We start from the raw sequence: 56,828 nt of genomic DNA on the forward strand, positions 1-56,828 counted from the left end.
GAAGCGTTCCGCATTGGTCGCCACGGCAACGTGCCGGTGGTGGTCTCGCATCACAAGTGCGCCGGGGCGAAGAACTGGGGCCGCACGAAGGAGACGCTGGCTTTTTTCGATGAGATGCGCCAGCGCCAGGAGATTGCCTGCGACTGCTACCCCTATTCCGCCAGTTCGTCGACGCTGGATATGAAGCAGGTGACCGATGAGTTCGACATCGTTATCACCTGGTCCGAAGCGCAGCCGGAACAGGCCGGTAAAACCCTCAAGCAAATTGCCGATGGCTGGCAGGTGAGCCTCCATGATGCGGCGGCGCGGCTAATGCCCGCAGGTGCAATCTATTACAACATGGACGAGCAGGACGTGCGGCGGGTGCTGCGCTATCCGGTCACCATGATCGGCTCCGATGGCCTGCCGAACGACCCGATGCCGCATCCCCGGCTGTGGGGGGCTTTCCCTCGGGTACTAGGTCACTACAGTCGCGATGAACAGCTGTTTCCGCTGACCACCGCCATTCACAAAATGACCGGCCTCTCGGCGGCACGCTTTCAGCTTGCGGATCGTGGGCTGGTGAAAGTGGGCTACTTCGCCGATCTGGTGCTGTTTGACCCGCAAACGGTGCGCGATGTCGCCAGCTTCTCCGACCCGAAACAACCGGCGGACGGTATAGAAGCGGTGATGGTCAACGGCGTGATGAGCTACGGCAGCTATAAAAAGATTACCGGGCGCGCAGGGCGTTTCCTGCGCCGCCGAATGAGCTAAGGAGTGAAAGATGAGTATTAAACGTTATGGCGTGGAAGGCGGAACCGGCACCGGCGGGCAGCATCTGCCGTTCGCCCGCGCGGTGGAAGCGGGTGGCTGGCTGTACGTCTCCGGTCAGACGCCGATGAAAGATGGCGAAGTGGTGGAAGGGGGGATTGTCGACCAGGCGCGTCTGGCGATTCAGAACTGCGTGGATATCATGACCGAAGCGGGCTATACCCTCGCCGACGTCGTACACGTCAAAGTGATCCTCACCGATTCGCGCTATTTCCAGTCCTTCAACAAAGTGTTCCGCGAGTTCTTTGGTGATAACCCGCCAGCCCGCATCTGCTGCGTGGCGGACCTGGTGGTGGATTGCAAAGTCGAAGTGGATGTGACCTGTTATAACGCGGCGCGCGTGTAAAACCGCGCGAGAAAAATAACATTCTTCTCCGCTCGGGGAGGAATAAGCAAAAAAGTGTGATATTGGCGCCAGACTGAATAAACAGGCTGGCACCAGCGGTGTCGCTTTGCCTTTTTTCAGGCATTGTTTCTATCAACTTATAATATTCAGCAGTACGAGTATTATTTATTACGTCTGGATGTGAGCAATGAATAATATGTCCTTTTTGATTTGGTTCTCGGTCTATGCCTGCGCCATGATTACGTTAGGCTGGTATGTGTCGCGTAAGCAAAAGACGGGTGAAGATTTTTTACTGGGCGGCCGTTCTCTGCCGATGATCCTGACTCTGGGTTCAACCGTCGGTACCATGGTCGGTACCGGATCAAGCGTTGGTGCGGTGGGCTTTGGCTACACTAACGGCTGGGCGGGGATGCTGTATGGTCTTGGCGGCGCGATAGGGATCCTGCTGGTGGCGTGGCTATTTGCTCCGGTACGTAAATTTCGCTTTATGACCATGAGCGAAGAGATGTCTTATTACACCGGCGGCAGCAAAATAATTAAAAACCTGGTCGCTATCCTTATTTTTATTGCCTCAATTGGCTGGCTTGGTGCACATATTTTAGGGGGCGGTCTGTATCTTGCCTGGGCCAGTGGTATCGATATTAACGTTGCCAAAATCATTATCGCCCTGGCCTTTGTGGTGTATGTCGGTATCGGCGGTTACTCGGCGGTAGTCTGGATCGATACCATTCAATCCATCGTGCTGTTTGTCGGTTTTATTCTGATGGCGATTCTGGCGGTGCATCACGTTGGCGGCTGGAGCCATATTCAGCAAGCGGTTGACCCGGCGGCGCAAAGTTTATTTGCCGTGGATAAACTGGGTATTCTGCCTGCGTTCTCTTTGGCGATAGTCATTGGTGTTGGCGTGCTGGCGACACCTTCTTATCGTCAGCGAATCTATTCGGCGAAGACGGTCTCCTCGGTACGTCAGTCTTTCACCATCACGGGTCTGCTGTACCTTGGCTTCTCCTTCCTGCCAGCGATTATCGGCATGGCGGTGTGGACCATGAATGCGAACCTGGAAAACAGCGGTTTCGCCTTCCTGTTTGCCACGCAGGTATTGCCGGCAGTGCTGGCGATGGCAATTCTGATTGCCGGGATGTCGGCCAATATGTCGTCAGGCAGCTCCGACGCGATTGCCGCGGTGTCCATCATGCTGCGCGACCTCTATACCCTCGTCACCGGGCATATGCCTGCGCCGGAAAAAGCGATTCGCCTGTCGCGGATGTTCCTCGTGCTGGTTATCGCGTTGGCGTTGCTGTTCGCGCTTACCTCTAACGACATCATCAGCTATATCACCAAAATGATCTCAATGATTATGTCCGGGATGTTTATCTGCACCATGCTTGGCCGCTTCTGGAATCGCTTTAACTGGCAGGGCGCGGTTGCCGCGCTGGCAGGCGGCGCAGGGGCATCGGTGGTGGTACTGATGGACAGCGACTGGATGGCTTTCTGGGGCAACCCATGTATTCCGTCGGTGCTGACCAGCCTGGTGGCCTCAGTGGTGGTCACACTGCTTACGCCTGCCAGCAAGATGAGCCGTGAGGAAGCGCTGGAGATGATCACCCAGGAACGTGAAAGTCGCCCATCTGCGCCGCCGCTGCCGATTGGCAAACGCAATACGTCGCGGGGCTAAGGAAATGGGGATAAATAACTATATTGCCGTCGACTGGGGCTCCACCCAGCTGCGCGGCTGGTTGATTCGCAACGGCCAGTGCGTCGAGACGAAGCAGCTGCCGCTGGGCGTGACTCGCCTCAACGGACAGCTGCCTGAGGAGGTATTCCAGCAGCACCTGGCTCCCTGGCGCGGCGCAGAGAAGCTTCCGGTGCTGATGGCCGGGATGATCGGCAGCGACGCGGGCTGGCAATCGGTGCCGTACTTGCCTTGTCCGGCGGCGATTGATGCCCCAGGGCAACAGCTGTTTGCCGTTGCCGAAGGCGTGTGGATTATTCCCGGCCTCAAGATTGAACAGGTCGGGGAGTACAACGTGATGCGCGGGGAAGAGACGCAGCTGCTGGGCGCGTGGCAACTGGCCCCGGCGGAGTGCTACGTGATGCCGGGCACCCACTGTAAATGGGTGCAAGTAGAGCGCGGCGTGGTGCGCCACTTTGCTACCGCGATGACCGGCGAGCTGCATCATCTGCTGATGACGCAATCGCTGCTCGGCAAGGGGCTTACGGCCCAGTTGCCGGACGACGCCGCTTTTGAACTGGGGCTGGAAAAGGGGCTGGCGCAGCCCTCGTTAATTAGCGAACTGTTTGTCGCCAGGGCGGCACGGGTATTGGGGGCGCTGGCGGCGACATCGGTCAGCGACTATCTCTCCGGGCTGCTGATTGGCGCTGAGGTCGCAACCCTGGGTCAGCGTTACCGTACATCAACCGTCAGCCTGGTGGGGGACCCGGCGCTGAATGCCCGCTATCGTCGGGCGATGATGGCGTGCGGGATGACGGTCAACAGCTGTAGCGGCGACGAGGCATTGCTGAGCGGCATGGCGAGGATAATGAATGGACAAGCTTAAACTGGTGGCGATTTTGCGCGGCATTCGCCCCGCAGAAGCGGCAGAGCATATTGATACGCTGATTGGCGCAGGGTTTCGCTATATCGAAATCCCGCTCAATTCGCCGGACTGGCAGCAAAGTATCCCGCAGATGGTGGCGCAGTTTGGCGAGCAGGCGATGATTGGCGCAGGGACGGTACTGAAGGTTGAGCAGGTCGATTTTCTGGCCGATGCCGGAGCGAAGCTTATCGTCACGCCGAATACCCAGCCTGCGGTTATCCGCCAGGCGGTGGCGCGCGGGCTGCTGGTCTGCGCCGGGTGCGCGACGGCGACGGAGGCGTTTAGCGCGCTGGATGCCGGGGCGCAGTGGCTGAAGATTTTTCCCTCTTCCGCTTTTGGCCCGGACTATATTCGTGCGCTGAAAGCAGTGCTGCCGCCGGAAGTGCCAGTGCTGGCGGTAGGCGGCGTGACGCCGGAGAATCTGACGACCTGGGTGCAGGCCGGGTGTGCCGGAGCCGGGTTGGGGAGCGATCTTTATCGCGCCGGGCAGGCGGTGGAACGCACCCGCCAGCAGGCAGGGAGGTTTATCGCCGCTAGCGCGGTTTAGTCACCCAGCGGCTGGCGGTCGACGCCGCCGCGGTGGCTGTCGAGCGCCAGCTTAATACGCCGCAGCCGGCCTTTGGCCTGGGTTTTGTTGGCCATCGCCAGTTCGGTGGCCAGCACATCAACCATCGCCAGCATCGCATAGCGTGAGGTGCTGGGCTTGAAGATATAGTCGTTTTCGCGTACCAGCAGCGGCAGTACCAGATCCGCCTGCTCCGCCAGCGGCGTTCCGGCGGGGGTAATCGCGATCACCTTCGCACCGTACTGGCTGGCGATCGCCGCGCTTTCAATAATTTCCTGGGTATAGCCGCCTAATGACAGCACGATAACCACATCCTTTGGCGTCACCGCCGAGCTCATCATGCGCACCAGCAGGCCGTCGTTCTGGCTGACTACCGGCAGGCCGAGGCGAAACAGACGATACTGAATTTCCTGGGCGCAGATGGTGGAGCCGCCGCCCATGCCGAGGGCCAGGATCTGCCGCGCGTCGCTCAGCCAGCTGACCGCGCGCTTCAGCGCTTCGATATCCAGCGCCCGGCGGTTGGTTTCCAGCACGCCGATAATCGATTCATAGATCCCCTGCACGCCTTCAAGGTCCGGGACATCGAGAATAAACCGCTGGCCGATCGCCAGAGATTGCGCCAGCTTCATCTTCAGTTCGCGAACATCTTTGCAGCCCAGCGCCCGTGCGAAGCGGGTGACCGAGGCCTGGCTGGTGTTGGTCAGCCGCGCCATCTCGGCGATAGGCAGCTCCGCCGCCGCCGCGACATCATCGAGAATAAATTGCGCGATGCGCTTTTCGGTCGCCGTCAGCTCAACAAAGCGATCGGTAATGCAGGAAATGATATCGATTGACCAGGACATACGGGTATCAGCGGGTAAGTTTTGAATGATACTTTGTACCATATTCAGACACTGAAAGCAGCGCCGGAGGTCACAGCGCCAGCCGCATGGTGCAGCGCGTTTCTGGTGCCAGTCCATGTTCCGTTTCCAGCTCCCTTTTTGCCGCCAGCCCTGACGGCAGCGTCAGCTCGTCCAGCATCGAAAAGCCCAGACGGGTATAAAACGGCGCGTTCCACGGCACTTCGCGAAAAGTGGTGAGCGTGACCGCTGGATATTCCGCTCTTCGGGCATTCTCAATCACCTGCTCCAGCATCATGCGGCCAATGCCTCGTCCTTGCCACGCCTGATGGACAGCAATCTCGACGATAAACAGCGCATCATCCAGCGGTTCGGTGAGCAGGAAGCCTATCGGTTGTTCATCGGCCACGGCCAACAGGCTGTGCTCGGTTTCAAGAAACAGCCGGTGGCGTTCGGTGCTTATCACCTCGCTTTGCGCCAGCCAGGCCAGCGCCGGGATTTGGCGAAAAGCCTGGGCGGCAGAGCGCTCAATAGCGGGCAGGAGAGGGATATCGCTCTCCTGAGTCAGGCGTAATGTGGTGGTGGCGGTTATAGTGGTAGTTTTCATCACCTCAGCATAGCAGCCTTCGGGAGAAAAACATGGAGCTTACCGCCGTTCCGGCCACTCAATTCAGCATTGAGCAGTTGACGGTGATTCTCAGCGACTGTTTTGAGGATTACCTGGTTCCCGTCGTGCTGTCGGTGGAGGTTTTTGTCCAGCGCTTCAGCGCCGAAGGGCTGAGCCTGCTGGATTCCTGCGTCTGGCTGGATGGCGATGTACCCGCAGCAATGGCCGTTGTCGCCCGACGTGGCGATGAAGCCCGGTTAGCGGCTTTCGGGATGCGGTCCGGGTATCGCGGTAAAGGGCTTGGGCGTCGGTTAATGACGCCGCTGATTGCCTCTTTGCAGGTTCAGGGAGTGCGGCGGATGTGGCTGGAGGTGATCCGCGAAAATCACGCTGCGGTCGCGCTGTATCAATCGCTGGGCTTCGAGGTGCGGCACGGGCTGTGCGGCTATTTAAGTTCACAGGTCGGAAGTGATGAGCCACCCGTATTGCAAGATTGTGATGTGCTGGCCCTGACGCGCAGGGCCGGTGCCGAGGTCAACGGCCAGCTGCCGTGGCTGATGGACCCACTCACTTTCAGCACCCTGCCGTGTCGGGCGTTCACCCTCAATCAGCAGGCCTTTGCCGTGCTGGCGACGTTAACCAGCAGGCCGCAGCTCCAGTTTTTGTGGGTTGAACCCGCCGCCCGCGGGCGCGGGCTGGGACGGGAAATGCTGATTGCTCTTGCCCGCCAGTTTCCGGGGCTCGGCACGTCGGTGACCATCCCGGAAACCTTTACCCCGCTGTTTAAAGCCGCAGGCTATGCGCCATTGGCCTTAAAGCAGTATGAGATGAGCGTGGAATTTAGCGCCCCATCGTCAGCAGGGCGGTAAGGTTTAGCCGTTACGCGGGTCGCTAATCGGCTGGCGAACCAGGAAAATATAGGCCAGCGCGCCAAGGGCGGTGACGCAGCCGCAGATAATCAGCGCCAGCTGGAATGAGTGGGTGGTATCGACGATAAATCCGGTCACCACTGGGGCAAAGGACGCGCAGATAAAGCTGGCGAAGTTCTGAATGCTGCCGACGGAAGCGGTCATTCGTGAAGCCACCGCGACGTGAATCAATCCCCAGCAGGAGGTTCCGGCAAAGTGAATACAGAATAACGCCATACCGATTAACAGCACCGCGACGATTGATGTTGTCGCCTGGGGTACGACGAGCGTAAACGCGGCGGAGCAGAACATACCGGCAATGATGCAAATTTTGCGGCTCTTAATCGGGGCCATGCCGCCTTTAACCAGCCAGTCGGTAACATAGCCGTTGATTAACATGCCTGCGGCACCGAACAGGAACGGGATCGCGGCCATAAAACCAGTACTTTTCAGATCGAGGTTATACGCCGTTTGCAGATAGCCCGGCAGCCAGGCCAGATACAGCCACGCGGTATAGTTGATGCCGCTGAAGCCCAGCATCATTCCCCACATGGTTTTGTTTTTGAACAGACTGCGCCATTCGGCGAAACTTAATGGATCGCGGCGAGCGTTGACGCTTCCGGCATTCAGGTATGCCTGCTCGTCGGCGGTGAGATTGATATCTTCCCGGTTGCGATAGAGCATATACCAGCCGATAGCGACAAAAATCCCCAGCACACCGATGGTAATAAACATCCAACGCCAGCCCATCACCAGCATCATCGCGGCGAGGATCGGCGGGCTAATGGCGACGCCAATAGTTGAGGCGGCGTTAAAGAAGCCCATCGGACGCCCGCGCTCTTTAATATTAAACCAGTCGTTGATCACCTTGACGCCGCAAGGGTTCATCGGCGCTTCGCCGATCCCCATGCCGATGCGCACCAGGACGAACTGGGTAAAGCTGTGCACCATCCCCGAAACGGCCTGAAACAGTGACCAGAAAAACATCCCCAGCCCCAGCATGATGCGCGGACCTTTGCGGTCCAGCAGCGGCCCGCAGGGGAGCTGTGCGATACCGTAGGCCAGAGAGAAGACCGACAGCAGAGCCCCTATTTCGGTGGCGCTTAATCCCAGCTCCTCGCGGATGGTCAGGTTAGCGACGGATAATGAGCTTCGGTCAAGGTAGTTAATAACCGCCGCCAGAAATAACAGAATCATTGCCGTGGTCTGAATTTTCTTAATGCGAGCGCTACGCTGCAATGTATTATTTAACGGAGCTGAAATTGTCTCCACTTTCCCTTTTTCAAAGGTGGTTTGCGGGTCGATAGCTATATTTTTGGGTTCCACGCCGGACTCCTGGCTATTCTATTTGAACGACAAGTGACATTGAGCGGTTTTAAACACCACCCACACATTTAACAGTAAAGTAAGTCGACTTGTTATCAGCATAAATAACCTTTTCCATCTCATTGGATTACATTTTTAGATTTGTGCTCCTGATAATCATTTGCTGTTTTTAATCGGTACTTAATAAAGCAGGGATTCATTCTGCTTGAGGGAGTTAATCATTGATTGTTTCGCGGAGTTCAGGTGGTTACGTAGCGCCAGGTTGGCATCCAGATCGCTGCGGCAGATGAGCGCGCTCAGGATAGTCATGTGTTCATCAATGGCGATGATATTGCGCTGCTTAAGGTCGCTCTCATCCCACTGGTAGTGGAAGTGGAAGATAACAGAAATGATTTCAAGTGATTGATTAAAAAATATATTATCAGCAGCGGAAAGCAGTAGCGTGTGAAAATCTCGATCGAGCTGTGAGAACATGCGAAAGCTGTCGCCGATGCTGTCCCGCAGCGCCCGATGGCGCTCAAGCAGGGTTTTTGCCTGTAGCCAGCGGGCATCGTTATCCGGCAGGTTGAGGAAGTGCTGGAGCGCGTGGGTTTCCAGCATTTCGCGCAGCTCGAACAGCTGCTCCGCCCAGGATTGCTCAAACTTCTTCATATTCCACTGACCGCGTTTTTCGCTTTCAATCAGGTTGTAGCGGCTGAACTTCAATAAAAACTCTCTGACCACCACCGGGCTGACGCCCGCGGCCCGCGCCAGCTGTAGCTCGGAAAACATCTCTCCAGCGCGCAGTTGCCGCTGGTTGATCATGGTGAAAAATGCCTGCTCAAAGAGGCGATTTTGTTCGGCCAGCGAGGCGCTGGAACCGTCGAAACCGTCCTGCACTTCGGGCAGGCGGAGGATCAGGTAATCCTGATTGACCTGACTCAGCACGCCGCGCTCGCATAAGTGGCTGAGGATATGGCGCACGGTGGTGCGGCTGATGTTGTACATCTCCGCCAGCGCGCTTTGCGAGGGCAGCGGCGAGGGGATAAAGCCGCGCGCCATATCGTTAATGACCTGGTTAATCACGTTATGACGAAGGTTTTGTGAACGGCTCATACATAGACTCCCTGTTTTTTTAGATATTAAAACCGGATTTAAAACGGTTTTGTGCGCGAGGTTTCACAATTTTGGCAATGACTTTATCCTGGATTGTTTTTTTCATCGATATCTAAGCCAACAAATACGGAGGCAATAATTATGACGTCGATGAATGCATTAGTGTGTCAGGAACCCAAAAAACTTAACTGGGAAAAACGCCAGATTCCCATTCCTGGCAATGATGAAGTTCTGATTAAAATAAAAGCGGTGGGGATTTGTGGGACGGATATTCATGCGTGGGGCGGTAATCAACCCTTTTTTAGCTACCCACGAGTACTTGGCCATGAAATATGCGGTGAGATTATTGGCCTCGGTAAAAATATTCTTAATCTGAAGAGCGGACAGCAGGTTGCGGTTATTCCTTACGTGGCCTGTCGTCAGTGTCCGGCCTGCCTGAGCGGGCGGACAAACTGCTGTGAGAAGATTTCGGTGATCGGCGTGCATCGCGACGGCGGATTTAGCGAGTATCTCAGCGTGCCGGTGAAGAACCTGCTGGTGGTTGATGACGTTGATCCTGAAGCGGTGGCGCTGATTGAGCCGTTCGCCATTAGCGCCCACGCGGTGCGTCGCGCAGATATTCAGCCGGGAGAGCAGGTGCTGGTGGTTGGTGCGGGACCGATTGGTCTGGGCGCGGCGGCAATCGCCAAAGCCGACGGGGCGCAGGTCGTGGTGGCGGATACCAGCCCGGCGCGACGCGATCATGTAGCGCAGCATCTTGGCCTGACTACCCTCGACCCTTCTGACCCGCAGTTTACCGACCAGTTGTGTGAGACGTTTGGCGGCTCTCTGGCGCAGAAGGTGATCGACGCGACGGGGAACCAGCATGCGATGAATAACACCGTGAATTTAATTCGCCACGGCGGCAGCATTGTTTTCGTCGGCCTGTTTAAAGGCGAACTGCAGTTCTCGGACCCGGAGTTTCATAAGAAAGAGACGACCATGATGGGGAGTCGCAATGCGACAGAAGAGGATTTTGCCAAAGTCGGGCGGCTGATGGCTGAGGGGAAAGTGACTGCCAGTATGATGCTGACCCACCGTTACGATTTCAAATCGTTGGCTGAAATCTATGAAAGCGAAGTGATTAACAATCGCCAGCTGATCAAAGGCGTCATTCATTTTTAGCAGGGAAGGCCATGAAAACGTTAAACAGAAAAGAGTTTCCGGGGGCTCAGTACCCGACGCGGGTGATTCAGTTCGGCGAGGGCAATTTCCTGCGGGCGTTCATCGACTGGCAACTGGATCTGCTGAATGAGCAAACCGATCTGGCCGCTGGGGTGACCATCGTTCGCCCGATCAACACCGAGTTTCCGCCGTCGCTCAATACCCAGGACGGGCTTTACACCACGGTGATCCGCGGACTGGATGAACGCGGCGAGGCGGTGAGCGAGGCGCGTGTTATTCGCTCCGTTAATAACGAGATCAACCCCTGGCAGGATTTTGCCGGTTATCTCGCCCTGGCCCGTAACCCGGAAATTGAGTTCGTGTTTTCGAACACCACCGAAGCGGGTATTAGCTACCATGCCGGAGACCGGCCTGACGATATGCCGCCGGTGAGCTTCCCGGCGAAGCTGACCCAGCTCCTGCTCGAACGGTTCCGCCATTTCGACGGCGCAGCAGATAAGGGCTGGATGATTATTCCCTGCGAGCTGATTGATTATAACGGCGAGGCGCTGAAGGCGCTGGTGCTGCGCTATGCCCAAGAGTGGCAGTTGCCTGCGGCTTTTAGCGACTGGATTGAAACGGCCAATACCTTCTGTTCCACGCTGGTTGACCGTATCGTGACCGGCTACCCGCGCGATGAAGCGCAAAAGCTGGAAGCGGAGCTGGGCTATCACGATGCGTTCCTTGATACCGCCGAATACTTCTGGCTGTTCGTTATTCAGGGGCCGCAGACGCTGGCGGAGAAACTGCGGCTCGACCGCTGCCCGCTCAATATTCGCATCGTCGACGATATTCGCCCCTACAAAGAGCGCAAAGTCGCCATTCTCAACGGTGCGCATACCGCGCTGGTTCCCGTGGCGTGGCTATGTGGCGTGGATACCGTTGGCGAAGCGATGCAGGACGAAGCCATTCGCCATTATGTGCAACAAACCATCGGCGAAGAGATTATTCCGGCGCTCAATTTACCTGCCGACGAGTTACGGCAGTTTGCTGATGCCGTCACCGGGCGCTTTCTTAATCCGTATATCCGCCATCAGCTTTTGTCGATTGCGCTTAACGGTATGACCAAATTCCGTACCCGGATCCTGCCGCAGCTGCTGACGGATATTCGCCAGCATGGTGCGATTCCGCCGCGCCTGACGTTCGCTCTGGCGGCGCTGATTGCCTTCTATCGCGGCCAGCGTGACGGGCAGACGTATCCGCTACAGGATGATGACGTCTGGTTAACCCGCTTTGCTGAAGGCTGGACGCAGGTGGCGAACGGTCGTGCTCTGCATGAACTGGTGGTGGAGGTGTTACAGGATAAAAAGCACTGGGGCGAGGATTTAACGGTGATTCCCGGACTGGCTGAACAAGTCACGCGGTATCTGGAAGTGATGTTGAGCGCAGGAATGCGCGAGGCCCTGGTGCGGCTGTAGCCGGTTTGTTGTGCGGCGTCCGCGGATTTGGACGCCGTTTTTTTTTGTGCTCTGAACCGCAAAAAATGAATTAAGCGCCAATGGTTGGTGGATTTCCCGCATCATAAGAGCCTATCCCATTAGGGCTATTTTGCTTGCCATTTTGAACCTGGGCAGTGCTCAGAATCCTCACGTACTACGTGTACGCTCCGGTTCTTCCGCGCTGGCCGTGTTCAAACTGCCTGCGCCAATAACGCCTACTGGGGGAGGCTCTAAGTGCCTGCGATGGCGATGATGGGGGATGCATGCGTAAAACAGAACTGTTGGCTTTTCTGCAAAATCAGACCGATTTTTTTGATCCGGATAACCTGAGCGAAGTCTTCACGGCCAGCTATCTGGCCCAGCGTTTTGCGATGCAAAGAAATACCGCCAGCCACTATCTGAACCAGCTGGTTACCCAGGATGTGCTGGTGAAGATCAACACTCGCCCGGTCTATTTTCTGCATAAAAAAGCCTTTCGCCAGCAGTTCTTCCCCCTTTCCCGCAGCGAGTACGCCAGCATGGCGGAGCTGCTTGCTGAAAGCGACCGGCAGCCGGAGCAGGCGGATCATTTTTCACTACTGACCGGCCATGATGGCAGCCTGCGTAAGCCCATTGAGCAGATGAAAACCGCGCTGTTTTATCCCAACGGCGGGCTACCGCTGCTGATTACCGGCGACAGCGGCACCGGCAAAAGCTATATGGCGGAGCTGATGCACGAGTTCGCTATCGCTCAGGGATTGCTGGAGCCGGATGCGCCGTTTATCAGCTTTAACTGCGCCCAGTATGCCAGCAATCCGGAGCTGCTGGCCGCCAACCTGTTTGGTTATGTCAAAGGCGCGTTTACCGGCGCGCAGAGCGATAAAGCCGGGGCGTTTGAGGCGGCAAACGGCGGTATGCTGTTTCTTGATGAAGTCCATCGCCTGGATGCGCAGGGGCAGGAGAAGCTTTTCACCTGGCTGGACCGCAAGGAGATCTACCGGGTGGGGGAAACGGCGCAGGGGTTGCCGATTTCGCTGCGGCTGGTATTTGCCACCACCGAAGATATTCACAGCACCTTTCTGACCACTTTTATTCGCCGCATTCCAATCCTCGTCAGCCTGCCGGATTTGCAAAACCGCAGTCGTCACGAGAAAGAAGCGTTAACGTTGCAGTTTTTCTGGCAGGAGGCGCGCACGCTCGCCGCCCGGCTTCAGCTGACGCCGCGGCTTTTACAGGTGCTGGCTCACTATGTTTATCGCGGCAACGTGGGTGAACTGAAGAACGTGATTAAGTACGCGGTGGCGTCGGCATGGGCTAAATGCCCCGGTAGCGAGGTGCTTAACGTCACTTTGCATGACCTGCCGGAAAATATCATGGCCGCAACGCCTGCGCTGAGTGAACCGATGGGCCAGGAGGAGCCGCTGCTCGTCGAACCGCAGACCAGCCTGGTCTGGCTGCTGCGCGCGCGCGACCCGGTGCAGGGGCTGATTTACGATACTCAATGCCGCGTTCTGGCGCTGTACGAGGCGGTTCTGAGTAAAAAAATGCACTGGGAAGAGGCGCAAAAAAGCATGGGCGAGGAGATTGAAACCCTCTTTGACCGGCTAATTTTTGATAATCACGATGCCAACAGCTCGCATATGCTGTTGCTGATCACCCACCAGGTGCGGGAAGAGTTTTATCGCCTTGAAAAGCGTTTCAATATCCAGTTTAACGGCAACTGTATCTACGCCCTGAGCCACTACCTGATACATCGTTCCCGCCAGGCACAGTCCCGGATGAGCAGCGAGAAAAGCCGCCAACTGGAGGACTTTCTGGCGCAGAAATTCCCGCTGCTGTATCGCTTTTGCGAAGAGATCCTCGCCGCGCTGGCGCTGAAGTTGGATATCGAGCCCCGGCGCATTGACCTGTTGTTATTGGTGTTGTGGCTGCAAAAAACCGGCGCAATCAGCCAGCAGCAGGTGACTCGCGCGATAATTGTGGCCCACGGCTACGCCACCGCCAGCAGTATCGCTAACGTGGCGAACCGGCTGTTGAAAAGCCAGCTGTTTGAGTCATTTGATATGCCGCTCGACGTCACGCCGGAGGCTATCGCCGACCAGGTGATAAGCTACATTGAGAGCCACGCGCTGGCCTCCGGGCTGATCATTCTGGTCGATATGGGTTCTCTGAAGGCGATTCATAGCCACTTTAACCGCCGCCTGACCACCCCGATGGCGATTATTAATAACGTCTCGACCGGGATGGCGATGTACGTTGGCGAGCGCATTTTACAGGGCGATATGCTGGAAGATATCGTCCGTGAGATTGGCGATGACCTCGCGGTTGAGCATCAGCTCTACTATCCGCAAACCGACAAACCGCGGGCGATTCTCACGACCTGCGCCACCGGTCTGGGTGCGGCAGCTAACTTGTCGGCGCTGTTAAAGGCCAGCATTCCTGAATCCCTCGGCATTGATATTGTGGCCTGCGATGTGGAAACGCTCGCCGATCCCGCACGGCGGGAGTCGATGCTGAGCCGCTACGAGGTGCTGGCGATTGTCGGCACCCTGGATCCGCATCTGGCCGAACTGCCGTGGATCTCGCTCGATTCGCTGATTTCAGGCGAAGGAAGCCGGCCGCTGATGCGTATCTTCGGCGAACTGGCGACAGCGGAGCAGGTCAGCGAAATCAATAACCTGATCCTGAAGAATTTCTCGCTACGCAGGGTGATCGAGTCGGTGACGATCCTCGATACCGGGAAGGTGATCAATCAGGTTGAGCAGTTTTTACTGCGCTATGAGCACCTGGCCGGCTGCGATGTGCCCAACGATCGTAAGGTGGCGCTGTATGTGCATATAAGCTGTCTGATTGAGCGGTTAATTCGCAACGCTTCACCGACCCATTACTCGGGAAGGCAGTGTCCGCAGAGTGAGCTAGTTATTCTGCGTGAGGCCTTTAGTGTCATAGAGAGTGGGTATAGTGTCAAAATCCCCCCGGTTGAGCTGTATTACATTCATGACATCCTGACGCGGGAAACGGAATTTATTCAGGAAGATCAAGAGTTTTAATTCCTTTCGTCTGTTCGTCCTTACGCTAACCGGCGCGCCACTGTTTCTGGCACGCCGGTTGCAATTAAGAAAGCAGTGGAATGCGCTTTCGAGGTAAGGATGAAACGACACTATATTTTTGCCAGCCATGGCACCTTTGCTAACGGTCTGTTGAATTCCGTGGAGCTGATCCTCGGTAAACAGCCGGATATTCATACCCTGTGCGCCTATGTGGAGGAGGAAGTCGATCTGACGCAGCAGGTGGAGACGCTGCTGGCGCGTTTTCCCGCCGAGGATGAACTGATAGTGATTACGGATATCTTCGCCGGTAGCGTCAATAATGAGTTTGTGCGCTTTTTATCGCGCCCGCACTTTCATTTATTGTCCGGTTTAAATTTACCATTAATTATTGACCTGCTTATTTCTGCAGGGGAAGAAAATACCGAAAAGCTAATTTCTGAAGCATTAATAAGCGCCAAAGAGAGCATTCAGTACTGCAATCAGACGATTGCCAGTGCGATGACCACTGATAAAGACTTCTGAAATGAGGGAACACTATGATTACGCTTTTAAGGGTAGACCATCGATTACTTCACGGACAGGTAGCCTTTTCCTGGACGCAATATGTCGGTGCCGATTGTATTTTGATCGCTAACGATAATGTCCCTAACGATGAACTGCGTAAAACGACGATTAAACTCGCGAAGCCGCCGTCGGTAAAACTGGTGATTAAAAATATTGATGACTCCATTGAGGCAATTAAAAGCGGCGTTACCGATAAATATAATTTATTTATTGTTGTTGAATCGGTGGACGATGCCTGGCGTATTGCCAATGCGGTGGGAAATATCAAGAGCATTAATCTTGGCGGGATTAAAGCGAAAGAGGGCAGCCAGAATATCTCTAAGGCCATTAATTTACTGCCAAAAGAAATAGAACAGCTGCAACAACTGGTTGGGAATGGCGTTGAGGTTGAAATTCGCCAGGTCCCTAACGATCGCAAACAGCTTTTTGCGGAATGTGTTTAATTCCGGAGGACAGATTATGGTAGAGGCTCTGTTACTCGGTCTGGTGGCGTTTATTGCGCAATCAGAATACGCATTGGGGACGTCGCTGATTTCACGGCCTATCGTCACCGGGCTGCTGACCGGGCTGGTGCTCGGGGATGTGCAGACCGGCGTGATCATGGGCGCGACGCTGGAGCTGGCGTTTATTGGCTCCTTCTCCGTCGGCGCGTCGATCCCGCCTGATGTGGTCACCGGCGGCATTCTTGGGGTGGCGTTCGCCATTACCTCCGGCGCGGGAACGGAAACGGCGCTGCTGCTCGGCCTGCCGATTGCCACCCTGACGTTGATCCTGAAAAACGTCTATCTGGGGATGTTTATTCCGATGCTTAGCCAGAAGGCTGACGGCTATGCGGAACAAGCGGATACGCGCGGCATTGAACGAATGCATCTGATTGCCGGATTTGGGTTGTCGTTGATGCTGGCGACGGTGGTGACCGTGTCGTTCCTGGTCGGCAGCAATGCGGTGAAATCTCTGCTCGATACGATCCCGGAATTTATTAAACACGGACTGAGCGTGGCGACCGGAATTATTCCTGCGCTGGGCTTCGCGATGCTCGCCAGATTACTGATTAATAAGAAGGTCGCGCCGTACTTTTTCCTCGGCTTCGTGCTGATGGCCTACCTGAAAATCCCGGTGACCGGCATCGCCATTCTCGGCGCTATCGTGGCGGTAGTGATGGTTAACGTCACCGTGTTTAGCTCACCTCGTACGACGACAGAACAAGGAGTCAGCGATGACGACGAAGATGATTTCTGAAGAGACCCTACCGCCGCAGGAGCAGGAAGAAACCCGTATTACGCCGCGCGATTTACGCCGGGTGTTCTGGCGCTCCTTCCAGATGGAGTTCTCCTGGAACTATGAGCGGCAGATGAATCTCGCCTTTGTTTACGCGCTGATTCCGGTGCTGAAAAAGCTCTATCCGCGCAAAGAGGAGCTGGCTGGAGCATTAAAACGGCATCTGGTGTTCTTCAATACCACGCCGCATATCGTCACCCTGCTGCTGGGGATCACCACGGCGATGGAGGAGAAAAATAGCCAGCAGAAAAACATGGATGCCAACGCGATTGATAACGTCAAAGCGTCGCTGATGGGGCCGCTGGCCGGGCTGGGTGACTCCTTCTTCTGGGGCACGCTGCGCCTGATCGCCACCGGTATTGGCACCAGCCTGGCGCTGAAGGGCAACATTCTTGGGCCGATTCTATTTCTGCTGGTGTTTAACGTGCCGCATATTCTGGTGCGCTGGCTGTTTACGCGCTGGGGTTATGTACTGGGAACCGGGGTGCTACAGCGGATCCAGAAGAGCGGAATGATGGAGAGCCTGACCTACGGGGCGTCGATTATCGGTCTGATGGTGGTGGGGGCGATGACCGCTTCAATGATTGATATCACCATCCCCATTTCTTTCGGCGCCGGGGAGGCGAAGACGCAGGTGCAGGACATTATCAACGACATCATGCCCTGCATGCTGCCGTTGGTGAGTTTCGGCATTGTCTACTGGCTGCTGGGGCGCAAGGTTAAGCCGCTCTCTATCATCGGCGGTATGGCGCTGGTGGGTATTGCGGGCTCGTGGATTGGATTGTTTTAACGGGAGTGAGCTATGAAACCAACGATGATGACTTACATCAGTGAAGAATCCGCCTGCCTGACGCAGATCCTTCGCGACTACCGGCAAAAGCTGGCGGCGATTGACACCTTTGCTCGCCAGCACCCGGTGCGGCGTATTCTGCTGCTGGCGACCGGATCGTCGCTAAATGCCGCCCTTTGTGCACGCTATTTTTTTGAACAACGCTTCGGCGTGCTGGTTGAAATTAAAGAGCCGTACAACTTCACCCATTACGAAGCTATCGACCCGCATACCGACCTGGTGGTGGCGATTTCGCAGAGCGGAAAAAGCGCCTCGACGCTGGAGGCGATGCGTAAAGTGCAGGCGGCGAATCTACCGGTCTTTGCCCTGACCTCCGACCCGCAAAGCCCGATAGCTCAGGCCTGCGATGGGGTGCTGGATATCAATACCGGCATCGAGAGCGTGGGGTTTGTCACTCGAGGATTTAGCGCCACGGTGCTGAATCTGCTGCTGATGGCTCTGATAATTGCCCGCAGCCAGGGGAAAGTCAGTGAGGCTGAGGAGCAGCGCTATATTGCAGAGCTACAACGCCTGGCGCTGGCGATCCCGGATGTGATGACCCGCACTTCGCGTTTTATCGATAAGCATGGTGAAACGCTACGCGGCGGCGAGCGCTTCGTCGCCACCGGCTATGGCGCGCTGGTTGGGGTGGCGAAGGAGTTCGAAACCAAATTTACCGAGACGGTACGCGTGCCCTCCAGCGGTTTTGAACTGGAAGCGTATATGCACGGCCCTTATCTGGAGGCCAATGCCCGCCATGTGATGCTGTTTATTGAAGACGCGCCGGATGAGCGCACCCGTGCTCTACGCGATTATATGGCGCCGTCCATTGCCCGGGCCTTTACGTTGACGCTGAACGGTGAGGAAGATGAGCAAACGCTGGCGCTAAATTGCCCGTGTGAACATCACCTGGCGCCGCTGCTGCTGATTGTGCCAATCCAAATGCTCGCCTGGCATACCGCCGGACTCAAGGGCATCGATCTTGCAATACGTATTTTTGACGATTTTGACCGCGTATTAAAAAGTAAAATCTGATTATTCAGGAGAAAACTATGTTGGGTTTTAATCAGGACGAGTACCTGACCAGTGCTCGCGAGATAATCTCTGCGCGCCAACAGGCAGAAAACGTCGCCGACGATATTTATCACAGTGGCTGTAGTGCATTATTTTTTGTTTCAGTAGGCGGTTCTTTAGCCCCGATGATGGCCATTAATGAGTTTGCTAAAGAATTAACTGGGCTGCCGGTTTATCTTGAACAAGCGGCGGAATTAATTCATCACGGACATAAAAAACTAAATAAAGATGCGGTTGTTGTGACGTTATCAAAATCGGGCGATACCAAAGAGTCGGTAGCGATTGCTGAATGGTGCAAGGCGCAGGGAATTCGCGTGGTGGCGATTACACGTAATGCTGATTCACCATTAGCTGAGGCCGCCAGTTGGCATATTCCGATGTGCCACAAGAACGGCGTGGAATATGAGTATATGCTGTTGTACTGGTTATTCTTCCGCGTGATTTATCGTCATGGCGAGTTTGCTGATTATGACCGTTTTGCCAGCCAGCTGGAATTGCTGCCGGAAAATCTGCTGCAGGCCAAGCGCCAGTTCGATCCGCAGGCGGATAAAATCGCTGCACAATATCATACCAGCGATTACATGATGTGGATTGGCGGGGCGGAAATGTGGGGGGAAGTCTACCTGTTCTCGATGTGTATTCTCGAAGAGATGCAGTGGAAGCGAACCAAGTCGGTGAGTTCGGCCGAGTTTTTCCACGGCACCCTGGAGCTGCTGGAAAAAGAGGTACCGCTGTTCCTGGTGAAAGGCGAGGGCAAATGTCGGGCGCTGGACGAGCGCGTCGAGCGCTTTGCGCAGAAGATAACTGACCACCTGGTGGTTATCGACCCGCGCGACTATCCGCTGAACGGCATTGATGACGCTTTCCGCTGGATTATGGCGCCGTGCGTGGTGTCTACCCTGCTGGTGGACAGGCTGGCGGCCCACTTTGAACACCACACTGGTCACGACCTGAATATCCGTCGTTATTACCGGCAGTTTGATTACTAAGTCTTGTCTATGGCGGCCAGCTTGCTGGCCGCTACGTTATTCTCCGAGGCGCTTCCCAGAAAATCATCACCAAATCCAGCCGGGTAAAAACCGGTGGTAGAGTCCGGCTTTCCTTCTCTTTCTGGCAAGCGGATGGCCATGAAAAAACGTATTACTTCGACGCCTCACGATGCGGTATTCAAGCGATTTCTTCGCCACCCGGAGACGGCGAATGATTTCCTCACGCTCTACCTTCCCGAAGAGATCCGTCAGCAGTGTGATTTTGCGACGCTGCGGCTGGAGCCGGCGAGTTTCGTCGATGAAGATCTGCGCGCCTGGTATTCGGATGTGTTGTGGTCAGTACAAACCACCTCTGGTCTGGGATACGTCTATGTGGTGATAGAACACCAGAGCTCGCCGGATAATCATATGGCTTTTCGATTAATGCGATATGCGATTGCCGCGATGCAGCGGCATTTGGATGCCGGGCATAAAGAGCTGCCGCTGGTGGTGCCGATGCTCTTTTATCATGGCGTGACCAGCCCCTATCCCTTCTCCCTGAACTGGCTGGATGAGTTTACTGATCCGGAGATGGCGAAGAAGCTGTATGGCTGCCAGTTTCCGCTGGTTGATGTCACGGTGATGCCGGATGATGAAATTGTCCAGCATCGTCGGGTTGCTCTACTTGAGCTAATGCAAAAGCATATTCGCCAGCGCGATCTCACTGGGATCACAGAGTCGTTGGCGGCTGTTGTGATGCTGGGATACACTAACCGTCGGCAGCTGAGAATGCTGTTTCACTATATGCTGCAGTACGGTAATACCACCGATCCGAGCGTGTTTATCCGCCGACTGGCCCGCCGTCTGCCACAGTATGAGGAGAGGTTGATGTCTATTGCTCAAAAAATTAAGCAAGAAGGCCGGGAAGAAGGACACCTGGAGGGCTTAGAGGAAGGGAGCCGACGCGAGGCGCTGCGCATTGCCAGCAGTATGTTGCAGAACGGCCTGGACAAAGAGACGGTGCAGAAGATTACCGGGCTTTCGGCAGATGAATTAAAGCCGCTTTATTGTTAACACCTGACTCCTGAAACTGTTGCCCGGCGCGAAAGTTCGCCGGGCAGGATTGTTTACCCTTCGCTTTTCACCACTTTGATTTCAACCATGCCGATACCCAACTGGCGTGGGGAGTGGCCGAGAATATTGCCCTCGTTGGTTGACTGCGGATCCGGCGGCGCAATAGTTAAGGTATTGCTGCGCGACGGATTATCGAAGTGCAGGGTAGTTGTGGTGACATCATTGGCCAAAGTGAGCGTTTGCTCGCTATCGCCGACGCGTACCGGAATCGGTTTATTAGCATTCGGTCCGTAGGCTTTGGCGGTAATGACCAGATCGAATTTCTCCGGCAGCGGCTCTTTATATTCAATTTTCACTTCATTGCCGAGCTGCGCGTTGGACCAACGTCCCCATGATTCCGGGCGGGAAATACCGCTGAATTGTTTTACTTCCTCAGGCGCACCGGCGACGTTGAAGACAAAGCTGTCGGCCTTGTAACGGATGTTGTTATCGACAATTTTCAAGGTATCGACGTTGCCTTTATAGCGCTCCATATCGATAAGGGTATCTTTGAACGCCGTCTTGCCTTGCCACTGGGCTTTGTCTACGCGCTGGACTTGCTGTTCGCCGCCCAACTGGCCCTGCGATACGCACCAGTCGGTGGAGAGCGCCAGCTCCGGCGACCATAGCTGGCCCATCTTGTAGCAGCGGTCGACCCAGACAAAGTTATCGCGCGGGGCGAAATCGGCCAGCTGGAAGCGCAGCGGGGCGGAGTATTCGCTTTCCGGCAGCGGCTCAACGCGCTTATCGGAGATACGCAGCAGCAGCGGCAGGCGGAAATGACTGCCGGAGAAGGAAATCATATTCTTCTGCGAATCAACGGTGAAATTCTTCATCTCTTTAGGGAAGTTCCACAGGCGGATGACGTCGGGCTTCCACGCCAGTACTTTCTCTTTCATATTGAGGAAAATCGCCGAAAGCGACTCTGCGGACAGGCTGCTGCGCCCGAGGCCAATAAAGTTATCGCCGCCGAGGATATCCAGCACCGTCGCGCCGTTGTCCATGGTATTACGCTTAACCGCCAGCGTATCCTGCTGGGGTTCATCACCGCGCAGGACGAAAAACAGGTTGCTGCGATCCTGTTTATTCAGATAATCCCAGGCGCTGTTTTTCATCGCCAGGTGATCGGAAGAAACCACGATGACCGTATTTTTGAACCACGGCGAGGCTTTAATTTTCTCAATTAGCGCTGCGATATGCTCCTGGCTGCAGGAAACGGCGCTGAAAGAAAGGTTCTTTTTGCCGTCCATGTCGTAGCTTTTGCGCTGGCAGGTACGGGAGATAAAGCCATCCGGATGATGAGTGTCGACCGTCAGAGCAAACAGCGAAAAGCGCTTCCCGGATTGTGAAAGCTCTTCGAATTTTTTCCACGTTTCATCAAGGACGGTGTCGTCGTAGAAACCCCAGTCGTTACGATAAGTTGGATCGGCAACCGTTGATTTCAGCTCTTCCGCCCCGTACAGGTGATCGAAGCCGTGAGATTTCAGGAACACATCTTTTCCGGCGAAGCGCAGGTTCGCTCCCTGGACGAAGTAGTTTTCGTAGCCGGAGTTTTTCAGGATATCGCCCAGGCAGATATTCTGCGGGAAAAAGCTGGAGACCGAAGCTGAGGCGTTACCTTCGAACGGCGCAAACAGAGGGATCCCGCATTGGGAGGCAACCATTCCTGCAATGGTGTAGTCGGTACCCGGTAACTGGGCGGTATTGCTGAAATCCAGCCCCTCGTTTTTGAGTTTGCCGAGTTCAGGAGTCAAATTGGGGAACGCATCGTTATCAAAATAAGTGCGCTCAAGGCTTTCACCGTAGATATATACCAGGTTCAGCTTCGGATTAGCTATGCTCTTCGCGGGCTCTTTGTAGTAAGCCACGAAATCCGGATCGCCATCGCGCGATTGGGATTTGACCAGCTCGCTAATCTGGCGGAAGGCCGGGCTGGCATCCACTGACGCCAGTGCCAGAACCAGCGCCACCAGACTATAACCAAAATGATGAGGATGATGCCGGCGGCGGCGCAGTACCCAGCCGAGCGCGCCGAATACCGCAACCAGCGCTACGACCAGACCAACGCCCGGCAGAATATATTTGCTCACGCCTGCGCCCGTCAGGCTGTTGGTCAACGTATAGAGTACCGCGTCATTAATACCGTCGCCGGTGAAGTAATCGCTGGCGTAGAGGGTAATGTTGAGAATAACGAACAGGCCCAGCACCGTGAGCGTGGCGGCGAACCACCAGGTATTACGACCGGCTTTTAATGCGTAAATCATCACCGAAGCAAGAAACAGGGCGATGGATAACAACTCTGACACAGCTCATCCTCATTCACGCCAGTTGTCGGCTGGCCAGATAGATCTTTTTTCACGCTACACTGTAATTGCAGCGCCATATCGCCGCAATTGTATCGTCATGAATTTGTGCTGTGGTTCAGAATTGGTTTAGAAATCGCCGTTTTTGACTCGCCTCACATCATATATGAAGGGGGCTCAAGGGGCAGAGATGTTAAAAATCAGCGCTGTGGCCGCGCTGGCGGAACAACAGCGCTAAACGCGGCATTAAGAGGAGGATCAGGAGAGGAAGCTAACGCCCTGTTTTAATACCAGATCGCAGGCTTTAGTTTTTACTTTCTCCGCCAGCGGGCTGCTGCCGAGGGTATTTAAATTCAACTGCTGGCCGTCTTTATTACTCAACAGCCCCTGAAGACCATTAAGATAGCTGGTATCTTCTTTTTGTTTTTCTGGCGTGCTCAGACCCAGTTTATCCAGAAGCTGATTTTTGACGTTTTCGGTATTTGTCACCGAGGCCAGCTTCTGTTTCGCGCAGTAAGACATAATCCCGGCGGCATTATTCATGCTGCTGGAGGTTAGCGACTGGTTGCCACCGTTCAACAGGCTGGTGAGCGATGAGAGCGACATGCCGCCGCTTTGCTGGCTACCGCTTTGGCTGCTGAGCTGGTTAGCGGCGCTGGAAAGAGAATCCTGCCAGGAGGTGGCGTGGGCACCGAAAGTCATTAAAGCACCCGCCGCCACTACCGTGCGGAACAACATTTTTGCAGATTTCATAGACATACTCTTCGCCGTAACGGAATAATGTTTTCAGTATAACGCTGGCGGAGTTAAGAAATATCTTAATACTCTTTTCCGGTCACGCGATCGCGATAGCTATCCCAGTTAAAATTGACCCATAGGCTATTTCCCAGACGCATACGATCCATGACACGTTCGCCGAGCAGCTTATTCATTTCTTCCATAGTGCTGTTGGTGAGCATGCCGGTAGGACGCTTCGACGAGGAGCGGCGATCGACAATCTGGTTAATGATGACTTTCTCGTAGCGTGACTCCGTTTGCATACCAATTTCGTCTATCACCAGTAAATCGACCTTGCTCAGGTCGGTAAGAAGCTGCTCTTCGCTGGTTTCCCGATTGCCGAAAGTATCTTTCATCGCTGACATAATATCGGCGACGGTAATAATCAACACCGACTTGCCCCGCAGCAGCAGCTCATTGCAGATGGCGGCGGCGAGGTGATTTTTACCGGTGCCAGGCTTGCCCGAGAAAATAAAGCTGGCGATATTGCCGTCGAACTCTTCGACGTACTGGCGCGCTCGGGAAAGTGCGATCATCTGGCCTTCACATTCCACCCGATAGTTATCCAGAGAGCAGTTCTGGTGCAGTGGGCGGATACCGGAGCGGTTAAACGTTCGCTGCATTTTCATGGCGCGGTTTTCACGCTCCAGTGCTTCCGAACGCAGCTTGCCTTGTTCTTTTTGCCATGCCAGTAGCTCTTCACCTGTCTTAAACGCGGGTTCGACATGGGCTGGCATCATCTTTTGCAGGCGCTTCATTAAATCGCCGACATTTTTCATGCTCATCCTCGGAATCCTCGTGGAATATGGTTATCAGGTTCGCTAATCGCGTTGACGTCACGTCGCGGCTGGCCGCCGTTGCTGGCTCTGCCAATCTGCACGCTGCGCGCCAGCTTCTGCTGCCATTGGACATGATGGAAGACTTTACCTTCCGCCTGCCAGTAGGTGACAAACGCGGCGAGTTCTTCCGGCGTGACCGGCTGGCTCAGGGCGATACCCCAGAGCGCGGCCAGGCGCTGAAAGTCTGCATCCGGCTGCCAGTCGGCGTACATCGGGAATTTTCCCATCGGTACCGCAACAGGGACCGCCGTTGGCTCATCAAAAAACTGCGCGTCCAGGGCAATGTCGCTATTGGGGCGCGAGAGTTTTGCTTCCAGCTCCAGCAATTGAGCCAGACGCTCCGGCGTCAGCGCATAGAATGCGGGGGCGTTGTTGGCAAATACAGCGACGGCGCCGCTGGTCGATTTTGCCAGTACCGCTGCGTGATCCTGCATGAAGTCATCCAGACCGCTAAAATCGGTAGTTAATACTCGTGAAGACATAAATCAATCTCAACTCTGAACAACTAATATAGAAAGGGGGTAACTGCACACATAGTAGCACAGAGGTCGCTCTGGAAGGAGCGCGCAGGTGACCCCGCGGCGCGCTCGGCTATACGCGCGGGCGCTTGCGATACAGCCAAAGCCCTGGAATAGAAAGACCGATAGATAACGCGCCAACAATAGATGAGGCTTTGAGAAAGTTACTCAACAGCATAATCATCATCTCTTCTGAGTAACCAAAATGGCTGATTTTTACCGCCGAGATCATCGCGGTATAGGCGGAGATACCGGGAAACATCGGAATGACCGCCGCAACGGTGAAAATTTTCGGGTGCGCCAGATACCAACGGGACCATTGGATCCCGATACTGCCAACCAGCAGAGCGGCAAGGAAAGTCGCCCATTCGATATTAAAGCCTGCCGTCATCATCACCATGCGAGAACCATGACCGATGGCACCCAACAAAGCACACCAGCGCAGCGCGCGCTGCGGTACGTTAAATACCATAGCGAAGCCAACGGCGGGAATAGCGGCCAGGGCCATATCCTGCAGCAGGGCGAAGAGATACATGATTATGCCCATCCGCGCAGCCCCCACATCGTCATTGCCATTACCACGCCAATACAGGTGGCGAGGGTGAGCAGACTGGCGATAGCCCAGCGGGCCAGGCCGGTATTGATATGTCCTTTAAACATGTCGGCAACGGAGTTAATCAGCGGGAAGCCGGGTACCAGCAATAGCACGCTGGCGGCCATTGCTACCGTCGGCGTCGTGGCGAAAATAGGCAGGCGCAGCATGAGCCCAGAAATTGTGGTCGCCGCAAAGGCAGTGAGGCAGAAGTTAATCTGCGGATGCATTGAGCGATGGGTTAACAACTGGCGAATATACATTGCTACTGAACTGGCGCAAAAGGTGACGAGAGCACCATCCCAGCCGCCGTTATTGAGTTTGCAGAAGCAGGCACAGGAGAGGCCAACCATGACAACCAGCAACCAGCGCGGATAGCGCAACGGTTTGATTTGAGCAAAGCGTTTTTCAACATCTTTATAATCCAGTAACTTATGCTCCGCCATGATGACAATATGCTGAACCTCCGTGACAACGTGCATGTTGATGCCGCGATCGGTATTTTTTCGCGTTGACGTCAGGCATTCGCCATCCTTTATTGTTGTGAGCACGATCGCGTTAGAGGAAATCGCGCTTTCAACGCTATCCATACCCAACGCCCGGCCCAAACGTGTTGAAAGCTCTTCAACCAGTGCGCTCTCTGCGCCGTGCTGTAATAAGAAAAGACCACATTGAATGCACAATCGCGTGATTGCGCGCTGAGTTGCCCTGTCTGCTTGCATAAATACCTGCTGTCCGTGATGCCCGATGCCGTAGTGTCTGTCGATACTTTTACCTGAAGTCTTGCTTTATCTGAGCGGTCAGGATCAAACAATGTGTAAAAAATCACCCGCCCTGCTGACCTCCTGGAATTTGATCCCTGCCGCATTTTCGTAAAATTGGTGAAAAGTGCAATTTTTGTACTCATTCTTCCCTTCTTTTTCCCCTCAGACTTATCAAAAATGCAAATTGGAACTTTTAATAAACAAAAAACAAACAAATAATTAACCATACTGAGGTGACCCTATGAGAACACAGATTGCGATTATCGGAGCGGGTCCTTCCGGACTGCTGTTAGGGCAGTTATTACATCGCGCCGGGATCCAAACCGTCATCCTCGAACGGCAAACGCCAGAGTACGTGTTGGGGCGGATCCGCGCGGGGATTCTGGAAAGTGGAACGGTGGATTTGCTGCGTGAAGCAGGGGCTGCCCGGCGGATGGATGCGGAAGGGCTGGTACATCATGGGGTTGAGTTTTTGTTTGACGGCAAGCGCGTGCCGGTTGCTCTGACGGAGCTTACTGAAGGTAAAAGCGTGATGGTTTACGGTCAGACCGAAGTGACGCGGGATTTAATGGCGGCGCGGGCGGAATGCGGAGCACCGATTATTTATGGCGTCAGCGATGTCACGATTAATGATGCGAAAAGTGACCGGCCGTCCGTCTCTTTTGTCAGCAACGGCGAAAAACATCTGCTGGAGTGCGATTTTATTGCCGGTTGTGACGGATTTCACGGCGTTTCCCGACAAAGTATCCCGTCAGGGGTTCTTAAAGAGTATGAAAGCGTCTGGCCGTTTGGCTGGCTGGGGCTGCTGGCCGATACGCCACCAGTTAACCCGGAGCTGATTTATGCCCATCATGAGCGCGGCTTTGTACTGTGTAGTCAGCGCTCACTAACTCGAAGCCGCTACTATTTACAGGTACCGCTAAGCGAAAAGGTTGATGACTGGGCTGATGAACGTTTCTGGGAAGAGTTGAAGCTGCGCTTGCCCGATGAGCTGGCTACCAGGTTAGTGACTGGTCACTCACTTGAGAAGAGTATTGCGCCGCTACGCAGTTATGTGGTGGAACCCATGCAATATGGGAGGCTATTTCTGGTAGGGGACGCGGCGCATATCGTTCCGCCTACCGGGGCGAAAGGATTGAATCTGGCAGCATCTGATGTGAACTATTTGTGGCGAATCCTACGCGAATATTACCACCATGGTCGCGCTGACCTGTTGGCAAGCTACTCCCGCTTCGCCCTGGACCGCGTGTGGAAAGGTGAGCGATTCAGCTGGTTTATGACTCGCCTGTTGCATGATTTCCCGCAACAAAGCGAGTTTGATAGAAAAATGCAGGCGGCAGATCGTCGCTATTATCTTGAGTCTCGTGCTGGGCTCACCACTATCGCTGAAAACTACGTCGGTCTGCCGATCGAGCGCGTGGCATAAGCGAAATGAGCAGGAGGCGTCATGCAGGCAGCGAAAACCGTTCCCGTTTTTAAACTGTATGGCGAAGATCGCGGCTGGCCAACTCCCGACCTCCTGCACTGCGAATCGATACTTCAGCGTAGTCGTCTGTATGAATGGCATATCCGCGTGCATCAGCATGCTGAGCTGGTGCAGCTGCTTTATCTGCATAAAGGGCGGGCGGAAATCGAAATCGAAGGGGCAACCACGGTGATGACTGAAGCCTGCATTCAGGTTGTTCCTGCGCTTTGTATTCACGGGTTTCGGTTTTCTCCGGGCACGGAAGGATACGTTTTGTCACTGGCGCTACCGCTGCTCAGACGTTTTGAAAACCAGTTTGGTCGTCAGTTGGATGTACTCGGTCAGCCACAATGCGTGTCGGTGAAAGAGTCCCGGAGTCATATCCGGGCGCTGTTTACTGCTTTACGGGAAGAGTACAGCGAGGATCATGATGCGCGCGAAATGATGCTGCATTCGTTGCTGGGTGCATTATTGGTATGGCTGAACCGACAGTATCTCCCAGCGCGGATAGCGGAGGACAAAGCTGAACGTAAGCGTAGCGTTATGCGCCATTTCTCTCGCCTCATTGAAAGCCATTATCGTGAACATATGCCTTTAATAGAGTATGCCAGGCTGGTGGGGCTCTCTGCGACTCACCTGAATTATTTGTGCCGTGAATTTTACGGCTGCAGCGCGCTGGGGGTTTTACATCAAAGGTTGATGCTTGAGGCGCGCCGTAACCTGCAATACACCAGCATGACTATTGCGCAACTTTCTGATTATTTAGGATTTACTGATGCCGCTTATTTCTCCCGTTTTTTTCGGCGCTATAACGGTGAATCGCCTAAGGAAGGTGCGAATAAGCGGGGAAATTCTTCTCGGCTGACTCAGTCATTTCATTTCTTCATGTTTGAGCCGATTTTTTCTCCCGTAAATGCCTTGAATCAGCCTATTTAGACCGTTTCTTCGCCATTTAAGGCGTTATCCCCAGTTTTTAGTGAGATCTCTCCCACTGACGTATCATTTGGTCCGCCCGAAACAGGTTGGCCAGCGTGAATAACATCGCCAGTTGGTTATCGTTTTTCAGCAACCCCTTGTATCTGGCTTTCACGAAGCCGAACTGTCGCTTGATGATGCGAAATGGGTGCTCCACCTTGGCCCGGATGCTGGCTTTCATGTATTCGATGTTGATGGCCGTTTTGTTCTTGCGTGGATGCTGTTTCAAGGTTCTTACCTTGCCGGGGCGCTCGGCGATCAGCCAGTCCACATCCACCTCGGCCAGCTCCTCGCGCTGTGGCGCCCCTTGGTAGCCGGCATCGGCTGAGACAAATTGCTCCTCTCCATGCAGCAGATTACCCAGCTGATTGAGGTCATGCTCGTTGGCCGCGGTGGTGACTAGGCTGTGGGTCAGGCCACTCTTGGCATCGACACCAATGTGGGCCTTCATGCCAAAGTGCCACTGATTGCCTTTCTTGGTCTGATGCATCTCCGGATCGCGTTGCTGCTCTTTGTTCTTGGTCGAGCTGGGTGCCTCAATGATGGTGGCATCGACCAAGGTGCCTTGAGTCATCATGACGCCTGCTTCGGCCAGCCAGCGATTGATGGTCTTGAACAATTGGCGGGCCAGTTGATGCTGCTCCAGCAGGTGGCGGAAATTCATGATGGTGGTGCGGTCAGGCAAGGCGCTATCCAGGGATAACCGGGCAAACCGACGCATGGAGGCGATTTCGTACAGAGCATCTTCCATCGCGCCATCGCTCAGGTTGTACCAATGCTGCATGCAGTGAATGCGTAGCATGGTTTCCAGCGGATAAGGTCGCCGGCCATTACCAGCCTTGGGGTAAAACGGCTCGATGACTTCCACCATGTTTTGCCATGGCAGAATCTGCTCCATACGGGACAAGAAAATCTCTTTTCTGGTCTGACGGCGCTTACTGCTGAATTCACTGTCGGCGAAGGTAAGTTGATGACTCATGATGAACCCTGTTCCATGGCTCCAGATGACAAACATGATCTCATATCAGGGACTTGTTCGCACCTTCCTTAGTCAGACCTTATTCTCACCAGAGATGGCGAATATTGGCGAAGAGCAGCAAAAGTTGGTCATTCTGACGCTTTCTGAGCGTAAGGTCCTGAGGCTTCTTGCCAAAGGATGGGGAATTAATCAAATTGCTGCGTTATTGAAAAAAAGTAATAAAACCATAAGCGCGCAAAAAAATAGTGCGATGCGCCGTTTGTCTTTGCGCAGTAATGCAGAGATGTATGCCTGGATTAATAGTGCACAGGGAATGAAGGAGCTGAATATTTATTCAGCCTATGGAGACCAATCGGAATGGAAAAAGATCTCACAACACGATATGTCGCTGTCGTAGAAAAATGCGCGATGACTGAAGTGGCTCTTCGCCACATATTAACTCGTGAAAGCGGCAAGAATTATAGTGTCCGCTTCTTTAAAGATACTCAGGCATTAAAGCGAGAACTTAAATCTAAAGATTTTACTGCGATTATTTTTTCACTTTCTGGTAATCGCAGGTCCCGACTGGAGAGTTTACTTTTTCTCCACGAAATTGCGCGTTATTGTCCTGAAATGCAGAGAATTGTCTTAGCTACTGATGAAGCGGAAATGCGACTGATTAGTCACCTTACGCCTTCCCGTTTGCATGGTATTTTTAATAAATCAGCTTGTCGTATACAGTTACAGGAACGGTTGCTTCAGCTCCTCGACCATAGTCATCAGGCCAATGAGAGCGTTGTAAACCAAAAACAGGGTTTATGTAACCAAATTCTGAGCCCGACGGAACATACCATTCTGCGCTATATGTCTTACGGTTATTCGTTGCCTGAGATTGCGACACAGTTGGAGCGAAACATCAAAACTATTCGCGCTCATAAATTTAACGCTATGACCAAACTTGGCGTCAGTTCAGATATGGGCCTCCTGAGCGCAGCAGATATTCTGATGCGCTTGTCAGCGAATAACGATGATACCAGAGGTATGCGGCTCGCCCTGTAGCGTTAGCCGTTTATTAAAGACAAACGTCAATCCAGGTTGCATCAGTCAACCGCGCCATTCGTTCGGGTGAAATACGAACGGCGCTATGGATTGACCCTGCTGCTGGTAGAACTTCCGGGTACTGTTTCAGCGAAATGTCACAGTAAACCGCCAGTGGAACTTCCAGGCCAAATGGGCAAACCCCGCCAACGGGGTGCCCGGTTAACGTAACTACCTCATCACTACTCAGCATACGTGCTTTCGCACCGAACGCTTCCTTCAGCTTTTTGTTATCCAGACGCGCATCGCCCTTTGCGACAACAAGTACAACCCGTTCTTTTACTTTTAAAGACAGAGTTTTCGCTATTTGCCCGGGCTCAACTTTATGCGCTGCAGCAGCTAGTGCCACCGTAGCCGTACTCTGGTTAAGTTCGATGATTTCGATATCGGGGGCGTGGTCAGCAAAAAATTGCCGCACGGACTGCAGACTCATTGCGATCTCCTGAAGAGTGTCTGTTAAAAATCTGTAATAAGCTTCGCAAAGTGTAAATATTGTTGGCAGACAATCAAGAATCTTTCTAATTCCTGGATCTTCTTCACAATCACCGCAACCGGTTACTGTAACCGGTTGCAGTTATCCGTCATGCGATGAATACTGAAATAGTAACTTCCCTGCGTCATCTATAACAAAAGAGCCGTGTATGAGTCGTGCCTATTTGAGCAGTATAGCCAGTGGGTTATCCGCCGTGCTAATCCACTCACCGAATTAGGTTTACCACAACGGCAAGATAATCATTGTTGGGCCTGTTTCTATAGCCTGTCAGGAGGGCTGCTATGTCTGCTAACCATGCTGCATTTAATCTGATATTCCGCTTTGTAGAAAATTACATCAGCCCGGTCGCCGGACGCATTTCGTCTCAGCGCCATGTTATGGCTATTCGCGACGGCTTTATCTCTGCAATGCCGTTTATGATCGTTGGCTCCTTTCTCTTGGTATTTGCTTATCCGCCGTTTTCGCCGGATACCACATGGGGATTTGCTCGCGCGTGGCTGGATTTAGCAAAAGAGTTTGAAGGGCGCATTTTAACGCCGTTCGATATGACGATGGGCATCATGTCTATCTACATTTGTGCCGCCATTGCCTACAACCTGGGTAAACACTACGAAAAAACGAATCAGCTCGACCCTTTCATGTGCGCGATGCTGTCAATTATGGCTTTCCTGCTCGTAGCGGCGCCGAAGACAAACGGCAATTTGCCGGTTGATAGCCTGGGCGGGACGGGGATTTTTACCGCGATTCTGGTGGCTGTTTATTGCGTTGAAATGATGCGCTTCCTTAAGGCGCACAATATTGGTATTCGCCTTCCGGATCAGGTGCCGCCAATGATCAAAAACTCTTTCGATCTATTGATTCCGGTATTGGTCGTAGTCCTAACGCTCTATCCCCTGAGCCTGTTTATCCAGCATCATTTCGATATGCTGATCCCGCAGGCTATCATGGCCATCTTTAAGCCGCTGGTTTCTGCGGCGGATTCATTACCGGCAATTTTACTGGCGGTGCTGGTTGGTCATTTGCTGTGGTTCGCGGGTATCCACGGTGCGGCTATTGTTTCCGGTATGCTGCAGATGTTCTGGCTGACTAACCTTGGGATGAACCAGCAGGCCCTGGCTCAGGGCGCACCGTTGCCACATATCTTTATGGAGGCGTTCTGGACATTCTTTATTGTAATCGGTGGTTCAGGAGCAACGATGGGGCTGGTATTCTGCTACCTGCGCAGTCGATCTGCACATCTGCGCTCAATCGGTCGTCTGAGTGTTGTGCCTAGCCTGTTTAACATTAACGAGCCGGTTATTTTCGGTACGCCTATTGTCATGAACCCGGTGTTCTTTATTCCATTCCTGCTGGCACCAATGGTTAACGCCGTGCTGGCCTGGGCGGCAATGAAGCTTGATTTGATTGGCCGGGTTATATCTGTCGTTCCGTGGACCGCCCCGGCACCGATTGGCGGTGCGTGGGCCTTGGGGTGGGATTTCCGGGCGGCGATTTTGGTGATTATCCTGGCATGCGTCTCGGCAGTTATCTATTTCCCGTTCTTTAAAGTGTATGAGAAGCAACTGTTAGAACAAGAGGCTGAAGAAGCGCAGCGTTTGGCACAAGAAAGCCAGCAGACCGCGTAAACGTAAACGGGCGGCTTAATTAGCCGCCCGTTGCTCTATAAATCGATGTCATTTTAGCGTGCAATCCCCGCACTGCTGAACATCCGGTAGACGATAACGCTGGCAGCAGGTGCGGCGCACGAGCTGCCCTTCACGTAAAACAACCGTACGCCACAGCGGGTTATCCTGGCCGTCGGAAAGCTGTTTTTCAAAGAAACAGTGCTGACGTAAAAGGGTGACCTGCTCATCTCCCAGCAACGCTTTCATTTCACCCAGATACCAGTTGATTAGGTAACCGGTATTGCTCCAGATAAGCTTGCCGTTGATATCACCAGTGGCTTCAAGCGCCTGAATGACGGGCTGTAAAGCGCAGGTGACCAGGGTTTCCATTCGCGATTGAGCAGACTGCTCTGATGAAGCTTGTGCGCAATGGACATCAATCCAGAAACAGGCGGCACGACCCGTTTCATGAAACTCAACCCGAAAATGTTCCGGTGTCAGGCTGATGACGCGATCTTCGCTCAGCAGAGCCAACATTAACGGCGGGATCAGTAAACCGATGTACCACTGCGCCCAAAGGGATAGCAGTGGCTTTTGCTCACGCACCTGCGTGGGTTGGTTGCGATAAATATGATCGGAATACGTCGCCAGCAGGGAACTCAGCGCCATTGGCTGAGACCATTCTGCCAATGTTAATGCATGATGGGGCGCTTCTTCATTCAGACGGAGAAAATCCAGCAGATGGGGGCGTAGGGTAGTGATTTTTTCGCGGATTGCATTTGCCAGTTCACGCTCAGCCGAAGGGAGCGGAGCCCGCCAGATGATGTCATCGCTGAAGGAAAGTGAACGGTAAGCCATCGGATGTCAGATACAAATCTAAATGATAATGATTTCTGATACTAGTTGTTCGATATCCGAATGGCAAGAGATTTGTCCGCGCGGCAGGTTTCTGCTGCGCGGTATAAAGCTAGCTGGCGAGGATAATATTACGCCCCATGTTTTTCGCTTCATAGAGCGCGTTATCTGCACGTTTCAGCGCGCCATCAATGTCGGCATCAACCAGCGGCGTCATACCGATGCTAATCGTCACATTGGTGGCGACGCTTTCGTTAAACATATGCGGAATTTTTAGATCGTAGACGCGCTGGCGGATACGATCTGCGGCCAGAAGGGCATTTTCAGCTGTGCTGCTGGTTAAAAGCACCATAAATTCCTCGCCGCCAAAGCGGGCAACAACATCGCGTGAGCGCACGGCGTTGCGAATTGCCGCGGAAACCTGAATTAACGCCTGATCGCCCATCATGTGGCCGTAGTGGTCGTTGTAGGCTTTGAAGTGGTCAATATCCAGCAGCAGGACGTAATGTTCAGTGCTGTCTAATGAAAGGATCGTGTCCAGGCGATTTTGTAAACCGCGGCGGTTGTACAAACCGGTGAGGGGATCCAACATACTGAGATCGTTAAGGGTATTACGCTCCTTCAATAGCTTATCCATCAGTCCCTGAGTGAATACATCGCTACGCTTCTGAATTAAGCTCTGGAGGGTGATACCAGCAATAGGCAGGATAAAACAATAAGACATGCGCAGCCATTGTTCTCCTTCGGCCAGGATCAAGCAGGCACCGAATGTCGGTAATGAGTGCAAGGTGAACGCAATGATATTGCTGGAAAAAGCAATGGTGCCAATAAACAACACGCTTAATAAGGCGATCACCAGATAGTTAAAATGTGGTGGCCCCAGCATCATGGCTTTTAACGTAACGTGCCATGCCCAAAACAGGCCAAATATCAGAGAAATAAATGAAATATTTATTTTGCGTTGCGAGAATTTCCAGTGCCATAACAGCAGGACTGAACTGCAGATAACAATCAGGAAGCAGGGCAGGGTAAAACTAATGACAGTAAAGAGCGGGCTGACCAGGGATAAGAGGGCTGAAACAAAATTAAGCAGTAAAAAAAGCCGTAAGGAATACTGATATTTTTGTTCGTAATGAGATCGCCAGGATTGTGCAGTCATGTTGGAATTGTCATTATTAATCGTTAAAATTCAATATGATGTGTGTCAAAAAAGAATAATAAAAAGCAATGCGCAAAATAAGGTTTTTGCGAAATTATCAGATAATTTAATATATAGTTTTCGTTTGCTTAATTTATCACCTTCATGAATGTATGTCATTACCGCGAACGTAAAGAATAATGAGTCACGTTTTACCGGGCATGACAAATGATAAAAATTACCATATGATATTGGTTATCATTATCGTTGTGAGAGGTGAAAACATGTTGCAGCGAACTTTAGGGAGTGGGTGGGGTGTTTTGATCCCTGGCGTGTTGATTGCCGCCCTTGGGTTTGCCGATTTGTCGGTGGACGCCTGGCGCGGGTTAGTCACATTGGGAATGCTTACGTCAGCACTGATGATTTGGCATCGCCAGCTACGGCATTTCGTTTTGCTGCCATCATGCGTTGCACTGATAAGCGGAATTATGCTGATGATGATGAATTTTAAGCTGATGGGATAATGCGGAAGGGTAAGAATATTGGTGCGAGGGGGGGGACTCGAACCCCCACATCCTAAGGACACTAACACCTGAAGCTAGCGCGTCTACCAATTCCGCCACCTTCGCACAGTATTCTTAATTTTGATATTGCCTCGTTGGTGCGAGGGGGGGGACTCGAACCCCCACATCCTAAGGACACTAACACCTGAAGCTAGCGCGTCTACCAATTCCGCCACCTTCGCACAGTGCGAGCAATATCAACGTGGTTTATGGTGCGAGGGGGGGGACTTGAACCCCCACGTCCGTAAGGACACTAACACCTGAAGCTAGCGCGTCTACCAATTCCGCCACCTTCGCATACCATCGACACTATGAAAGTATCGTTACCACGGAGGCGCATTCTAGTGGTTTTCAGCTATTCGTCAATACTTAATTGTACAGGCTGGATTGATTGTTGCAAAAATGGACGGCTTAGGAAGATACGATCCCGGCGGCAAGCATCGCCTGTCGCCGGAGCAGGAGAACGTTACTTTTTCGCCTGACGAGTCATAACCGTACGATAGACTTTAAACCGGCCAGTCTGGGCGATCACTTCGTGGAAACCGAAGGTCTCATCCAGGATATCCGGGTAAGGCAGGAAGGCGTTGGCGACAATACGCAGTTCACCACCGCTATTTAAATGTCGAACCGCTCCGCGAATCAACGTTTGCGCCGCTTCCTGGCTGGTCTGCAGTCCGTCGTGGAACGGCGGATTAGAGATAATCATATCGAAGCGACCATTCACTTCAGAGAAGACGTTGCTGGCAAAAACGTCACCTTCAATGCCGTTTGCGGCAAGGGTGGCGCGGCTGGCTTCTACCGCCGGGGCACTTACGTCGCAGAGCGTTAAGCGAACCTTCGGTGAATGGCTTGCCAGCACGGTTGCCAGCACGCCAGCACCGCAGCCGACATCAAGCACTTTGCCTTTGGTATGCGGCGTCAGGGTTGAGAGCAGCAGTTGGCTACCGATGTCCAGACCATCGCGGCTGAACACGCCCGGCAGCGTTTTAATCGTCAGGTTTTCCAGCGGATATTCGCCCCAGTACTGCTCTGGATTAAATGCTGGCTGTTTTTCCAGGCGGCCATGATACAGCCCACAGCGGCGTGCGCTGTCGATCTTGCTCAGCGGCGCATATTCGGCCAGCATCTGCTCCGCACTGCGTACGCCGCTGCGGTTCTCGCCAACCACAAAAATATCGATACCTGTTGGCAGCAGCGAAAGCAGATTCATTAGCTGAAACTGAGCTTCTGGCTTATTTTTTGGCCAGTAGTAAATCAGCGTGTCGCAATCAGCAACGTCGCTGGCTTCAGCCACCAGGCTAAAACGGGCATTTTCACCCATCTGGCGGCTTAGTACCTGCCAATGGTGAAACTGCTGGGTATGGACGCGGCTGCCAGCCGTATCCAGACGGGCGGGCAGGTCATCCTGCAGATCACCGGCAAACAGAACGCGGGCGGACTCGAAATCATCACTGTGGCGCAGCAAGACTTCACTTGCCGGGGTAAAAGCAGACATGAAACACTCCTTCATTGAGACTGGCGGCGATTATACACGTTATCTTTCAGGCTGCCTCTTTGTTGGGGCGATATGCAATCCGCTGGGCACGTGATTGTTGGCGCAGATACGACGGATTTGCTATATTGCGCGCTTGATTAACAGGAGTGTTTCGCTATGACATCCCGACGAGACTGGCAATTACAGCAACTGGGTATTACCCAGTGGTCGCTACGTCGTCCTGGGGCGTTACAGGGTGAAATCGCTATCTCGCTTCCTGGACATATCCGTCTGGTGATGGTGGCGGAAGCTCTGCCATCACTGACTGAGCCGCTAATCAGCGATATTTTACGTGCGCTGGCCCTGACGCCGGAGCAGGTTATGCAACTGACTCCTGAACGCGTGGCGATGTTGCCGCAGGATGCCCGCTGTAATAGCTGGCGGCTGGGTACTGATGCGCCGTTGCTGTTGGCGGGCGCACAGATATCCTCGCCCGCTTTCGATGAACTTCAGACCAGCACGCCCGCACGCCTGGCGCTCTGGCAACAAATCTGCACACATGAAAACGATTTCTACCCTCAACACGGCTGATTTGCCCCGTGCCTGGCAAATAGAAACACGCGCCCATGCCTTTCCCTGGAGCGAGCAGACGTTTGTCAGCAATCAGGGCGAGCGCTATCTGAACCTTCAGTTAGTGGTGGACGGCGAGATGGCGGCTTTTGCGATTACGCAAATTGTGCTCGACGAGGCGACGCTATTCAATATCGCCGTTGACCCCGCTTTTCAGCGTCGTGGCCTGGGTCGGGAACTGCTGGAACATGTGATTGATGAAGTAGAAAAACGCGGCGTCGTCACGCTGTGGCTGGAGGTGCGCGCGTCTAACGTCGCCGCCATCGCGCTCTATGAAAGCTTAGGCTTTAACGAGGCGACTATTCGCCGCAACTATTACCCCACGGTCGACGGACGTGAGGACGCAATAATTATGGCACTGCCAATCAGTATGTAAGACAAGGTGAGATGATGAAGTGGGACTGGATTTTCTTTGATGCCGACGAAACGCTGTTTACGTTTGATTCGTTTACCGGCTTACAGCGGATGTTTCTCGACTATAGCGTGACCTTCTCCGCTGAGGATTTTCAGGATTACCAGGCCGTGAATAAGCCGCTGTGGGTGGATTATCAAAACGGTGCCATCACATCCCTTCAGCTTCAGCATCAGCGCTTTGATGGTTGGGCTGAACGCCTGAGCGTGCCGCCAGGTGAGCTGAATGCCGCTTTTATGAATGCGATGGCGGAGATCTGCTCGCCGCTACCGGGCGCGGTGTCGTTGCTCAATGCGCTGCAGGGAAAAGTAAAAATGGGCATCATCACCAATGGTTTTACCTCGCTGCAGCAGACGCGTCTCGAACGAACCGGTCTACGCGATCACTTTGATTTACTGATTATTTCCGAAGAGGTTGGGGTGGCGAAGCCGGATGCGCGCATCTTTGATTCTGCGCTGACGCAGGCGGGCAACCCGGAGCGCTCGCGGGTTCTGATGGTTGGCGATACGGCGGAGTCTGATATTCGCGGCGGCGTGAACGCCGGTCTGGCGACCTGCTGGTTCAATCCTCATCAGCGCGAACTGCCTGCGGATCTTCAGCCTGACTGGACGGTGACCTCTTTAAGCGAACTGGAGCAACTCCTGTGTAAACACTGATTGCCTCCCCCTCATTGATGAGTAAAATAGCCGCAATTTTTCGTATTCAACATGCGTGGCGCATAGCCGTGCTTACTCAAGAAGATTGAACTATGACGTTGTCTCCTTTTTTGCAGGAGGTGGCCAAGCGCCGCACTTTTGCCATTATTTCTCACCCGGATGCCGGTAAAACCACCATCACCGAGAAGGTGCTGTTATTCGGACAGGCGATCCAGACTGCCGGTACTGTTAAAGGCCGTGGTTCCAGCCAGCATGCCAAATCCGACTGGATGGAGATGGAAAAGCAGCGTGGTATCTCCATTACCACCTCCGTAATGCAGTTTCCGTATCACGACTGCCTGGTGAACCTGTTAGATACCCCGGGGCATGAAGACTTCTCGGAAGATACCTACCGTACTCTGACGGCGGTGGACTGCTGCCTGATGGTTATCGATGCCGCGAAAGGCGTCGAGGACCGGACCCGTAAGCTGATGGAAGTGACCCGTCTGCGCGATACGCCGATCCTGACCTTTATGAACAAACTTGACCGTGACATCCGCGATCCGATGGAAGTGCTGGATGAAGTTGAGCGCGAGCTGAAAATCGGCTGTGCGCCGATCACCTGGCCAATTGGCTGCGGTAAGCTATTTAAGGGTGTTTACCATCTTTATAAAGATGAAACCTACCTGTACCAGACCGGTAAAGGCCATACCATTCAGGAAGTTCGCATCGTTAAGGGCCTGAACAATCCGGAACTGGATGCGGCCGTTGGTGACGATCTGGCGCAGCAGCTGCGCGACGAGCTGGAGCTGGTGCAGGGCGCGTCCAACGAGTTCGATAAAGAGCTGTTCCTGGCCGGTGAAATTACCCCGGTATTCTTCGGTACCGCCTTGGGTAACTTCGGTGTTGATCATATGCTGGACGGCCTTGTGGAATGGGCGCCTGCGCCGATGCCGCGCAAAACCGATACCCGCCTGGTCGAAGCGCAGGATGAGAAGTTCAGTGGCTTCGTGTTTAAAATTCAGGCCAATATGGATCCGAAACACCGTGACCGCGTGGCTTTCATGCGCGTAGTTTCCGGCAAGTACGAAAAGGGCATGAAAATGCGCCAGGTTCGAATCGGTAAAGACGTGGTGATCTCCGATGCGCTGACCTTTATGGCCGGTGACCGCTCGCATGTTGAAGAGGCGTATCCGGGCGATATTCTCGGTCTGCATAACCACGGTACGATTCAGATCGGCGACACCTTTACGCAAGGTGAGATGATGAAGTTCACCGGTATCCCGAACTTCGCCCCGGAACTGTTCCGTCGTATCCGCCTGAAAGATCCGCTGAAGCAAAAACAGCTGCTGAAGGGGCTGGTACAGCTTTCTGAAGAAGGTGCGGTGCAGGTATTCCGTCCGATTGCCAATAACGATCTGATAGTGGGTGCCGTCGGTGTGCTGCAGTTTGATGTGGTCGTTTCCCGCCTGAAGAGTGAGTACAACGTTGAGGCTATCTACGAGTCCGTTAACGTGGCGACGGCGCGCTGGGTAGAGTGTTCAGACGTGAAGAAATTCGAGGAATTCAAGCGTAAGAACGAAATTCAGTTAGCCCTTGATGGCGGTGATAACCTCACTTATATCGCCCCAACAATGGTTAACCTGAATCTGACGCAGGAACGTTATCCTGACGTTCAGTTCCGTAAAACTCGCGAGCACTAATTGTCTCAGGAGCGCGGCTTTCACCGCGCTCCACGTTGTTTTTCCTTCTGTTTGACCTTTCTGGAAAGTTCTTAATTCTTACCGTTTTGCGCGTTTTTTTACGCTCTCCTGCCGCACTCTCTCGTGTTTCTACTACATTTAATAAGTAATTTTTGGAAACTTAGCTTAATAGACTACTTATTTTGCTTTACCTGTTTAGAAATAACGAGGAACTCACAATGACAAGACCAAAGAACGCCAGGACAGCACTGGCCCTCCTCTTAGGCTCAGCCATCATCAGCGCCTCGGCATATGCGGAAAGCTCGACGGTTGATAGCGCAAAATCTGCTGCCAGTAGCGCGGGGCAAGCTGTTGATAGCTCGATGAACAAAGTCGGGAATTTTATGGACGATAGCACCATTACTGCCAGAGTGAAGGCGGCGCTTATCGATCATAAAGATATTCGCAGTACTGATATCTCTGTGAAGACCGAGAACAAAGTCGTCACGCTGAGCGGTACGGTCGATAGCACAACGCAGCAAGAGCAGGCGGTTAGCGTGGCGAAAGGGGTTGAAGGCGTGACCTCGGTTAACGATAAACTTAGCGTGCAGAATGAAAAGTCTGCTTCACTGAAGGGCTATGCCGGTGACACGGCGGTGACCAGCGAGATTAAAGCTAAGCTATTAGCTGACGATATCGTGCCATCACGAAATGTGACGGTGGAAACCACTGATGGCGTCGTGCACTTATCCGGCACAGTGGCTTCCAGCAAACAGTCAGACCGCGCGGAAGATATCGCTAAAGCCGTTTCCGGCGTCAAAAGCGTGAAGAACGATCTTAGCGTTAAATAAATCCATTATTAAAAGAATTTATTCTGCGGCCTTTCCGCAGGATGTGTAGCACCACAGGGTTGTGTATGCGCGGCCTGAGTGCGCAGAAAATCGACCGTCATTAACTATGGTAAGGAGAGACGTATGTTTAGATGGGGCATTATTTTTCTGGTGATCGCGTTAATTGCCGCTGCTCTGGGCTTTGGTGGACTGGCAGGTACCGCAGCCTGGGCTGCTAAAATTGTTTTCATCGTCGGTATTATTCTGTTTCTGGTCAGCCTTTTTACCGGCCGTCGGCGTCCCTAGACGTTAACCCGTGAAATACCGTCTTACATAAAGCCAGTCAATGTGACTGGCTTTCGCAGTTTCAGGGCGTTAAAAATTGCGTTACCTTTATTTTATATAATAAGTAAGACAGGAAAGCAGGGTGGGACATCGCATTCCCGTAACGCTGGGCAATATCACGCCATTATCTGTAAAACCCTTTCAGCCGGGCAAACTTGCGCTAGTGTGCGAAGGTGGGGGACAGAGAGGGATTTTTACCGCCGGGGTTCTGGACGAATTTATGCGCGCGGGATTCAACCCTTTCGACATGATGTTTGGCACCTCTGCCGGGGCGCAAAATCTGTCGTCTTACATGTGCAACCAGCCAGGCTATGCCCGCAAAGTCATCACGCGCTATACCACTGCTCGCGAGTTTTTCGACCCGATGCGCTTTGTGCGCGGCGGTAACCTTATTGACCTCGACTGGCTGGTGGACAGCACCGCGCAAAAGATGCCGCTGGCGATGACCTACGCTGAAGATCGTTTTGCCCAAGGGAAACAGTTCTGGATGTGTGCCTGCCGCGGTGATGACTATACGCCGAATTATTTTGCGCCAACCCAGCAGACCTGGCTTGACCTGATTCGCGCCTCCAGCGCCATTCCGGGTTTTTATCGTAGCGGCGTGATGCTGGATGGAGTGAGCTATCTTGATGGCGGCGTCAGCGATGCGATCCCTGTCCAGGAAGCTGCCCGCCGCGGGGCACAAACTATCGTAGTGATCCGCACGGTTCCGTCCCAGATGTACTATACCCCGCAGTGGTTTAAACGTATGGAGCGCTGGCTTGGGGAAAGCAGCCTACAGCCGTTCGTGAATCTGGTGCAGCATCATGAATCGACTTATCGTTCCACGCAGCAGTTTATTGAGAAACCGCCGGGCAAGCTGCGTATTCTGGAGATTTATCCGCAGAAGCCACTGAAAAGTATGGCATTGGGAAGCCGCCTTCCCGCTTTGCTGGAGGACTATAAGACCGGACGCCAATGCGGACGTTATTTCCTCGCTACGGTTGGTAAACTGCTGGCCGACAGGCCGCCGCTGCTGCGTCATACGCCGCGAATTGCCGTGCCCAAAACGGTGGTGGTCCCGCCGGCTCCGGTAGCAAATGAGGTCCTTCAGGCTCCGATTGTTGCGGCACCGCAGGCCAATGACCCCAGCTTTAATAATGAGGATCTGGCGTGACCTTGCGATTTATTGATACCCACTGCCACTTCGACTTTCCCCCTTTTACCGGCGACGAAACCGCCAGCATTGCCCGAGCGGTGCAGGCTGGGGTCACGCAGATTGTGGTTCCGGCCATAGAAGCAGACAACTTTGAGCGCGTCCTGGCGCTGGCGGAGCAACATAACGCGCTCTATGCCGCGCTCGGCTTACATCCCATCGTGATTGAGCGACATGACGAGAGTAGCCTGGAGCAACTTGAGGTCCATTTGGCTCAACGCCCCAGCAAGCTGGTTGCAGTCGGTGAAATTGGCCTCGATCTCTATCGCGAAGATCCACAATTTGAACGTCAACTTAGCGTATTTGAGGCGCAATTGCGCCTGGCGAAACGCTATGATCTGCCAGTAATCCTTCACTCCAGGCGTACTCACGATAAGTTGGCGATGTTGCTGAAAAAACATGCCTTGCCGCGAACTGGCGTGGTGCACGGCTTTGCTGGCAGCTTGCAGCAGGCGGAGCGTTTTGTGCAACTCGGCTATAAAATTGGCGTGGGCGGCACGATTACCTACCCGCGCGCCAGTAAAACCCGCGACGTTATGGCGCAACTGCCGCTTTCGGCGCTGCTGTTGGAGACCGATGCGCCGGATATGCCATTAAATGGCTTTCAGGGGCACCCGAACCGGCCTGAGCAGGCTGCTCGCGTTTTCGCCACCCTGTGTGAGCTGCGCCAGGAGTCTGCGAATGAAATCGCTAATGCTCTGATTCATAATACAAAAGAGGTTTTTTCTATCCTGTGATGCTCTACTGAGTGATTTAGATCTCATTCTTACCTTTTTATCTCATTGTTTTGCTTAAAATGTGTGAGCTGAGATGAGCGTGATGGTTTCATGTCGTTATAATCGCGAGGTTTTAAGGCTGAACTATCAATACACAGGGACTCTGTATGCAAATTCTCATGGGACTTATCGGCATGGTGGTGCTGTTAGCCATCGCTGTGCTCCTCTCCAGTAATCGAAAAGCCATCAACCTTCGTACTGTCCTCGGTGCATGGATCCTCCAGGTGGGGATCGGTGCGCTAATTCTCTACGTACCGGCCGGGCGCACGGCGCTGCTGGCTATGTCGAACGGCGTTGCTAACGTCATTGCTTACGGCAACGAGGGCATCAGCTTTATTTTTGGCGGGCTGGTTTCCGATAAGATGTTTGAGGTATTCGGTGGCGGTGGGTTTGTTTTTGCTCTACGCGTTCTGCCGGTCATCGTTTTCTTCTCCTCGCTGATCGCCGTACTTTACTATCTCGGCATTATGCAGTTTGTCATCCGAATTCTTGGCGGGGCGCTGCGTGCGGTGCTGAAAACTTCGCGCACGGAATCGCTCTCCGCGACGGCGAATATCTTCGTCGGCCAAACCGAAGCGCCGCTGGTGGTACGTCCTTATATTGCGACCATGACCCGCTCTGAACTGTTTGCGGTGATGTGTGGCGGTCTGGCCTCTGTTGCGGGGTCGGTTCTTGCAGGTTATGCCCAGATGGGCGTGCCGCTGGAATATCTGATTGCCGCTTCGTTTATGGCGGCACCGGGCGGTCTGCTGTTCGCGAAGATTATCGTGCCCGAAACCGAGCAGCCTCATGATGATCCGGCGCTGGAAAAAAATGACGCCGATCCAGAGGCTCCGGCAAACGTTCTGGACGCTGCCGCGTCCGGTGCCGCTTCCGGGATGCAGCTGGCGCTTAACGTGGGCGCGATGTTGCTGGCGTTTATCGCGCTGATCGCGCTGGTCAACGGTATTCTCTCCGGCGTAGGTGGCTGGTTTAACCATCCGGACCTGTCGCTGCAAATGATCCTTGGCTGGGTCTTCTCGCCGCTGGCGTGGGTGATTGGCGTACCGTGGAGCGAGGCAACCGTGGCTGGTTCATTTATCGGCCAGAAGCTGATCATTAACGAGTTTGTTGCTTATATGAACTTTGGCGAATATCTCAAGGCTGATGCCGAGGTGGCCGCTGCTGGCTTGCAGGTGATTTCAACGCAAACTAAGGCCATCATCTCCTTTGCTTTGTGTGGTTTTGCCAACCTGTCGTCGATAGCGATTCTGATTGGCGGGTTGGGCGGTATGGCTCCCAGCCGCCGCCAGGAAATTGCTCAATTGGGCATGCGGGCCGTTGCGGCGGGTACGCTCTCTAACCTGATGAGCGCCACAATTGCTGGCGTATTCCTCGCGTTATAACTTCGCTGTTAACTCCCAGGATGCCAGCGGCAATGTCGCCGCTGGCATCTCTCTTCTGATTGTTAAAATTCCATCATTTTTTAATTGAAATAAAATCATTAATTATCAATTGATAATGGATTTAATGGTATTTTTTCGCACAAAATGTGCGCACCGATGTCGAGTTGTAGTGAGTTGTTATGTTATTATAATAACATTATCGCAGGCTCAAGAATCCTGATTATGCTTAAAGAGAGTTTCGGGCTTGTGATGTATCTGTTGAGTTTTATTATGTGATTTTTATCACGTTACAGTAGTGCAAATTAGTAATGAGTTTTCATTAACTGTGATGTATATCGAAGTGTGACTGCGAGGTGATGTTACAATAGTAACAGACTCGCAAGGTGAACAAACTTTAAATCGGCAATAGGCCGTCGGAGTATGAAATGACAGATTTATCTGCAAGCAGCCTGCGCGCGTTGAAATTGATGGACCTGACCACCCTGAATGATGACGACACTAATGAAAAGGTGATCGCCCTGTGTCATCAGGCAAAAACTCCGGTAGGTAACACCGCTGCGGTTTGTATCTACCCGCGTTTTATCCCCATTGCGCGTAAGACGCTGAATGAGCAGGGTACCCCGGACATCCGCATTGCGACAGTCACCAACTTCCCGCACGGTAACGATGACATTGATATCGCGCTGGCGGAAACCCGTGCGGCAATTGCCTACGGTGCCGATGAAGTAGACGTCGTGTTCCCTTATCGCGCCCTGATTGCGGGCAATGAGCAGGTTGGTTTTGACCTGGTGAAAGCCTGTAAAGAAGCCTGCGCGGCGGCAAACGTGCTGCTGAAAGTGATTATCGAAACCGGCGAGCTGAAAGAAGAAGCGCTGATTCGCAAAGCTTCTGAAATCGCTATCAAGGCCGGTGCGGATTTCATCAAAACGTCAACAGGTAAAGTACCGGTAAACGCCACACCGGAAAGTGCTCGCATCATGCTGGAAGTTATTCGCGATATGGGCGTGGAAAAAACCGTTGGTTTCAAACCGGCTGGCGGGGTGCGTAGCGCAGAAGACGCGCAGCAATTCCTGGCGATTGCCGACGAACTGTTCGGTGCCGACTGGGCTGACTCTCGCCACTACCGCTTTGGCGCATCCAGCCTGCTGGCAAGCCTGCTGAAAGCGCTGGGCCATGGCGACGGCAAGAGCGCCAGCAGCTACTAATTACTCGTCATACTTCAAGCCGCAGGTGCGTTAGCTGCACTCTCTCACCCCAATCACTTACTGTAGTAAGCTCCTGGGGATGAGTTCCCTTGCCGCCTTCCTGCGACTCGAATTATTTAGAGTAATCATTCATTGCAGTGGGTTTTCCGCTGCATTTAACCTGATTAATCGGGGGTTACCGTGTTTCTCGCACAAGAAATAATTCGTAAAAAACGTGATGGTCATGCGCTGAGCGATGAAGAAATTCGCTTTTTCATCAACGGCATCCGCGATAACACCATCTCAGAAGGCCAGATCGCCGCGCTGGCGATGACCATCTTTTTCCACGATATGTCTATGCCAGAACGGGTTTCGCTGACCATGGCGATGCGGGATTCAGGAACCGTTCTGGACTGGAAGAGCCTTAATCTCAACGGTCCGATCGTCGATAAGCACTCCACCGGCGGCGTAGGTGATGTTACCTCACTGATGTTGGGGCCGATGGTCGCAGCTTGCGGCGGCTATGTGCCGATGATTTCCGGGCGCGGTCTCGGTCATACCGGCGGCACCCTCGACAAACTGGAAGCGATTCCGGGCTTTGATATCTTCCCGGACGACAGCCGTTTTCGCGAAATTATTCAAGACGTCGGCGTGGCGATTATTGGGCAGACCAGCTCACTCGCACCGGCGGATAAACGTTTTTATGCCACCCGTGACATTACCGCGACGGTGGACTCCATCCCGCTGATTACCGCTTCGATTCTGGCCAAAAAACTGGCTGAAGGTCTGGACGCGCTGGTCATGGATGTGAAAGTCGGTAGCGGCGCGTTTATGCCGACCTATGAGCTTTCCGCTGCGCTGGCCGAAGCGATCGTTGGCGTTTCCAACGGCGCGGGCGTGCGCACCACCGCACTGCTGACCGACATGAACCAGGTGCTGGCTTCCAGCGCTGGTAACGCGGTGGAAGTGCGTGAAGCGGTACAATTCCTGACGGGTGAATACCGCAACCCGCGCCTGTTCGATGTCACCATGGCGCTGTGCGTTGAAATGCTGATTTCCGGCAAGCTGGCGGATAACAACGCCGATGCGAGGGCAAAACTGCAGACGGTACTGGATAACGGTAAAGCTGCAGAAGTCTTTGGTCGAATGGTCGCCGCGCAGAAAGGGCCGAACGATTTTATCGAAAACTACGACAACTACCTGCCAACCGCGATGCTGAGCAAAGCGGTCTACGCCGAAAGTGCTGGCTTTGTCGCGGAAATGGACACTCGGGCACTCGGTATGGCGGTGGTATCCATGGGCGGCGGTCGCCGTCAGGCATCGGATTTGATTGATTACAGCGTGGGTTTCACCGATATGGTCCGTCTTGGCTACAGCGTAGACACGCAGCGGCCGCTGGCGGTTATCCATGCTAAGGATGAAAACAGCTGGCAGGAAGCCGCCAAAGCAGTCAAAGCGGCTATTAAACTCGACGATAAAGCGCCTGAAATTACGCCAACGGTCTATCGTCGTATCACCGAATAGTTATATACTGATCTGATCGCTTTTTTGCAGCGCAAAAGGTACGGAGAATAATATGAAACGTGCATTTATTATGGTGCTGGACTCCTTCGGCATCGGTGCGACTGAAGATGCGGATCGCTTTGGCGACGTAGGTTCAGACACCATGGGCCATATTGCAGAAGCCTGCGCCAAAGGCGAGGCTGATAACGGTCGCAAAGGCCCGCTGAATTTGCCTAACCTGACTCGTCTGGGTCTGGTGAAAGCACATGAAGGTTCTACCGGCAAAATTGCCGCCGGAATGGACGGTAATGCGGAAGTGATTGGCGCTTACGCATGGGCGCATGAACTCTCTTCTGGTAAAGATACGCCGTCAGGTCACTGGGAAATTGCCGGTGTGCCGGTTCTGTTTGACTGGGGTTACTTCCCGGAGCATGAAAACAGCTTCCCGCAGGAGTTGTTGGATAAACTGGTTAAGCGCGCTAATTTGCCGGGCTATCTCGGCAATTGCCACTCTTCCGGTACCGTTATCCTCGACCAACTGGGCGAAGAACATATGAAAACCGGCAAGCCGATTTTCTATACCTCTGCTGACTCGGTATTCCAGATTGCCTGCCATGAAGAGACTTATGGTCTCGATAAACTCTACGAGCTGTGTGAAATCGCCCGTGAAGAGCTGACCGAAGGCGGCTACAACATCGGTCGCGTTATCGCACGTCCGTTTATCGGTGATAAAGCGGGTAACTTCCAGCGTACTGGCAACCGCCATGACCTGGCCGTTGAGCCACCTGCGGCGACCGTGCTTCAGAAGCTGGTCGACGAGAAAAATGGTCAGGTCGTTTCTGTCGGTAAAATCGCCGATATCTACGCCAACTGCGGTATCACTAAAAAAGTGAAAGCGACCGGCCTGGATGCGCTGTTTGATGCCACCATCAAAGAGATGAAAGAAGCGGGTGACGAGACCATCGTCTTCACTAACTTCGTCGACTTCGACTCTTCCTGGGGCCATCGCCGTGATATCGCGGGCTACGCCGCCGGACTGGAATTGTTCGATCGCCGTCTGCCTGAGCTGATGGAGCTGGTGGGTGAAGATGACATTCTGATCCTGACCGCCGACCACGGCTGCGACCCAAGCTGGACCGGTACTGACCATACCCGTGAACACATTCCGGTGCTGGTTTATGGCCCGAAAGTGAAACCGGGTTCGCTTGGTCACCGTGAAACCTTCGCGGATATCGGCCAGACCCTTGCTAAATACTTTGGCACTTCCGACATGGAATATGGCAAGGCCATGTTCTGAGTCAGGTTGGGTGAGGCCTGATGCCCTCACTCCGGCCCTCTCCCACGGGGAGAGGGATAAAAGAATGTCGGCCGGGCAAGGCTCGCCGCCGCCCGGCAAAAAAATTAAAAAAGGAACTGAAGATGGCAACTCCACATATTAACGCCGAGATGGGTGATTTCGCTGACGTCGTATTGATGCCGGGCGACCCGCTGCGCGCGAAGCACATTGCAGAAACTTTCCTTGAAGACGTACGTGAAGTGAACAACGTGCGCGGCATGCTGGGCTTCACCGGCACCTATAAAGGCCGCAAAATTTCCGTTATGGGCCACGGCATGGGTATCCCGTCCTGCTCCATTTACGCGAAAGAGCTGATCACCGACTTTGGTGTGAAGAAAATCATCCGTGTCGGCTCCTGCGGTGCCGTGCGTATGGACGTTAAGCTGCGTGACGTGGTTATCGGTATGGGTGCTTGCACTGACTCTAAAGTTAACCGTATGCGTTTTAAAGACCATGACTTCGCGGCAATCGCAGACTTTGGTATGGTGCGTAACGCCGTTGACGCGGCAAAAGCGCTGGGCGTCGACGCGCGCGTCGGTAACATCTTCTCTGCTGACCTGTTCTATGCACCGGACGGCGGCGAGATGTTCGACGTGATGGAGAAATACGGCATTCTGGGCGTAGAAATGGAAGCGGCCGGTATCTACGGCGTCGCTGCGGAGTTCGGGGCGAAAGCGCTGACTATCTGCACCGTATCCGACCACATCCGTACCCACGAGCAGACCAGCGCTGCTGAGCGTCAGACGACCTTCAACGATATGATCAAAATCGCGCTGGAATCCGTTCTGCTGGGCGATAAAGAGTAAGTATTGTGCCGCCCGGTAGCGCTGCATTTACCGGGCCTGCGCAAAAACCTGTAGGCCGGATAAGGCGTAGCCGCCATCCGGCTTTTTTTATCAGCGCACCGCCCCGGCAATCCACGCCGATAGCTCCCGCAGCTCTTTCTCCTGCTCCGGGAAATCCACTAATAATGCATTGCACTTCTGCTGCAGCATATCAGCGCGATACAGGCAGCCCTGCAATCTGACGGCCAGCGCTTCCAGCGGGGCCGGGTTCAGGCTGTCGGTAAAGACCTGAGTTCGCGTGATATGGCCTTTCTCGACGTCGAAATGCAACTCTACGCCACCCCAGGTAAATCGCTCGTCCAGCAGGTGAGAGAAGGCGGGGGCCTGGCCAAAGTTCCACTCCCAACTGCTCTGACGGGCAAAGGTATCGGCAAAATTCGGCAGATCCGGCATTTTGTCAGGAGAGATAATTTCAGCCTCAACGCGTTCGCCATAGTGGGCAAAGAATGCCTCCTGTATCGCCTCGCAGACTCGCTGATGCGTAATGCCTGGCAGCAGTTCGACCAGGTTCGCCACGCGCCCGCGTACGGAGGTGATCCCTTTTGCCTGTAGCTTTTTCTTATCGGGATTCAGATAGTTAGCCAGACGACTCAAGTCCGCGTTCAGCAGTAGAGTGCCGTGGTGAAAGCCGCGATCCATTGTTTCGCGATAGGCGGAGCCGGAGACCTTGCGGTCGCCCTCGGCGGTTTTCACCACCAGATCGTTGCGCCCGGAGGCCTCCGCCGTGACTCCCAGCGAATTCAGCGCCGTCAGGACAATATTGGTGGAGACCGTCTTATCATACTCCGGTTTACCGGCCATAAAGGTGAAGCAGGTATTGCCCAGATCGTGGAACACCGCGCCGCCGCCGCTGCTGCGCCTCGCCAGGCGCACGTTGTCTTCTTCCATGCGTCGGGTATTGCACTCTTTCCATGGGTTTTGTGCGCGGCCGATAACCACCGTATCGGCATTACGCCACAGAAACAGTACCCGTTGCGTGGCGGGCATCTGGCGAAAAATCGACTCCTCAACCGCGAGGTTGAACCACGGGTCGTAGGAGTCGGAGAGCAGCAGGCGCAGCGTGGACATAGCGATTTCCTTATTCTGATTCATCTTTATCTTCATCCTGCACCGGCTTATTGGCGGTGAGCAGGAAAGGGGATTGCTGCCAGCGGGTACGTTTACCTTGCAGCAGAGTGCGCGTTAGCACCACGCCGATGGCCAGCGACAGCAGTAGCATCAGGCGTAAGATATTGGTGGTATTATCCACCTGCTGGGCTTCGGTGGCTAACGTATGGGTATCCAGCGTCAAGCGCAGATAGCCGAGGGGGCCGTTTTTACCCTGAATGGGTTCGACGATTTGCTGATTGAAGTAACCTCCCGCTTTTTTACCGTCCAGCGCCAGCCGATCGCGCACCTCGATGCTTTCGCCGGAACGCGCGACCAGGTCGCCCTGTTCGTCATAAACGCCGGCGTCCAGTATCCGACTTTTGTGGGTAAGCTGCTCCAGCAGCTGGCTAATCCGCTTTTCATCGGGCGTTTCGTTACGCATCAGCGGTGCCAGGTTTAACGTTACCTGCTGAGCGAGCGTGCGAGCCAGTTCTTCTAACTGGGGGTTGCGCTGCTTTTGACTATTCTGGCTGAACCACGACGCACCCTGCATCAGGGCGACGAGGAGCGCGAGACAGATTAGAACAATAACAGCGCGGTGCAGCCGGAATTTAAGTTTTGCGCGTACCATATTCCACCTTTGAAAATTTGCAGCTTAATGTTGCCAGAAGCGCTGGTTACAAGGTAGCCTCATGCGTTATTTTCCTCGCCTGAATGAAGTGATGTGGAGCCGTGATGCCAAACAGTTTGACCTGGTGCGACCTGCCTGAAGATGTTTCCCAGTGGCCTGGATTGCCGCTTTCCCTGAGCGGTGATGAGGTCATGCCGTTGGATTACCATGCTGGACGCAGCGGCTGGCTGCTGTATGGCCGCGGCCTTAACAAGCGTCGTCTGACGGAATGGCAGCGTGAGCTGGGCGCAGCGCTGGTTATCGTTGCCTCCTGGACGGTTGACGACTACCAGGTGATTCGTCTGGCTGGTTCGTTAACGTTACGAGCGACCCGTCTGGCGCATGACGCCGGGCTGGACGTCGCGCCGCTGGGCAAAATCCCCCATTTGCGCACGCCGGGTTTGCTGGTAATGGATATGGACTCGACGGCGATTCAGATTGAGTGCATTGATGAAATCGCCAAACTGGCCGGAACCGGCGAGCTGGTTTCGGAAGTGACGGAACGCGCTATGCGCGGCGAACTTGATTTTACCGCCAGCCTGCGCCAGCGCGTGGCGACGCTGAAAGATGCCGACGCCAATATTTTGTTCCAGGTACGTGAGGCTTTGCCGCTGATGCCTGGGCTGACGCAGCTGGTATTGAAGCTGGAAAGTCTCGGCTGGAAAGTGGCCATCGCCTCTGGCGGCTTTACCTTCTTCGCCGAGTATCTGCGCGACAAGCTGCATCTCGATGCAGTGTTTGCCAACGAGCTGGAGATCATGGACGGGAAGCTGACCGGCAACGTCCTTGGCGATATCGTTGATGCCAAATTTAAAGCCAATACGCTGCGCAAACTGGCGGAAAAGTATGAGATCCCGTCGGCGCAAACCGTGGCGATTGGCGATGGCGCCAACGATTTGCCGATGATTAAAGCGGCAGGCCTCGGTATCGCCTATCATGCGAAACCAAAAGTGAATGAACTGGCGGAAGTGACAATCCGCCATGCTGACCTGATGGGGGTATTCTGTATTCTCTCCGGCAGCATGAATCAAAAGTAAGAGGTTAACGTGGCGAAAGCTCCAAAACGCGCATTTGTCTGTAATGAATGTGGTGCGGATTATCCGCGCTGGCAGGGGCAGTGCAGCGCCTGTCATGCCTGGAATACCATCACCGAGATGCGCATTGCCGCTTCGCCGCAGGTGGCAAGAAATGAGCGTCTGTCAGGGTACGCCGGGAATGCTGGCGTCTCTAAAGTGCAGAAACTCTCTGAGATCAGCCTGGAAGCGCTGCCGCGTTTTTCGACCGGCTTTAAAGAGTTCGACCGCGTGCTCGGTGGCGGCGTGGTGCCGGGCAGCGCGATTCTGATTGGCGGCAGCCCTGGCGCGGGTAAATCGACGCTGCTGCTGCAAACCCTGTGCAAGCTGTCAGAAGGCATGAAAACGTTGTACGTCACCGGGGAAGAGTCGCTCCAGCAGGTGGCGATGCGCGCTCATCGTTTAGCGCTACCGACTGCGAATCTCAATATGTTGTCTGAAACCAGCATTGAGCAAATCTGCCAGATTGCTGACGAAGAAAAGCCGCAGCTGATGGTTATCGACTCCATCCAGGTGATGCATATGGCCGACGTGCAGTCGTCGCCGGGCAGCGTGGCCCAGGTACGTGAAACGGCAGCCTATTTAACGCGCTTTGCTAAAACTCGCGGTGTGGCGATTATTATGGTCGGCCACGTCACCAAAGATGGTTCGCTGGCCGGGCCAAAAGTGCTGGAGCACTGTATCGATTGCTCTGTTCTCCTTGATGGTGATGCTGACTCCCGTTTCCGTACTCTGCGTAGCCATAAAAACCGCTTCGGCGCAGTCAATGAGCTGGGCGTATTCGCCATGACCGAGCAGGGCCTGCGTGAGATTAGTAACCCATCGGCCATCTTCCTGAGTCGCGGGGATGAAGTGACCTCCGGTAGTTCGGTGATGGTGGTCTGGGAAGGTACTCGTCCGCTGTTGGTGGAAATCCAGGCACTGGTCGATCACTCGATGATGTCTAACCCGCGCCGCGTGGCGGTGGGGCTGGAGCAAAACCGTCTGGCCATCCTGCTGGCGGTGCTGCACCGTCACGGCGGCCTGCAGATGGCCGATCAGGACGTGTTCGTCAACGTTGTCGGCGGGGTGAAGGTCACCGAGACCAGCGCCGATCTGGCGCTGCTGCTGGCGATGGTTTCCAGCTTGCGCGACCGACCGCTACCGCAGGATCTGGTGGTCTTCGGCGAAGTGGGGTTGGCAGGCGAAATCCGCCCGGTGCCGAGCGGACAGGAGCGTATTTCAGAAGCGGCTAAACATGGTTTCCGTCGGGCTATTGTTCCGGCGGCCAACGTGCCGAAAAAAGCGCCGGAAGGGATGCAAATCTTTGGCGTGAAGAAGCTTGCGGACGCACTTAGCGTCTTTGACGACTTATAGACTTATAATAAGTTAAAAGGAGACTTGCTATGTCGTCATTTGACTATTTAAAAAGCGCCATTAAGCAGAAGGGTTGTACGCTACAGCAGGTGGCGGACGCCAGCGGGATGACAAAAGGCTATTTGAGCCAGCTGCTGAATGCCAAAATTAAAAGCCCGAGCGCGCAGAAGCTGGAAGCGCTGCACCGGTTTCTGGGGCTGGAATTTCCGCGTCGGCAAAAAAGCGTGGGCGTGGTTTTTGGTAAATTTTATCCGCTGCATACCGGGCATATTTATTTGATTCAGCGCGCCTGTAGCCAGGTCGATGAGCTGCATATCATTATGGGTTACGACGATCCTCGCGATCGTGAACTGTTTGAAAAGAGCGCGATGTCGCAGCAGCCGACCGTCCCCGATCGCCTGCGCTGGCTGCTGCAAACCTTTAAGTATCAGAAAAATATTCGCATCCATGCCTTTAATGAAGAGGGCATGGAGCCTTATCCGCACGGCTGGGATGTCTGGAGCCGTGGGATCCGCGCCTTTATGAGCGAGAAGGGTATCGAGCCAAACTGGATCTACACCTCGGAAGAGGCCGATGCGTCGCAGTATCTGGAGCATCTGGGTATCGAAACCGTACTTGTCGATCCGAAACGCACCTTTATGAGCATCAGCGGCGGTCAGATTCGTGAAAACCCGTTCCGCTATTGGGAATATATTCCTACCGAGGTGAAGCCGTTTTTCGTGCGCACGGTAGCGATTCTCGGCGGCGAGTCGAGCGGTAAGTCGACCCTGGTAAATAAGCTATCCAATATATTTAACACCACCAGTGCCTGGGAATATGGCCGTGATTATGTCTTTTCGCATCTCGGTGGCGATGAGATGGCTTTGCAATATTCCGACTATGACAAGATTGCTCTCGGCCATGCGCAGTATATTGATTTTGCGGTGAAATATGCCAATAAGGTGGCGTTTATCGATACCGATTTCGTCAGCACCCAGGCGTTTTGTCTGAAGTATGAAGGTCGGGAACATCCTTTCGTTCAGGCGCTTATCGATGAGTATCGCTTTGATCTGGTTATCTTGCTGGAAAACAATACGCCTTGGGTGGCCGATGGTCTGCGTAGCCTTGGTAGTTCAGTGGATCGCAAGGAGTTCCAGACGCTGCTGGTGTCGCTGCTCAGAGAGAATGAGATCGACTTCGTGCATGTAAAAGAGGCGGATTACGATGCCCGCTTCCTGCGCTGCGTCGAGCTGGTCAAAGAGATGATGGGTGAGCAGGGGTAGTTCAGTACCTCTGCGGTCTGATGCCCTCATCCACAGGGAGAGGGAGCAGACATTAAAAAGGGCAACTTGCGTTGCCCTTTTGCTTTTATTTCGAGATACGCTTGTACTTGATACGCTTCGGCTCCAGCGCGTCTGCGCCGAGGGTGCGTTTCTTGTACTCTTCGTATTCGGTGAAGTTACCTTCAAAGAACTCGACTTTACCTTCATCCTGATAATCCAGAATGTGGGTTGCTACGCGGTCAAGGAACCAACGGTCGTGCGAGATAACCATTGCGCAGCCCGGGAATTCCAACAGGGCGTTTTCCAGCGCGCGCAGGGTTTCGATGTCCAGGTCGTTGGTTGGTTCATCGAGCAGCAATACGTTACCGCCAACCTGCAGCAGCTTCGCCAGATGCAGACGACCGCGCTCACCGCCGGACAGTTCGCCGACGCGTTTGCCCTGATCGACACCCTTAAAGTTAAAGCGGCCCACGTAGGCACGGCTTGGCATTTCGGTGTTGCCGATACGCATAATATCTTGTCCGCCGGAAACTTCTTCCCACACGGTTTTGCTGTTATCCATCGCGTCACGGAACTGATCAACGGAGGCCAGCTTCACGGTGTCGCCCAGGGTAATGGTGCCGCTATCAGGCGCTTCCTGACCGGACATCATGCGGAACAGGGTGGATTTACCCGCACCGTTTGGACCGATGATGCCGACGATAGCCCCTTTCGGTACTGAGAAGCTCAGGTCGTCAATCAGTACACGATCGCCGTAAGATTTACGCAGGTTACTGACTTCAACCACTTTATCGCCCAGACGAGCTCCTGGTGGAATAAACAGTTCGTTAGTTTCGTTACGTTTCTGGTATTCAGCGCTGTTCAGCTCTTCAAAGCGTGCCAGACGGGCTTTACCCTTAGACTGACGGCCTTTCGCGCCCTGACGAACCCACTCCAGCTCCTTCTCGATAGATTTACGACGAGCCGCTTCCTGAGAAGCTTCCTGCGCCAGACGCTGATCTTTCTGCTCCAGCCAGGAGGAGTAGTTACCTTCCCACGGAATACCTTCGCCACGGTCAAGCTCGAGGATCCAACCGGCAACGTTATCGAGGAAGTAACGGTCGTGGGTAATCGCCACGACGGTACCTTCGAAGTCGTGCAGGAAGCGTTCCAGCCACGCCACGGATTCGGCATCCAGGTGGTTAGTCGGTTCGTCGAGCAGCAGCATGTCTGGCTTTTCGAGCAGCAGACGGCATAGCGCCACGCGGCGACGTTCACCACCGGACAGATTGGCGATTTTGGCATCCCAATCCGGCAGACGCAGTGCATCCGCGGCGCGCTCAAGCTGCACGTTCAGATTATGGCCATCGTGCGCCTGGATGATCTCTTCAAACTTGCCCTGCTGAGCGGCGAGTTTGTCGAAATCGGCATCCGGTTCAGCGTACTTAGCGTACACCTCGTCCAGACCCTTCAGCGCGTTGACCACTTCGGCCACGGCTTCTTCGACCGATTCACGAACGGTCTGCTCTGGATTCAGCTTTGGTTCCTGCGGCAGGTAGCCAATTTTAAGGCCGGGCTGCGGGCGAGCTTCGCCTTCGATATCGGTATCAATGCCGGCCATAATACGTAGCAGGG

The 56,828-nt window shown here is 53.9% G+C and carries 54 protein-coding genes, 3 tRNA genes and 2 pseudogenes (2 of these 59 cut by a window edge); 38 read left to right on the plus strand and 21 right to left on the minus strand.

The annotated features are described in order from the left end of the window. The 5 genes from HV127_RS11225 to HV127_RS11245 all read left to right on the plus strand — a co-directional run. Positions 1-753, plus strand: the 3' portion of a protein-coding gene (locus HV127_RS11225; protein ID WP_182236083.1) for a D-aminoacylase. Its footprint begins 687 nt before the window's first position; 753 of the gene's 1,440 nt are visible here — the last part of the coding sequence; the start codon falls outside the window, past its left edge; it ends in the stop codon at positions 751-753. A 10-nt stretch (positions 754-763) separates the two neighbouring features. Beyond that, a complete protein-coding gene (locus HV127_RS11230; RefSeq protein WP_139539310.1) occupies positions 764-1,156 on the plus strand; it encodes a RidA family protein in 393 nt (130 codons plus the stop codon). A gap of 187 nt (positions 1,157-1,343) precedes the next feature. Beyond that, entirely contained in the window at positions 1,344-2,831 is a 1,488-nt protein-coding gene (locus HV127_RS11235) for a sodium:solute symporter family protein (protein WP_182236084.1), read from the plus strand. A 10-nt stretch (positions 2,832-2,841) separates the two neighbouring features. Next, positions 2,842-3,714 (plus strand): 2-dehydro-3-deoxygalactonokinase, encoded by an 873-nt coding sequence (locus HV127_RS11240; protein ID WP_182240629.1) that lies wholly within the window; start codon positions 2,842-2,844, stop codon positions 3,712-3,714. After that, complete coding sequence (locus HV127_RS11245) at positions 3,701-4,300, plus strand: 2-dehydro-3-deoxy-6-phosphogalactonate aldolase (protein ID WP_182236085.1); 600 nt, start codon at positions 3,701-3,703, stop codon at positions 4,298-4,300. The genes HV127_RS11240 and HV127_RS11245 overlap by 14 nt, the downstream gene beginning before the upstream one ends. Here HV127_RS11245 and HV127_RS11250 read toward each other — a convergent pair. Both HV127_RS11250 and HV127_RS11255 read right to left on the minus strand, forming a co-directional pair. Then, positions 4,297-5,160, minus strand: a complete 864-nt coding sequence (locus HV127_RS11250) for a MurR/RpiR family transcriptional regulator (protein WP_182236087.1) — start codon at positions 5,158-5,160, stop codon at positions 4,297-4,299. The genes HV127_RS11245 and HV127_RS11250 overlap by 4 nt on opposite strands. Positions 5,161-5,230: 70 nt before the next feature. Next, positions 5,231-5,764 carry a GNAT family N-acetyltransferase gene (locus HV127_RS11255; RefSeq protein ID WP_182236089.1) on the minus strand — a complete coding sequence of 178 codons (534 nt, stop codon included), beginning with the start codon at positions 5,762-5,764 and terminating at the stop codon, positions 5,231-5,233. A 32-nt stretch (positions 5,765-5,796) separates the two neighbouring features. Between HV127_RS11255 and HV127_RS11260 the strand changes: the two genes are divergently transcribed. Then, complete coding sequence (locus HV127_RS11260; RefSeq protein ID WP_182236091.1) at positions 5,797-6,633, plus strand: GNAT family N-acetyltransferase; 837 nt, start codon at positions 5,797-5,799, stop codon at positions 6,631-6,633. A gap of 3 nt (positions 6,634-6,636) precedes the next feature. On the opposite strand, the gene HV127_RS11265 is transcribed toward HV127_RS11260, so the two are convergent. Both HV127_RS11265 and HV127_RS11270 read right to left on the minus strand, forming a co-directional pair. Continuing rightward, complete coding sequence (locus HV127_RS11265; RefSeq protein WP_182236093.1) at positions 6,637-7,998, minus strand: MFS transporter; 1,362 nt, start codon at positions 7,996-7,998, stop codon at positions 6,637-6,639. 180 nt (positions 7,999-8,178) lie between these two features. Beyond that, entirely contained in the window at positions 8,179-9,093 is a 915-nt protein-coding gene (locus HV127_RS11270) for a GntR family transcriptional regulator (RefSeq protein WP_112215104.1), read from the minus strand. A 141-nt stretch (positions 9,094-9,234) separates the two neighbouring features. Between HV127_RS11270 and HV127_RS11275 the strand changes: the two genes are divergently transcribed. From HV127_RS11275 to HV127_RS11320, 10 genes are all read left to right on the plus strand, one after another. After that, the gene (locus HV127_RS11275; protein WP_182236095.1) at positions 9,235-10,257 is read left to right on the plus strand and encodes a zinc-binding alcohol dehydrogenase family protein; all 1,023 of its coding nucleotides are present in this window, start codon (positions 9,235-9,237) and stop codon (positions 10,255-10,257) included. An 11-nt stretch (positions 10,258-10,268) separates the two neighbouring features. Beyond that, a complete protein-coding gene (locus HV127_RS11280; RefSeq protein ID WP_182236097.1) occupies positions 10,269-11,714 on the plus strand; it encodes a tagaturonate reductase in 1,446 nt (481 codons plus the stop codon). A 284-nt stretch (positions 11,715-11,998) separates the two neighbouring features. Then, entirely contained in the window at positions 11,999-14,764 is a 2,766-nt protein-coding gene (locus HV127_RS11285; RefSeq protein WP_182236099.1) for a sigma-54-dependent transcriptional regulator, read from the plus strand. A 99-nt stretch (positions 14,765-14,863) separates the two neighbouring features. Continuing rightward, positions 14,864-15,286: a PTS sugar transporter subunit IIA gene (locus HV127_RS11290; RefSeq protein WP_159871329.1), complete on the plus strand. Its 423-nt coding sequence runs from the start codon at positions 14,864-14,866 to the stop codon at positions 15,284-15,286. Positions 15,287-15,300: 14 nt separating this feature from the next. Next, the gene (locus HV127_RS11295; RefSeq protein ID WP_182236101.1) at positions 15,301-15,771 is read left to right on the plus strand and encodes a PTS sugar transporter subunit IIB; all 471 of its coding nucleotides are present in this window, start codon (positions 15,301-15,303) and stop codon (positions 15,769-15,771) included. A 16-nt stretch (positions 15,772-15,787) separates the two neighbouring features. Continuing rightward, the gene (locus HV127_RS11300) at positions 15,788-16,567 is read left to right on the plus strand and encodes a PTS sugar transporter subunit IIC (protein WP_182236103.1); all 780 of its coding nucleotides are present in this window, start codon (positions 15,788-15,790) and stop codon (positions 16,565-16,567) included. Beyond that, positions 16,545-17,396, plus strand: coding sequence for a PTS system mannose/fructose/sorbose family transporter subunit IID (locus HV127_RS11305; RefSeq protein ID WP_182236105.1), 852 nt, complete (start codon positions 16,545-16,547; stop codon positions 17,394-17,396). The genes HV127_RS11300 and HV127_RS11305 overlap by 23 nt, the downstream gene beginning before the upstream one ends. Before the next feature lie 12 nt (positions 17,397-17,408). Further along, positions 17,409-18,470 (plus strand): SIS domain-containing protein, encoded by a 1,062-nt coding sequence (locus HV127_RS11310; RefSeq protein WP_182236107.1) that lies wholly within the window; start codon positions 17,409-17,411, stop codon positions 18,468-18,470. Positions 18,471-18,487: 17 nt separating this feature from the next. Continuing rightward, positions 18,488-19,498, plus strand: a complete 1,011-nt coding sequence (locus HV127_RS11315) for an SIS domain-containing protein (RefSeq protein WP_182236109.1) — start codon at positions 18,488-18,490, stop codon at positions 19,496-19,498. A gap of 132 nt (positions 19,499-19,630) precedes the next feature. After that, positions 19,631-20,551 carry an Rpn family recombination-promoting nuclease/putative transposase gene (locus HV127_RS11320; protein ID WP_182236111.1) on the plus strand — a complete coding sequence of 307 codons (921 nt, stop codon included), beginning with the start codon at positions 19,631-19,633 and terminating at the stop codon, positions 20,549-20,551. 53 nt (positions 20,552-20,604) lie between these two features. Here the strand turns inward: HV127_RS11320 and opgB are convergent, their stop codons facing one another. The 6 genes from opgB to HV127_RS11350 all read right to left on the minus strand — a co-directional run bounded on the left by opgB (position 20,605) and on the right by HV127_RS11350 (position 26,341). Then, positions 20,605-22,896 carry a phosphatidylglycerol--membrane-oligosaccharide glycerophosphotransferase gene (gene opgB, locus HV127_RS11325; RefSeq protein ID WP_182236113.1) on the minus strand — a complete coding sequence of 764 codons (2,292 nt, stop codon included), beginning with the start codon at positions 22,894-22,896 and terminating at the stop codon, positions 20,605-20,607. A 255-nt stretch (positions 22,897-23,151) separates the two neighbouring features. Beyond that, entirely contained in the window at positions 23,152-23,646 is a 495-nt protein-coding gene (locus tag HV127_RS11330) for a DUF2501 domain-containing protein (protein ID WP_182236115.1), read from the minus strand. Positions 23,647-23,711: 65 nt separating this feature from the next. Further along, entirely contained in the window at positions 23,712-24,449 is a 738-nt protein-coding gene (gene dnaC, locus HV127_RS11335) for a DNA replication protein DnaC (RefSeq protein ID WP_181486499.1), read from the minus strand. Positions 24,450-24,451: 2 nt separating this feature from the next. Continuing rightward, complete coding sequence (gene dnaT / locus HV127_RS11340; RefSeq protein WP_182236117.1) at positions 24,452-24,991, minus strand: primosomal protein DnaT; 540 nt, start codon at positions 24,989-24,991, stop codon at positions 24,452-24,454. Between the two features lie 109 nt (positions 24,992-25,100). Next, positions 25,101-25,574 (minus strand): threonine/serine exporter, encoded by a 474-nt coding sequence (locus HV127_RS11345; protein WP_110272712.1) that lies wholly within the window; start codon positions 25,572-25,574, stop codon positions 25,101-25,103. Further along, positions 25,565-26,341 carry a threonine/serine exporter ThrE family protein gene (locus HV127_RS11350; RefSeq protein WP_182236119.1) on the minus strand — a complete coding sequence of 259 codons (777 nt, stop codon included), beginning with the start codon at positions 26,339-26,341 and terminating at the stop codon, positions 25,565-25,567. Before HV127_RS11350 ends, HV127_RS11345 begins: the two co-directional genes overlap by 10 nt. A 283-nt stretch (positions 26,342-26,624) precedes the next feature. On the opposite strand from HV127_RS11350, the gene pobA reads away from it, so the two are divergent. Further along, the gene (gene pobA, locus HV127_RS11355) at positions 26,625-27,809 is read left to right on the plus strand and encodes a 4-hydroxybenzoate 3-monooxygenase (RefSeq protein ID WP_182236121.1); all 1,185 of its coding nucleotides are present in this window, start codon (positions 26,625-26,627) and stop codon (positions 27,807-27,809) included. Between the two features lie 21 nt (positions 27,810-27,830). Beyond that, positions 27,831-28,676: pseudogene (locus tag HV127_RS11360) on the plus strand (helix-turn-helix domain-containing protein); the annotation flags it as partial. A gap of 145 nt (positions 28,677-28,821) precedes the next feature. Here HV127_RS11360 and HV127_RS11365 read toward each other — a convergent pair. Continuing rightward, positions 28,822-29,802 carry an IS5-like element IS5 family transposase gene (locus tag HV127_RS11365; protein WP_042934497.1) on the minus strand — a complete coding sequence of 327 codons (981 nt, stop codon included), beginning with the start codon at positions 29,800-29,802 and terminating at the stop codon, positions 28,822-28,824. 130 nt (positions 29,803-29,932) lie between these two features. On the opposite strand from HV127_RS11365, the pseudogene HV127_RS11370 reads away from it, so the two are divergent. Further along, positions 29,933-30,199 (plus strand): annotated as a pseudogene (locus HV127_RS11370) (helix-turn-helix domain-containing protein); the annotation flags it as partial. Then, positions 30,160-30,840 carry a DNA-binding transcriptional activator BglJ gene (bglJ, locus tag HV127_RS11375; RefSeq protein ID WP_112215088.1) on the plus strand — a complete coding sequence of 227 codons (681 nt, stop codon included), beginning with the start codon at positions 30,160-30,162 and terminating at the stop codon, positions 30,838-30,840. The pseudogene HV127_RS11370 and the gene bglJ, both read left to right, overlap by 40 nt. 13 nt (positions 30,841-30,853) lie before the next feature. On the opposite strand, the gene HV127_RS11380 is transcribed toward bglJ, so the two are convergent. Then, a complete protein-coding gene (locus tag HV127_RS11380; protein ID WP_182236123.1) occupies positions 30,854-31,312 on the minus strand; it encodes a YbaK/EbsC family protein in 459 nt (152 codons plus the stop codon). A gap of 341 nt (positions 31,313-31,653) precedes the next feature. Here HV127_RS11380 and HV127_RS11385 point away from each other — a divergent pair, with 341 nt between their 5' ends. Further along, entirely contained in the window at positions 31,654-32,997 is a 1,344-nt protein-coding gene (locus tag HV127_RS11385; RefSeq protein ID WP_182236125.1) for a PTS sugar transporter subunit IIC, read from the plus strand. 48 nt (positions 32,998-33,045) lie between these two features. Here HV127_RS11385 and fhuF read toward each other — a convergent pair whose 3' ends face one another. Together fhuF and HV127_RS11395 are read right to left on the minus strand one after the other, a co-directional pair. After that, positions 33,046-33,834, minus strand: coding sequence for a siderophore-iron reductase FhuF (gene fhuF, locus HV127_RS11390; protein ID WP_182236127.1), 789 nt, complete (start codon positions 33,832-33,834; stop codon positions 33,046-33,048). Positions 33,835-33,943: 109 nt separating this feature from the next. Continuing rightward, positions 33,944-34,990 carry a GGDEF domain-containing protein gene (locus tag HV127_RS11395; protein WP_182236129.1) on the minus strand — a complete coding sequence of 349 codons (1,047 nt, stop codon included), beginning with the start codon at positions 34,988-34,990 and terminating at the stop codon, positions 33,944-33,946. Positions 34,991-35,253: 263 nt separating this feature from the next. Here HV127_RS11395 and HV127_RS11400 point away from each other — a divergent pair, with 263 nt between their 5' ends. Next, positions 35,254-35,493 (plus strand): DUF1435 domain-containing protein, encoded by a 240-nt coding sequence (locus HV127_RS11400; RefSeq protein WP_110272793.1) that lies wholly within the window; start codon positions 35,254-35,256, stop codon positions 35,491-35,493. A 19-nt stretch (positions 35,494-35,512) separates the two neighbouring features. Here the strand turns inward: HV127_RS11400 and HV127_RS11405 are convergent. The 4 genes from HV127_RS11405 to rsmC all read right to left on the minus strand — a co-directional run bounded on the left by HV127_RS11405 (position 35,513) and on the right by rsmC (position 37,027). Then, a tRNA-Leu gene (locus tag HV127_RS11405) sits at positions 35,513-35,598 on the minus strand. Positions 35,599-35,628: 30 nt separating this feature from the next. Next, positions 35,629-35,714 (minus strand) — tRNA-Leu (locus HV127_RS11410). Positions 35,715-35,742: 28 nt separating this feature from the next. Then, positions 35,743-35,829: transfer RNA gene (locus HV127_RS11415), tRNA-Leu, on the minus strand. Between the two features lie 169 nt (positions 35,830-35,998). Beyond that, complete coding sequence (rsmC, locus tag HV127_RS11420) at positions 35,999-37,027, minus strand: 16S rRNA (guanine(1207)-N(2))-methyltransferase RsmC (protein ID WP_182236131.1); 1,029 nt, start codon at positions 37,025-37,027, stop codon at positions 35,999-36,001. 156 nt (positions 37,028-37,183) lie between these two features. Between rsmC and HV127_RS11425 the strand changes: the two genes are divergently transcribed. The 13 genes from HV127_RS11425 to deoD all read left to right on the plus strand — a co-directional run bounded on the left by HV127_RS11425 (position 37,184) and on the right by deoD (position 49,725). Further along, a complete protein-coding gene (locus HV127_RS11425) occupies positions 37,184-37,597 on the plus strand; it encodes a DNA polymerase III subunit psi (RefSeq protein ID WP_112215083.1) in 414 nt (137 codons plus the stop codon). After that, entirely contained in the window at positions 37,566-38,012 is a 447-nt protein-coding gene (gene rimI / locus HV127_RS11430) for a ribosomal protein S18-alanine N-acetyltransferase (protein ID WP_182236133.1), read from the plus strand. The genes HV127_RS11425 and rimI overlap by 32 nt, the downstream gene beginning before the upstream one ends. A gap of 14 nt (positions 38,013-38,026) precedes the next feature. Next, on the plus strand, positions 38,027-38,704 hold the full coding sequence (gene yjjG, locus HV127_RS11435) for a pyrimidine 5'-nucleotidase (RefSeq protein WP_182240631.1): 678 nt from the start codon (positions 38,027-38,029) through the stop codon (positions 38,702-38,704). A 92-nt stretch (positions 38,705-38,796) separates the two neighbouring features. After that, positions 38,797-40,386: a peptide chain release factor 3 gene (gene prfC / locus HV127_RS11440; RefSeq protein ID WP_110272698.1), complete on the plus strand. Its 1,590-nt coding sequence runs from the start codon at positions 38,797-38,799 to the stop codon at positions 40,384-40,386. A gap of 218 nt (positions 40,387-40,604) precedes the next feature. Next, positions 40,605-41,216, plus strand: coding sequence for a molecular chaperone OsmY (gene osmY / locus HV127_RS11445; RefSeq protein WP_110272697.1), 612 nt, complete (start codon positions 40,605-40,607; stop codon positions 41,214-41,216). Between the two features lie 123 nt (positions 41,217-41,339). Beyond that, the gene (locus HV127_RS11450) at positions 41,340-41,501 is read left to right on the plus strand and encodes a DUF1328 domain-containing protein (RefSeq protein ID WP_071200058.1); all 162 of its coding nucleotides are present in this window, start codon (positions 41,340-41,342) and stop codon (positions 41,499-41,501) included. 121 nt (positions 41,502-41,622) lie between these two features. Continuing rightward, positions 41,623-42,696, plus strand: coding sequence for a patatin family protein (locus HV127_RS11455; RefSeq protein WP_182236135.1), 1,074 nt, complete (start codon positions 41,623-41,625; stop codon positions 42,694-42,696). Beyond that, positions 42,693-43,472 (plus strand): metal-dependent hydrolase, encoded by a 780-nt coding sequence (locus tag HV127_RS11460; protein ID WP_182236137.1) that lies wholly within the window; start codon positions 42,693-42,695, stop codon positions 43,470-43,472. Before HV127_RS11455 ends, HV127_RS11460 begins: the two co-directional genes overlap by 4 nt. Positions 43,473-43,618: 146 nt before the next feature. Continuing rightward, the gene (locus tag HV127_RS11465) at positions 43,619-44,896 is read left to right on the plus strand and encodes a NupC/NupG family nucleoside CNT transporter (RefSeq protein WP_182236139.1); all 1,278 of its coding nucleotides are present in this window, start codon (positions 43,619-43,621) and stop codon (positions 44,894-44,896) included. 425 nt (positions 44,897-45,321) lie between these two features. After that, positions 45,322-46,101: a deoxyribose-phosphate aldolase gene (gene deoC, locus HV127_RS11470; protein WP_182236141.1), complete on the plus strand. Its 780-nt coding sequence runs from the start codon at positions 45,322-45,324 to the stop codon at positions 46,099-46,101. 180 nt (positions 46,102-46,281) lie between these two features. Further along, positions 46,282-47,604: a thymidine phosphorylase gene (gene deoA, locus HV127_RS11475; protein WP_182236143.1), complete on the plus strand. Its 1,323-nt coding sequence runs from the start codon at positions 46,282-46,284 to the stop codon at positions 47,602-47,604. A gap of 52 nt (positions 47,605-47,656) precedes the next feature. Then, positions 47,657-48,880 carry a phosphopentomutase gene (gene deoB / locus HV127_RS11480; RefSeq protein WP_182236145.1) on the plus strand — a complete coding sequence of 408 codons (1,224 nt, stop codon included), beginning with the start codon at positions 47,657-47,659 and terminating at the stop codon, positions 48,878-48,880. Between the two features lie 122 nt (positions 48,881-49,002). Continuing rightward, positions 49,003-49,725: a purine-nucleoside phosphorylase gene (gene deoD, locus HV127_RS11485; RefSeq protein WP_182236147.1), complete on the plus strand. Its 723-nt coding sequence runs from the start codon at positions 49,003-49,005 to the stop codon at positions 49,723-49,725. Between the two features lie 90 nt (positions 49,726-49,815). Here the strand turns inward: deoD and lplA are convergent, their stop codons facing one another. Continuing rightward, the gene (lplA, locus tag HV127_RS11490) at positions 49,816-50,832 is read right to left on the minus strand and encodes a lipoate--protein ligase LplA (protein WP_182240633.1); all 1,017 of its coding nucleotides are present in this window, start codon (positions 50,830-50,832) and stop codon (positions 49,816-49,818) included. Between the two features lie 10 nt (positions 50,833-50,842). Further along, positions 50,843-51,484: a YtjB family periplasmic protein gene (locus HV127_RS11495; protein ID WP_110272689.1), complete on the minus strand. Its 642-nt coding sequence runs from the start codon at positions 51,482-51,484 to the stop codon at positions 50,843-50,845. Positions 51,485-51,588: 104 nt separating this feature from the next. Between HV127_RS11495 and serB the strand changes: the two genes are divergently transcribed. Genes serB through nadR form a run of 3 tightly spaced genes read left to right on the plus strand, consistent with a single transcriptional unit; the run spans position 51,589 to position 55,214 of the window. Continuing rightward, on the plus strand, positions 51,589-52,560 hold the full coding sequence (serB, locus tag HV127_RS11500; RefSeq protein ID WP_182236149.1) for a phosphoserine phosphatase: 972 nt from the start codon (positions 51,589-51,591) through the stop codon (positions 52,558-52,560). 9 nt (positions 52,561-52,569) lie between these two features. After that, complete coding sequence (radA, locus tag HV127_RS11505) at positions 52,570-53,952, plus strand: DNA repair protein RadA (RefSeq protein WP_110272687.1); 1,383 nt, start codon at positions 52,570-52,572, stop codon at positions 53,950-53,952. A 29-nt stretch (positions 53,953-53,981) separates the two neighbouring features. Next, positions 53,982-55,214 carry a multifunctional transcriptional regulator/nicotinamide-nucleotide adenylyltransferase/ribosylnicotinamide kinase NadR gene (gene nadR, locus HV127_RS11510; RefSeq protein WP_181483698.1) on the plus strand — a complete coding sequence of 411 codons (1,233 nt, stop codon included), beginning with the start codon at positions 53,982-53,984 and terminating at the stop codon, positions 55,212-55,214. 85 nt (positions 55,215-55,299) lie between these two features. On the opposite strand, the gene ettA is transcribed toward nadR, so the two are convergent. Then, positions 55,300-56,828: the 3' portion of an energy-dependent translational throttle protein EttA gene (gene ettA, locus HV127_RS11515; RefSeq protein WP_110272790.1), read on the minus strand. 139 nt of this gene lie beyond the right edge of the window; 1,529 of the gene's 1,668 nt are visible here — the last part of the coding sequence; its start codon lies beyond the right edge, outside the window; its stop codon occupies positions 55,300-55,302.

This window comes from Klebsiella sp. RHBSTW-00215, from assembly GCF_014103785.1.
In the GTDB taxonomy this organism is placed as follows: Bacteria; Pseudomonadota; Gammaproteobacteria; order Enterobacterales; family Enterobacteriaceae; genus Klebsiella.

Excerpts from the sequence above, each read along its gene's own strand:
- yjjG (WP_182240631.1), top strand. The coding sequence starts at position 38,027 with ATGAAGTGGGACTGGATTTTCTTTGATGCCGACGAAACGCTGTTTACG.
- deoC (WP_182236141.1), top strand. The coding sequence starts at position 45,322 with ATGACAGATTTATCTGCAAGCAGCCTGCGCGCGTTGAAATTGATGGAC.
- osmY (WP_110272697.1), top strand. The coding sequence starts at position 40,605 with ATGACAAGACCAAAGAACGCCAGGACAGCACTGGCCCTCCTCTTAGGC.
- HV127_RS11285 (WP_182236099.1), top strand. The coding sequence starts at position 11,999 with ATGCGTAAAACAGAACTGTTGGCTTTTCTGCAAAATCAGACCGATTTT.
- HV127_RS11290 (WP_159871329.1), top strand. The coding sequence starts at position 14,864 with ATGAAACGACACTATATTTTTGCCAGCCATGGCACCTTTGCTAACGGT.
- HV127_RS11385 (WP_182236125.1), top strand. The coding sequence starts at position 31,654 with ATGTCTGCTAACCATGCTGCATTTAATCTGATATTCCGCTTTGTAGAA.
- HV127_RS11495 (WP_110272689.1), bottom strand. The coding sequence starts at position 51,484 with ATGGTACGCGCAAAACTTAAATTCCGGCTGCACCGCGCTGTTATTGTT.
- HV127_RS11400 (WP_110272793.1), top strand. The coding sequence starts at position 35,254 with ATGTTGCAGCGAACTTTAGGGAGTGGGTGGGGTGTTTTGATCCCTGGC.
- HV127_RS11295 (WP_182236101.1), top strand. The coding sequence starts at position 15,301 with ATGATTACGCTTTTAAGGGTAGACCATCGATTACTTCACGGACAGGTA.
- HV127_RS11330 (WP_182236115.1), bottom strand. The coding sequence starts at position 23,646 with ATGAAATCTGCAAAAATGTTGTTCCGCACGGTAGTGGCGGCGGGTGCT.
- HV127_RS11315 (WP_182236109.1), top strand. The coding sequence starts at position 18,488 with ATGTTGGGTTTTAATCAGGACGAGTACCTGACCAGTGCTCGCGAGATA.
- HV127_RS11300 (WP_182236103.1), top strand. The coding sequence starts at position 15,788 with ATGGTAGAGGCTCTGTTACTCGGTCTGGTGGCGTTTATTGCGCAATCA.
- rimI (WP_182236133.1), top strand. The coding sequence starts at position 37,566 with ATGAAAACGATTTCTACCCTCAACACGGCTGATTTGCCCCGTGCCTGG.
- deoD (WP_182236147.1), top strand. The coding sequence starts at position 49,003 with ATGGCAACTCCACATATTAACGCCGAGATGGGTGATTTCGCTGACGTC.
- HV127_RS11425 (WP_112215083.1), top strand. The coding sequence starts at position 37,184 with ATGACATCCCGACGAGACTGGCAATTACAGCAACTGGGTATTACCCAG.
- HV127_RS11235 (WP_182236084.1), top strand. The coding sequence starts at position 1,344 with ATGAATAATATGTCCTTTTTGATTTGGTTCTCGGTCTATGCCTGCGCC.
- HV127_RS11345 (WP_110272712.1), bottom strand. The coding sequence starts at position 25,574 with ATGGGCATAATCATGTATCTCTTCGCCCTGCTGCAGGATATGGCCCTG.
- prfC (WP_110272698.1), top strand. The coding sequence starts at position 38,797 with ATGACGTTGTCTCCTTTTTTGCAGGAGGTGGCCAAGCGCCGCACTTTT.
- bglJ (WP_112215088.1), top strand. The coding sequence starts at position 30,160 with ATGGAAAAAGATCTCACAACACGATATGTCGCTGTCGTAGAAAAATGC.
- HV127_RS11365 (WP_042934497.1), bottom strand. The coding sequence starts at position 29,802 with ATGAGTCATCAACTTACCTTCGCCGACAGTGAATTCAGCAGTAAGCGC.
- HV127_RS11230 (WP_139539310.1), top strand. The coding sequence starts at position 764 with ATGAGTATTAAACGTTATGGCGTGGAAGGCGGAACCGGCACCGGCGGG.
- HV127_RS11350 (WP_182236119.1), bottom strand. The coding sequence starts at position 26,341 with ATGCAAGCAGACAGGGCAACTCAGCGCGCAATCACGCGATTGTGCATT.
- dnaT (WP_182236117.1), bottom strand. The coding sequence starts at position 24,991 with ATGTCTTCACGAGTATTAACTACCGATTTTAGCGGTCTGGATGACTTC.
- HV127_RS11260 (WP_182236091.1), top strand. The coding sequence starts at position 5,797 with ATGGAGCTTACCGCCGTTCCGGCCACTCAATTCAGCATTGAGCAGTTG.
- deoB (WP_182236145.1), top strand. The coding sequence starts at position 47,657 with ATGAAACGTGCATTTATTATGGTGCTGGACTCCTTCGGCATCGGTGCG.
- HV127_RS11310 (WP_182236107.1), top strand. The coding sequence starts at position 17,409 with ATGAAACCAACGATGATGACTTACATCAGTGAAGAATCCGCCTGCCTG.
- HV127_RS11305 (WP_182236105.1), top strand. The coding sequence starts at position 16,545 with ATGACGACGAAGATGATTTCTGAAGAGACCCTACCGCCGCAGGAGCAG.
- HV127_RS11380 (WP_182236123.1), bottom strand. The coding sequence starts at position 31,312 with ATGAGTCTGCAGTCCGTGCGGCAATTTTTTGCTGACCACGCCCCCGAT.
- rsmC (WP_182236131.1), bottom strand. The coding sequence starts at position 37,027 with ATGTCTGCTTTTACCCCGGCAAGTGAAGTCTTGCTGCGCCACAGTGAT.
- HV127_RS11450 (WP_071200058.1), top strand. The coding sequence starts at position 41,340 with ATGTTTAGATGGGGCATTATTTTTCTGGTGATCGCGTTAATTGCCGCT.
- HV127_RS11395 (WP_182236129.1), bottom strand. The coding sequence starts at position 34,990 with ATGACTGCACAATCCTGGCGATCTCATTACGAACAAAAATATCAGTAT.
- HV127_RS11320 (WP_182236111.1), top strand. The coding sequence starts at position 19,631 with ATGGCCATGAAAAAACGTATTACTTCGACGCCTCACGATGCGGTATTC.
- pobA (WP_182236121.1), top strand. The coding sequence starts at position 26,625 with ATGAGAACACAGATTGCGATTATCGGAGCGGGTCCTTCCGGACTGCTG.
- HV127_RS11270 (WP_112215104.1), bottom strand. The coding sequence starts at position 9,093 with ATGAGCCGTTCACAAAACCTTCGTCATAACGTGATTAACCAGGTCATT.
- HV127_RS11255 (WP_182236089.1), bottom strand. The coding sequence starts at position 5,764 with ATGAAAACTACCACTATAACCGCCACCACCACATTACGCCTGACTCAG.
- dnaC (WP_181486499.1), bottom strand. The coding sequence starts at position 24,449 with ATGAAAAATGTCGGCGATTTAATGAAGCGCCTGCAAAAGATGATGCCA.
- HV127_RS11245 (WP_182236085.1), top strand. The coding sequence starts at position 3,701 with ATGGACAAGCTTAAACTGGTGGCGATTTTGCGCGGCATTCGCCCCGCA.
- lplA (WP_182240633.1), bottom strand. The coding sequence starts at position 50,832 with ATGTCCACGCTGCGCCTGCTGCTCTCCGACTCCTACGACCCGTGGTTC.
- fhuF (WP_182236127.1), bottom strand. The coding sequence starts at position 33,834 with ATGGCTTACCGTTCACTTTCCTTCAGCGATGACATCATCTGGCGGGCT.
- HV127_RS11280 (WP_182236097.1), top strand. The coding sequence starts at position 10,269 with ATGAAAACGTTAAACAGAAAAGAGTTTCCGGGGGCTCAGTACCCGACG.
- HV127_RS11275 (WP_182236095.1), top strand. The coding sequence starts at position 9,235 with ATGACGTCGATGAATGCATTAGTGTGTCAGGAACCCAAAAAACTTAAC.
- HV127_RS11465 (WP_182236139.1), top strand. The coding sequence starts at position 43,619 with ATGCAAATTCTCATGGGACTTATCGGCATGGTGGTGCTGTTAGCCATC.
- HV127_RS11250 (WP_182236087.1), bottom strand. The coding sequence starts at position 5,160 with ATGTCCTGGTCAATCGATATCATTTCCTGCATTACCGATCGCTTTGTT.
- nadR (WP_181483698.1), top strand. The coding sequence starts at position 53,982 with ATGTCGTCATTTGACTATTTAAAAAGCGCCATTAAGCAGAAGGGTTGT.
- serB (WP_182236149.1), top strand. The coding sequence starts at position 51,589 with ATGCCAAACAGTTTGACCTGGTGCGACCTGCCTGAAGATGTTTCCCAG.